The 57,671-nt window shown below is 68.0% G+C and carries 27 protein-coding genes (2 of these 27 running past the window's edge); 18 read left to right on the top strand and 9 right to left on the bottom strand.

Annotated features, from left to right (window positions below):
• On the bottom strand, window positions 1–180 hold the beginning of the coding sequence (locus RD110_RS28530) for a PEP-CTERM sorting domain-containing protein (RefSeq protein ID WP_239467205.1). The gene continues 699 nt to the left of window position 1, outside the view; only the first 180 of its 879 coding nucleotides appear in the window; its start codon is at window positions 178–180; its stop codon lies beyond the left edge, outside the window.
• Between the two features lie 230 nt (window positions 181–410).
• Here RD110_RS28530 and RD110_RS09170 point away from each other — a divergent pair, with 230 nt between their 5' ends.
• Window positions 411–632 (top strand): ATP-binding protein, encoded by a 222-nt coding sequence (locus RD110_RS09170; protein WP_076198770.1) that lies wholly within the window; start codon window positions 411–413, stop codon window positions 630–632.
• Window positions 633–643: 11 nt separating this feature from the next.
• Here RD110_RS09170 and RD110_RS09165 read toward each other — a convergent pair whose 3' ends face one another.
• The 4 genes from RD110_RS09165 to RD110_RS09150 are packed head-to-tail and all read right to left on the bottom strand — an operon-like array spanning window position 644 to window position 4,676.
• Window positions 644–1,855 (bottom strand): ROK family transcriptional regulator, encoded by a 1,212-nt coding sequence (locus RD110_RS09165; protein ID WP_076204695.1) that lies wholly within the window; start codon window positions 1,853–1,855, stop codon window positions 644–646.
• A 23-nt stretch (window positions 1,856–1,878) separates the two neighbouring features.
• Window positions 1,879–2,667 (bottom strand): ATP-binding cassette domain-containing protein, encoded by a 789-nt coding sequence (locus RD110_RS09160; protein WP_076198768.1) that lies wholly within the window; start codon window positions 2,665–2,667, stop codon window positions 1,879–1,881.
• Window positions 2,667–3,626: an ABC transporter permease gene (locus RD110_RS09155; RefSeq protein WP_076198766.1), complete on the bottom strand. Its 960-nt coding sequence runs from the start codon at window positions 3,624–3,626 to the stop codon at window positions 2,667–2,669. Before RD110_RS09155 ends, RD110_RS09160 begins: the two co-directional genes overlap by 1 nt.
• Before the next feature lie 24 nt (window positions 3,627–3,650).
• Window positions 3,651–4,676: a sugar ABC transporter substrate-binding protein gene (locus RD110_RS09150; RefSeq protein WP_076198764.1), complete on the bottom strand. Its 1,026-nt coding sequence runs from the start codon at window positions 4,674–4,676 to the stop codon at window positions 3,651–3,653.
• 233 nt (window positions 4,677–4,909) lie between these two features.
• Between RD110_RS09150 and RD110_RS28235 the strand changes: the two genes are divergently transcribed.
• From RD110_RS28235 to RD110_RS09085, 13 genes are all read left to right on the top strand, one after another.
• Window positions 4,910–5,248: a hypothetical protein gene (locus RD110_RS28235; RefSeq protein ID WP_076198762.1), complete on the top strand. Its 339-nt coding sequence runs from the start codon at window positions 4,910–4,912 to the stop codon at window positions 5,246–5,248.
• 309 nt (window positions 5,249–5,557) lie between these two features.
• On the top strand, window positions 5,558–5,791 hold the full coding sequence (gene rpmB / locus RD110_RS09140; protein ID WP_076198760.1) for a 50S ribosomal protein L28: 234 nt from the start codon (window positions 5,558–5,560) through the stop codon (window positions 5,789–5,791).
• A gap of 11 nt (window positions 5,792–5,802) precedes the next feature.
• Window positions 5,803–5,973 (top strand): 50S ribosomal protein L33, encoded by a 171-nt coding sequence (gene rpmG / locus RD110_RS09135; RefSeq protein ID WP_076198758.1) that lies wholly within the window; start codon window positions 5,803–5,805, stop codon window positions 5,971–5,973.
• Window positions 5,974–6,110: 137 nt separating this feature from the next.
• Window positions 6,111–6,965 carry a 3',5'-nucleoside bisphosphate phosphatase gene (locus RD110_RS09130; RefSeq protein ID WP_076198755.1) on the top strand — a complete coding sequence of 285 codons (855 nt, stop codon included), beginning with the start codon at window positions 6,111–6,113 and terminating at the stop codon, window positions 6,963–6,965.
• A gap of 47 nt (window positions 6,966–7,012) precedes the next feature.
• Window positions 7,013–7,864 carry a DMT family transporter gene (locus tag RD110_RS09125; RefSeq protein ID WP_239467274.1) on the top strand — a complete coding sequence of 284 codons (852 nt, stop codon included), beginning with the start codon at window positions 7,013–7,015 and terminating at the stop codon, window positions 7,862–7,864.
• Window positions 7,865–7,876: 12 nt separating this feature from the next.
• Window positions 7,877–8,512 carry an L-threonylcarbamoyladenylate synthase gene (locus RD110_RS09120; RefSeq protein ID WP_076198751.1) on the top strand — a complete coding sequence of 212 codons (636 nt, stop codon included), beginning with the start codon at window positions 7,877–7,879 and terminating at the stop codon, window positions 8,510–8,512.
• An 86-nt stretch (window positions 8,513–8,598) separates the two neighbouring features.
• Window positions 8,599–9,264, top strand: coding sequence for a site-2 protease family protein (locus RD110_RS09115; RefSeq protein WP_076198749.1), 666 nt, complete (start codon window positions 8,599–8,601; stop codon window positions 9,262–9,264).
• Between the two features lie 7 nt (window positions 9,265–9,271).
• Entirely contained in the window at window positions 9,272–10,570 is a 1,299-nt protein-coding gene (locus RD110_RS09110; protein ID WP_076198747.1) for a tryptophan--tRNA ligase, read from the top strand.
• 79 nt (window positions 10,571–10,649) lie between these two features.
• Entirely contained in the window at window positions 10,650–12,074 is a 1,425-nt protein-coding gene (locus RD110_RS09105) for an efflux transporter outer membrane subunit (RefSeq protein WP_076198745.1), read from the top strand.
• Window positions 12,075–12,109: 35 nt separating this feature from the next.
• Window positions 12,110–14,011 (top strand): O-linked N-acetylglucosamine transferase, SPINDLY family protein, encoded by a 1,902-nt coding sequence (locus RD110_RS09100; RefSeq protein WP_076198743.1) that lies wholly within the window; start codon window positions 12,110–12,112, stop codon window positions 14,009–14,011.
• The gene (locus RD110_RS09095) at window positions 13,996–14,709 is read left to right on the top strand and encodes a hypothetical protein (protein ID WP_076198741.1); all 714 of its coding nucleotides are present in this window, start codon (window positions 13,996–13,998) and stop codon (window positions 14,707–14,709) included. Before RD110_RS09100 ends, RD110_RS09095 begins: the two co-directional genes overlap by 16 nt.
• A 22-nt stretch (window positions 14,710–14,731) precedes the next feature.
• On the top strand, window positions 14,732–15,313 hold the full coding sequence (locus RD110_RS09090; protein WP_076198739.1) for a class I SAM-dependent methyltransferase: 582 nt from the start codon (window positions 14,732–14,734) through the stop codon (window positions 15,311–15,313).
• The gene (locus RD110_RS09085; RefSeq protein WP_076198737.1) at window positions 15,310–16,605 is read left to right on the top strand and encodes a glycosyltransferase family 2 protein; all 1,296 of its coding nucleotides are present in this window, start codon (window positions 15,310–15,312) and stop codon (window positions 16,603–16,605) included. Before RD110_RS09090 ends, RD110_RS09085 begins: the two co-directional genes overlap by 4 nt.
• Before the next feature lie 75 nt (window positions 16,606–16,680).
• On the opposite strand, the gene RD110_RS09080 is transcribed toward RD110_RS09085, so the two are convergent.
• The 4 genes from RD110_RS09080 to RD110_RS09065 form a co-directional block, all read right to left on the bottom strand.
• Window positions 16,681–24,969 (bottom strand): hypothetical protein, encoded by an 8,289-nt coding sequence (locus RD110_RS09080; RefSeq protein WP_076198735.1) that lies wholly within the window; start codon window positions 24,967–24,969, stop codon window positions 16,681–16,683.
• 446 nt (window positions 24,970–25,415) lie between these two features.
• Entirely contained in the window at window positions 25,416–27,317 is a 1,902-nt protein-coding gene (locus RD110_RS09075) for a tetratricopeptide repeat protein (RefSeq protein WP_076198733.1), read from the bottom strand.
• Window positions 27,318–27,333: 16 nt separating this feature from the next.
• Window positions 27,334–28,725 (bottom strand): HlyD family type I secretion periplasmic adaptor subunit, encoded by a 1,392-nt coding sequence (locus RD110_RS09070; RefSeq protein ID WP_076198731.1) that lies wholly within the window; start codon window positions 28,723–28,725, stop codon window positions 27,334–27,336.
• Entirely contained in the window at window positions 28,698–30,842 is a 2,145-nt protein-coding gene (locus tag RD110_RS09065; RefSeq protein WP_076204692.1) for a peptidase domain-containing ABC transporter, read from the bottom strand. Before RD110_RS09065 ends, RD110_RS09070 begins: the two co-directional genes overlap by 28 nt.
• A gap of 543 nt (window positions 30,843–31,385) precedes the next feature.
• Here RD110_RS09065 and RD110_RS09060 point away from each other — a divergent pair.
• The 4 genes from RD110_RS09060 to RD110_RS09045 form a co-directional block, all read left to right on the top strand.
• Window positions 31,386–31,961 carry a PEP-CTERM sorting domain-containing protein gene (locus RD110_RS09060; RefSeq protein WP_076198729.1) on the top strand — a complete coding sequence of 192 codons (576 nt, stop codon included), beginning with the start codon at window positions 31,386–31,388 and terminating at the stop codon, window positions 31,959–31,961.
• Window positions 31,962–32,096: 135 nt separating this feature from the next.
• Window positions 32,097–53,921 carry an Ig-like domain-containing protein gene (locus tag RD110_RS09055; RefSeq protein ID WP_076198727.1) on the top strand — a complete coding sequence of 7,275 codons (21,825 nt, stop codon included), beginning with the start codon at window positions 32,097–32,099 and terminating at the stop codon, window positions 53,919–53,921.
• 12 nt (window positions 53,922–53,933) lie between these two features.
• Window positions 53,934–55,763 carry an RND family efflux transporter gene (locus RD110_RS09050; protein ID WP_076198725.1) on the top strand — a complete coding sequence of 610 codons (1,830 nt, stop codon included), beginning with the start codon at window positions 53,934–53,936 and terminating at the stop codon, window positions 55,761–55,763.
• A gap of 13 nt (window positions 55,764–55,776) precedes the next feature.
• Window positions 55,777–57,671, top strand: partial view of a PqqD family peptide modification chaperone gene (locus RD110_RS09045; RefSeq protein ID WP_076198723.1) — the 5' portion only. It continues 253 nt past the right edge of the window; 1,895 of the gene's 2,148 nt are visible here — the first part of the coding sequence; the start codon lies at window positions 55,777–55,779; the stop codon falls past the right edge of the window.

Here is a 57,671-nt window from a genome sequence, read left to right as displayed (position 1 = left end):
TCCGGTGCTGAACAGGTAGTTGCCGTAACTGCTCGGCACATAACCACCGGCTTGCAGCTGGCTCAGCAGCCCCGCGGAATACACCAGTCCCTGGTCGTAGGTCTGATTCGTCGGCACCCCATCCGCAGAAGACCCCGGATTGGGCAGGGTGACAACGGCAACGGCGTGGGCTGGGTTCAAGAAGGCGATTCCAGCACATAGCACGACTGCACCGAGTGTCGTTCGGGAGGTTTTCATCTTATATGTCTCCGGTTATGAGGTATCTGCACAGCAGGCATAAAGCATGCCGTTTAGGAAAACTCTTTTGAAAACAAAACAATTGATCCGAAAAACCGGCACCATTCGCCCACCATGTAAGTCAAATCGACAATCGCATACTGTTGAGCAACATGATTTGGACTCGATCGCAGATGAAAACCTCACGCCAGGTACCCAATCCAGTCATCGATACCGCACGCTGTACGGGCTGCGGCTGGTGTGTGCCGACCTGCCATCTGCACCTGCTGTCGCTGGAACGCCAAGGCTGGGAAAAGTTTTCCGTGCTGAGCAACGCCGACGCCTGCACGGGTTGCACCAAGTGTGCGGTGCGTTGCCCTTTCGGCGCGATCACGATGCAGCCCTCGCCGGACTGACTTTCCGGCTTTCAGTTCGCCTTGAGGAACACGTCGTGGTCGGGTGCGAAGTTGGCGTGCAGCGGCAGCATCGCGCCTCCCAGGGCGCAGGCCTGGGCGCCGGCCCTGCCGCCGTGCAGTTGCGGCGGCCACATGCCTTCCCAGTTGCACAGCGCGAGCGCCGCACGCGTCTGCGCCAGCAGCGCGTCGAGCAGTTCGCGCGACATCGACCCGTCCATCACCACGTGCCCGAGGTCGAGCACGGCGGTACCGCTGGCGATGGCGTGGGCCAATGCCCGCGCCGCCCGCACCAGCCAAGCCTGCGTGATTTCGGCGAAAGGTGCCTGCAGCGCACGTGCATCGTAGGCGGCGGTGGCGTCCAGGCCGGCCTGGTCGTAGCGCTGTTCCAACTCCCACAACGAAGCTTCGTCGATGAGCTGGCCGCCGGCCTCGTCGCCGCGCGCCGGCTGCATCGGCAATGAGGCCAGCGCGCCGGCATTGCCATGGACGCCGGCGTGCAGGTGCGAATTGATGACCAGCCCGCCCCCCACGAAGGTGTCGACGAAGATGTACAGGAAGCTTTTCAGGTCGTGTCCACGGCCGCTGACCAGTTCGGCCACGCAGGCGGCGGCCGTGTCGCGTGCGAAACTCACGGGCAGGTCGGTGCGCGACTGCACCTCGGCGCCAAGGTTCATCTGGTTCCAGACGTCGGACTGCGGCTGGGACAGGCCAAGCGTGCGGTGCCAGCCACCGAGCTGGAACGGCGCGGCCAGACCCACGCCCACGGTGCGGCCGGCGAGTGGCCCGAGCCCATCGCGCAGCCGCTGGATGTGGCGCGCCACGGCGGGCAGCAGCTTCTTGGCATCGGGAAACGCATAGGTCATCACATGCTGCTCGCGCACCCGCGCGGCGAAGTCGATCAGCAGCCATTCGCAGCCGCGCCGGCCGACCTTGATGCCGATGGCGAAGGCACCGTCGGGGTTCAGCGCCAGCGGCACCGACGGCTGGCCGATGCGGCCGCGCACACGGCTTTGCTTGACGATGAGCTGGTCTTCTTCGAGCCGCGCGGTGATCAGGCCGATGGTCTGCGCGCTGAGACCGGTGAGCCGCGCCAGATCGGCCTTGGGCAGGCTGCGGTGCATGCGCAGCGCTTGCAGCACCACGCGCTCGTTGAACTGGCGCATGCCGACCTGGTTCGAGCCGCGCGGGCGCAGCAGGTCGGGCGGCGTTGCAGCCTCAGACATGTTCGGCACCACCCTTCGCCCGGCTAGGCCAGGGCCTCGGCGGGCAGTTCGCTCGCCGACATCGCCCCGGTCATCACCGCCACGGTGTCGCTCATGCTGATGTTGCGCGGGTTCAGCACGGCGGCGCGCTTGCCCAGGCGGGCCACGTGGATGCGATCGGCGATCTCGAACACGTGCGGCATGTTGTGGCTGATCAGCACCACCGGCAGGCCCTTGTCGCGCACGCGCCGGATCAGTTCGAGGACCATGTTGCCCTCCTTCACGCCGAGAGCGGCGGTGGGCTCGTCGAGGATCACCACGTGTTCGGCGAAGGCCGCGGCGCGGGCCACGGCCACGCACTGGCGCTGCCCGCCGGACAGGGTTTCCACCGCCTGCAGCATGGAGCGGATGCCGACCTTGAGGTCGTTCATGCGCGCGATGCTGATCTCGAGCATCTTCTTCTTGTCGAGCATGCGCAACACGTTGCCGGCGAAGCCTTCGCGCCGGATCTCGCGGCCGAGGAACAGGTTTTCGGCGATGGTCATGGCCGGCGCCACGGCCAGGTCCTGGTAGACGGTCTCGATGCCTTCGCGGCGCGCGTCGATCGGGCCCTTGAAGCGGATTGGCTTGCCGTCGAGCAGCAGTTCGCCCTCGTCGGGCACCGTCGCGCCTGAAAGGCATTTGATCAGCGAGGACTTGCCGGCGCCGTTGTCGCCGATCACCGCCAGGATCTCACCCGCGCGCAATTCGAAGTCGGCGCCGTCGAGCGCCGTGACCTGGCCATAGCGCTTCACCAGCCCGCGGGCCTGCAGGACGATTCGATGTTCGGCCATCAGCGGCCTCCTTTGCGCGAGAGTTGATCCACCGTGACCGCCAGGATCACCAGGATGCCAGTGATCAGCACCTGATAGACCGACGACACGCCCATGAGGGTCAGGCCGTTCCTCAGCACGCCGACCACGACGGCACCGATCAGCGAGCCCAACACCACGCCACGGCCACCGAAGAGGCTGGTGCCGCCCAGCACCACGGCGGTGATGGCATCGAGGTTTTCGGTCTGGCCCGCGTTCGGGTCGCCGACACCGGTGCGCGCCACGGACAGCAGCGAGGCGATGCCGTAGAACACGCCGGCCAGCACATACACGCCCAGCAGGATGCGTTCCGGCGGAATGCCCACCAGCCGCGTGGCCTCGGGGTTGTTGCCCACCGCGTAGACGTGCCGGCCCGGCGCGGTCTCGCGCAGCCAGAACCACACGCCGAGGTAGAGCAGCACCATCAGCACCGTGCCATAGGCCACGTTGGCGCCGCCGATGGCGAAGGTGCTGCCCAGCCAGGTCATCACCGGCGACACCTCGGTGACGGTCTGCGCACCGGAGTAAAGCTGGGTGATGGCGAAGGCGATGTTGAAGGTGCCCAGCGTCACGATGAACGGCGGCAGCTTGATGCGGGTGACGAGCAGGCCGTTGACCAGGCCGAACAGCGCCGTGACCGCGATGCCGGCCAGGATAGCCAGCGGTGCCGGCACGCCGGAATCGGCCGCCAGCTTGGTCATCACGATGCTGCCCAGCGCCATGATCATGCCGCACGACAGGTCGATGCCGGCGGTCAGGATGATCAGCGTCTGGCCGATGGCGATCACGCCCACCACCATCACCTGCTGCAGGATCAGCGAGAAGTTGTCGGCGCTGAAGAAGCGCTCGGTCGTCATCCCGAACACCGTGCAGGCGATCACGAGCGCGATGAACGGGCCGAGCTGCCCGAGCGGAGGGAGTTTGTGCTTCAGGTTATCCACGTGTGTTCCCTGTGGCGTTGCCGCTTACTTCTTTCCCCAGCAGAGTTCTGTGCCGACCTTGGTGTCCTTGCTGTCGATGCCGGCCACAGGTTTCGCGGCGATCAGGGTCACGCCGGTGTCGGTGTAACCGCTCACCTTCTTCCCGGTCTTCGCGTATTCGATGCCGGCGGCCACGCCCATGGCGGCCATCTTCAGCGGGTACTGTTGCGAGGTGGCCGCGATCTTGCCGCCGGCCACGTCCTTGATGCCGTCGCAGCCGCCATCGACCGAGACGATCATCACGCCCTTTTCCTTGCCGGCTTTCTGCAAGGCATTGAAGGCACCGGCGGCGGCGGGTTCGTTGATGGTGTAGACCAGGTTGATGTCGGGATTCTTCTGCAGGCAGTTTTCCATCGCCGTCTGGCCCTTGGCCCGGTCGCCGAAGCTGTCGGCCATGCACACCACCTCGGCCGGTTTGGCAAGTTCGTTGTTCTTCGCATCGAAGCTGGCCAGGCCGAAGCCCTTGAGGAACCCGTTGTGACGCTGTGCGCCGACCGGGTGGCCGGGCAGCAGGTCGAGCGTGGCGATCTTCACCGGTTTGCCCGGTGCGCTCGCGGCCAGCGCGGCCTTGGCGTATTCGCCGATCAGCACGCCCGCCTTGTAGTTGTCGGTGGCGAACAGCGCGTCCGTGCTTTCCTGCGGGTCGGTCGGGCTGTCGAGCGCGATCACCATCACGCCCTTGGCCTGCGCCTTCTTGATGGCGGGAATGATGGCCTTGGAGTCGCTCGGCGTGATCATGATGGTCTTAGCGCCAGCGGCAATCATGTTCTCCATGGCCGCGATCTGGCCGGCGTTATCGCCGTCCGCCTTACCCGCGGCGCTCAGCAGTTTCGCACCCCGGGCCTTGGCTTCGGCCGTCGCGCCCTCCTTCATCTTCACGAAGAAGGGATTGGTTTCCGTCTTGGTGATGAGGCCGATGACCGGTTCGTCGGCGGCGATGGCATGGGACGCGGCCAGGGCGGCGGCGAAGGAAAGGGCGGCCGCGGCCAGGGTGGATCGCTTGCTGAGCATGGGTTGTCTCCAGTGTGTGGGTGAAACTGCCGGATCCCGTGAGTGACGCGAGGTGGGCAGCGGGCATGGCAACTATAGGCGGCCTCGACTAATTAAATCAAGTTGTTATAGTTAGTGATTACCCGAAGAACAGCCCCCGCAAAACCATCGCACCAAGTATTTGCGCATCGCGTCAACGCCTTGAGGTCGGGCGGCGTTGAAGCACTCTCTCACCAACTTCCGGAGACGGATCCATGTTTCAAAAAACCTTCCTGGCCCTTTCCCTTGCTGGCCTGACCGCACTCGGCAGCGTCGCCATGGCCCAGACCGCAGCGCCTGCACCCGCCCCCGCGGCGCCGATGGCCCAACCGGCCCCGGCAGCACCCGGCCCCGTTGCCCGCGCCGAAGAAGGCGTGAAGAAAGCCGGCCGTGCCACCAAGCGCGGTGTCAAGAAGGCCGGCGCCGCTACCAAGCGCGGCGCGAAGAAGGTCGGCGCAGCCGTCACCAACACGGGTGACGCCATCGGCAAGAAGCTCGGCCCCGATCCCCGCCCCGTGAAGAACAACACTGAAAAGATCAAGAACAACAGCTGAGCTCCCGCTCGACTGTCCCCACGAAAGCGGATCGGCGCCAGCCGGTCCGCTTTTTTCGTTCAGGGCGATGCGATACGCCGACTTGTGGCCGACCCCGGCCTCGCACTCGTCCCCAGATCGCGCTATAATCCAAGGCTTTACTGAATATGCGCGCATCGGCCCTCGATGCCGCGCCGGTTCGGTAGATTCCTTACCGCCACGAACACCGGTCCTTTGCACCCAGCAAGCCGAGCGTGGCGAGGTGCGGCAAACGCCGTTAATCACGGGGCAGCGCACATCAAGCTGCACCGTTTCGATTGGAGTGTCCTCATGGCACGTGTATGCGAAGTAACGGGCAAAGGCCCGATGACGGGGAACAACGTTTCCCACGCCAACAACAAGACCAAGCGTCGGTTCCTGCCGAACCTGCAATACCGCCGTTTCTGGGTCGAGACCGAAAACCGCTGGGTGCGCCTGCGCATCTCCAACGCCGGTCTGCGTTTGATCGACAAGAACGGTATCGATTCTGTGCTCGCCGATCTGCGCGCACGTGGCCAAGCATAAGGAGCAGCACCATGGCAACCAAAGGCGGACGCGAAAAAATCAAGCTGGAATCCACTGCCGGCACCGGTCACTTCTACACCACGACGAAGAACAAGAAGACCATGCCCGAGAAGATGCTCATCAGCAAATTCGACCCCAAGGCCCGCAAGCATGTGGACTACAAGGAAATCAAGCTGAAGTGATTCGGCGCACTCCACGGAGTGCCATCCCACGAAAAACCCGCTGCGTCCCAGCGGGTTTTTTGTTGCGCGATGCTTGCAGCCTGCGATGCGCCATGAGGCGCCCGGCACGAAAGGAGCATCGCGCCTAAAATGGGGCAGTGACTTCCATTCTCAATGCCGACCTCCACTGCCATTCGGTCGTCTCCGACGGCACCCTGACGCCCGAGCAACTCGCCGAGCGCGCCAAGGCCAACGGTGTCGAGCTGTGGGCGCTGACGGACCACGACGAAATCGGCGGCCAGGCGCGCGCGGCGGCCGCAGCCCGGGCCAACGGCCTGAAATACCTCACCGGCGCCGAAATTTCGGTGACCTTCGCCGGTGAAACCGTGCACATCGTCGGCCTGGGCTTCGACGCCGAGGACCCGCGCATGGTGCAGGGCCTGATCGATACCCGTGGCGGCCGCGACAAGCGCGCGCACGAAATGTCCGACGGGCTGGCCAAGGTCGGCATCAAGGGCGCGTACGAAGGCGCGCTCACCTTCGCTGGCAATCCCGAGCTGATCTCGCGCACGCATTTCGCCCGTTTCCTCGTGGAATCCGGCGTTTGCACCGACACCTACGAGGTGTTCCGCAAATACCTCACCGAGGGCAAGCCCGGCTACGTGCCGCACCGCTGGGCCTCGCTCAAGGACGCGGTGACCTGGATCACCCAGACCGGCGGCATCGCCGTGATCGCACACCCCGGCCGCTACAAGTTCACCGCCAACGAGGAGTACGCGCTCTTCAGCGAATTCAAGGCGCATGGCGGCCGTGCCGTCGAGGTGGTGACAGGCAGCCACACGCCGGCCGAATACGTGGAATACGCGGCCGTGGCCAAGGAATTCGGCCTGGCCGCCTCGCGCGGCAGCGACTTCCACAGCCCGGACGAGAGCCATACCGATCTCGGCACCCTGCCCTATCTGCCGGGTGATCTGACGCCGGTGTGGGAACTGCTGGCGGACCGCATCCAGTGAACCGCCCCGGTTCGGCGCTGACCGGTATCGCCCTCGTCACCACGGCGATGGCCTTCTTCGCCACCCTCGACACCATCACCAAGTTTGTCAGCACCAGCGTGCCGCTGCTGATGGCGCTGTGGTTTCGCTACGTGTTCCAGGCATTGGCCACCACCGCCGCGATATTGCCGAGGCGCGGTCTGTCGCTGCTGCGCACCCGGCATCCGAAGTTCCAGTGCCTGCGCGGCCTGCTGCTGCTGACCAGCAGCGCGCTGGCCTTCTTCAGCCTCAAATACATGCCGGTGGCCGAATTCACGGCGATCGTGATGATCACGCCACTGGTCATCACCCTGCTCGCCGCCACGGCCCTGAAGGAACGCGTCTCGCCGCTGCGCTGGCTGCTGGTGGCCGGGGGCTTCGCCGGGACACTGGTCATCATCCGGCCGGGCGGCGAATCCTTCACCTGGGCCATGCTGCTGCCCCTCGGGCTCATCGCGGCCAACGCCTGGTTCCAGATCCTCACCAGCAAGCTGGCCAAGACCGAAGACCCGGTCACCATGCATTTCTACACGGGCTGGGTCGGTACCCTGGTCGCCTCGCTGGCCCTGCCCTTTGTCTGGGCGTCACTGGGCGCCTGGCAGCTGTGGCTGGGCCTGGTGATGATGGGCATGCTTGGCACGGTGGGGCATTTCATGCTGATCCTGGCCTATGCGCGCACGCCCGCGGCCACGCTCACGCCTTTCCTCTACGGCCAGATCGGCTTCGCGATGCTCGCGGGCTGGCTGGCTTTCTCCCATATCCCGGACCGCTGGTCGCTTGCCGGCATCGCGCTGGTCACGGTCTGCGGCGGCATCGGCGCCTGGCTCACCGTGCGCGAAGGCCGCGTAGCGGTGCAACCGGTCCCGCCCGGCGAGGGCTAAACAGAAGACCCCATGGCACAGTATTTCGAAGTCCACCCCGAAAACCCGCAGCCGCGCCTGCTCAAGCAGGCCGTGGCCCTGCTGTCGAACGGCGGCATCGTCGCCGTGCCGACTGACTCCAGTTACGCACTGGTCTGCCACCTCGATGACAAAGCGGCCGCCGATCACCTGCGGCGCATCCGCGGCGTGGACGACAAGCACCACCTCACACTGCTGTGCCGCGACCTCAGCGAGCTGGCCAACTACGCCCGCGTCGACAACAAGCAGTACCGACTGCTCAAAGCCGCCACACCCGGCCCCTACACCTTCATCCTCGAGGCCAGCAAGGAAGTGCCGCGTCGCGTGAGCCACCCCTCCCGCAAGACCATCGGCCTGCGCGTACCCGAGCACAAGACCCTGCAGGACCTGCTCGCCTTGCTCGGTGCGCCCCTGCTCGCCACCACGCTGATCCCACCCGGCGAGACCGAGCCGATGAACGACGCCAACGAGATCCGCGACCGCTTCGAACACCAGCTCGCCGCCGTGATCGATGCCGGCGCTTGCCCGCTGGAGCCCACCACGGTGATCGACCTCACCGAGATGGGCACGGGCGGCGATGCCGTGCTGGTGCGCCAGGGCCGCGGTGCGCTGGGCGCCATCGGCTTGTAGCCATCACCGCCCAGGCCATCCTTTCTCGGGCGTCCACGCGGGCGCCCTGCTTTTTTTGCGCTTTCACTGTCTGAGACAATTCGCCTGTGGATATCCAACTCATTCAAACCATCCTGATCTACGCCCTGCCCGTGTTGTTCGCCATCACGGTGCACGAGGCTGCGCACGGCTATGCCGCGCGACACTTCGGCGACAACACCGCCTACATGCTCGGGCGCATGACGCTCAACCCGATCAAGCACATCGACCCGGTCGGCACCATCCTCATGCCGCTGATGCTGTACTTCGCCACGTCGGGTGCCTTCTTGTTCGGCTATGCCAAACCCGTACCGGTGAACTTCGGCCATCTGCGCAATCCGAAGCGCGACATGATCTGGGTCGCACTGGCCGGACCGGGCGCCAACCTGGTCCAGGCCTTCCTCTGGGGCCTGCTGCTGCACGTCCTGGTGGCCGCAGGCGTCACCGAGCCTTTTTTCCTGAAGATGTGCCAGGGCGGCATGCTGGTCAACGTGGTGATGTTCGCGTTCAACCTGTTCCCCCTGCCGCCGCTCGACGGCGGCCGCATCCTCGTCGGCCTGCTGCCCTACCGCCAGGCGGCGGCGGTGTCGCGCATCGAGCCCTGGGGTTTCTTCATCGTGATGGCACTGGTGATCGCCGGCGTCGTCAGTACCCTGTGGATGCGTCCGGTCATGGGCCTGACCTTCGACCTGCTGGACATCCTTCTCTTCCCCGCGACCCTGCTGCTCCGATAATTTTCCTATGACTTCCCTGCGCGTCCTCACCGGCATCACCACCTCGGGCACACCCCACCTCGGCAACTACGTCGGCGCGATCCGCCCCGCCGTCCGCGCCAGCCTGGTGTCGGGCAGCGAAAGCTTCTACTTCCTGGCCGACTATCACGCCCTGATCAAGATCGACGAGCCGGCGCGCATCCAGCAGTCCACGCTCGAGATCGCCGCGACCTGGCTCGCCGCGGGGCTTGACCCGGCCCGCGTGACCTTCTACCGCCAGTCCGACATCCCCGAGATCCCGGAACTCACCTGGCTGCTCACCTGCGTCACGGCCAAGGGCATCCTGAACCGCGCCCATGCCTACAAGGCCTCGGTCGACAAGAACAACGCAGCCGGTGAAGACCCGGACGCCGACATCAACGCCGGCCTGTTCATGTACCCGGTGCTGATGGCCGCCGACATCCTGATGTTCAACGCGCACAAGGTGCCGGTGGGCCGCGACCAGATCCAGCACATCGAAATGGCGCGCGACATCGCCCAGCGCTTCAACCACCTGTACGGCGAACATTTCGTGCTGCCGGAGGCGGCGATCGAGGAGTCCGTGGCCACGCTGCCGGGCCTGGACGGCCGCAAGATGAGCAAGAGCTACGACAACACGATCCCGCTGTTCACGCCGCGCGAACAGCTGCGCAAGCTGATCGCCGGCATCGTCACCGATTCGCGCGCGCCCGGCGAGCCCAAGGACACCGAGGGCTCGGCCCTGTTCCAGATCTACCAGGCCTTCGCCACGCCCGAGGAAACCGAGACCTTGCGCAAAGCCTATGCCGACGGCATCGCCTGGGGCGACGCCAAGCAGATGCTGTTCGAACGCATCGACCAGGAAGTCGCACCGATGCGCGCCACTTACCAGTCTTTCATCGACAACCCGGGCAAGCTCGAAGACATCCTGCTGGCCGGCGCCGCGAAGGCGCGCAAACTCGCGACGCCGTTCACCGCCGACCTGCGCCGCGCGGTGGGCCTGCGCAATCTGACCACACAAGCCAAGGGCAAAGCCGCCAAGGCCGGCAAGGCCGCGCTGCCTTCGTTCAAGCAATACCGCGAGGCCGATGGCCTGTTCCGCTTCAAGTTCGTCGACGCGCACGGCCGGCTGCTGCTGCAGAGCACGGCATTCGCTTCCCCCAAGGACGCGGGCCAGGCGATTGCGCAGTTGCAGCGCGATGGCGAATCGGCGCTGCAAGCGCTGCAGCCGCAGCTGGAACATGTCGACGGCGTGCAGGCGGGCGAGGTCGCCGCGGCGCTGCGGCAACTCGCCGCGGCCAACGCATAGCGCCAACAGGCGGATGAAGGGCCGGTCTGCCGGCCAATTTCCGGTTTAAGCACGGACCGCGCGGCCTGAAAATGCGGCGATGGCCTTCGTCTCGTCCCTGCTGCGCCGCGCGCCTGCCGCGCTGGCGGCCATCCTGGCCGGTTGCGCCGGCTCGCCCGAACTCCAGCGTCCACCGCTGCCGGTGCCAGCCCAGTGGCCGGCTTCTGTCGTGGGCGGCGCGACCACGGGCCAGCGCGAAGCCGTCAAGACGCACTGGCGTCATTTCTTCACCGACCCACGGCTGCAGGCGCTGATCACCCAGGCGCTCGAGCAGAACCGCGACCTGCGCGTGGCGGCGGCGCGGGTCGAGGAAGCACGCGCGCAATGGGGCATCGTGCGCGCCGACCGCACCCCCACCGTCAACCTCATCGGCCAGGCCAGCGTCACGCACACGCAGTCCGACCTGGACACCAGTGCCAGCAACCGGCGTTTCGACCTCACCTTGTCCGCCGTGTCGTACGAGGTGGATTTCTGGGGCCGGCTGGCCGGCCTGTCGGACGCCGCCCGACGCAGTTTCCTGGCCTCGCAGGAAGCGCGCCGCGCCGTGCACCTCTCGCTGGTCGCTGACGTGGCCACCGCCTACTACACGTTGCTGCAGATGAACGAGCTCACGGCGCTCGCCCGCGCCACCGTGACCTCGCGCGAGAACTCGCTGGCGCTGGTCAACGAGGGCCGCAAGATCGGCGCCGCCTACGATTTCGAACTCGAACAGGCCGAGGGCCTGCTGGAAGCCTCGCGCGCCAACCTCGCCGCGCTCGACCACCAGCGCACGGTGGCGATGAACTGGCTCAACTACCTCGTCGGCGGCGAACCCGCAGCCATGCCACCGGGCAAGAGACTCGACCAGCAGGGGCTCGACAGCGAACTCACCGCCGGCATGCCGGGCGAGGTGCTGCTGATGCGGCCCGACGTCATGGCCGCCGAACAACGCCTCGTGGCGGCGCATGCCAATATCGACGCGGCGCGTGCCGCCTTTCTGCCCAAGATCCTGCTCACCGCCGGCATCGGCGCGGCCAGCTCCGGCCTCGCCAGCCTGTTCAACGCCGGTGCCTGGGCCTTCCAGCCGGTGATCTCGCTGCCGATCTTCGACGGCGGCCGCGGCGAGGCCAGTCTCGACGTGGCCAAGGCGCGCGAGGTCGTGGCCGTGGCCGATTACGAAAAAACCATCCAGCTCGCGTTCCGCGAAGTGTCCGACCAGCTTTCGGCACGCGCTTCGCTGGCGGTGCAGATGCGGGCCTCCGAGGCCAACCTGCGCGCCCAGCGCCGCCGACTGGAGATCGCGCGCGCGCGCTTCGACGGCGGCATGACCGGCTACCTCGACGTGCTGGAGAGCGAACGCGAAGTGATGGGCGCTTTGCAGATCAACACCCAGATCCGCCGCGCGCAACTCGAGGCCGCCGCCTCGCTGTACAAGGCGCTCGGCGGCGGCACGCAGGGCAACGAAGTCACGCTTTCGGCGCGGTGACAGCCACCTCGCCCGTGCGTGCAGAATCCATACCCATGTCCGTCACTGAAACCCTGATCCGCGCCATCGGCCTGCAGAACCAGGCCCAGCCCGAGGCCGCCGCAGCGCTGTTCCACGAGGTGCTGGCCGCCGACAGCCACAACGCCGCCGCGCTCTACTCGCTCACCGTGATCGCGATGCAGGGCGGCAACGTCCAGGCGGCGCTGGCGCTGTGCGAACGCGGCCTTCTGCACAACCCGCAGTTCGCGCCGCTGCACTATGTGCACGGTGCCGTGCTGCAGGCGCTGGACCGCAAGGTAGAAGCGCTGCAAAGCTTCGACGCCGCGCTGGCGCTGCAACCCGACCACGTGGAGGCCCTGCTCAACAGCGGTGTGCTGCTGCGCAACATGTTCCGCCATCAGGAGGCGCTGGAGCGTTTCAACCGCGTCGTGACGCTCGATCCGAACCACGTCACCGCGCTCGGCAACTTCGGCATCCTGCTCACCGAGTTCAAGCAGAGCGAACAGGCGATCAAGGCCTTCGAGCGCCTGCTCGAACTCGCGCCCGGCTACGACTACGCACCCGGCCTGCTGTTCTACGAACGCATGCACCTCTGCGACTGGCGCGACTTCGACGGCCTCACCCAGCGCCTGACCGACGGCGTGCGCGCGGGCCGGCGCAGTTGCAAGTCGCTGGCCTTCATGTCGGCCTCGGACAACGCCGCCGACCACCTGCAGGCCGCCAAGATATTCGCCAGCCACTACTGCCCACCCAAGCCCGTGGTGTTGTGGAACGGTGAACGCGACCGTCATCGCAAAATCCGCCTGGCCTATGTGTCGCCCGACTTCCGCGAGCACCCGGTGGGCCACCTGATGGCGGGGGTTTTCGAGCGGCACGACAAGGCGCGTTTCGAGACCATCGCCATCTCGCTGGGCGTTGACGACCAGAGCCGGTTGCGCGCGCGCATGACGCAGGCCTTCGACCGCTTCGTCGACGCGCGCGCCATGGGCTCGGTGGAGATCGCCGCCCTGATGCGCGAGATGGAGGTCGATATCGCCGTCGACCTGGGCGGCTACACCTCGGACACGCGCACCGACATCTTCGCGCACCGCCCGGCGCCGGTGCAGGTCAACTACCTCGGCTACCCCGGCAGCATGGGCACGCCCTACCATGACTACATCGTGGCCGACCGCCACACCATCCCGCCCGAACACCAGGCGTTCTACACCGAGCGCGTCGCCTACCTGCCCGACACCTACCTGCCGACCGACAACAGCGTGCGCATCTCGGAACACACGCCGAGCCGCGCCGAATGCGGCCTGCCCGAACACGGCTTCGTGTTCTGCTCGTTCAGCCACGACTACAAGATCTCGCCGCCGGTGTTCGACGTATGGATGCGCCTGCTGGCGCAGGTGCCCGGCAGCGTGTTGTGGCTGGTTTCGCGCGGCGAGGTGGCGCAGCGCAACCTGCGCCGCGAGGCCGAGGCGCGCGGGATCGACGCGGCGCGGCTCATCTTCGCGGGCCGCGTGCCGCTGGTGGAAGACCACCTCGCGCGCTACCGCCAGGCCGACCTGTTCCTCGACACGCATCCCTACAACGCCCACACCACCGCGGCGGACGCGCTGATGGCCGGTCTGCCGGTGGTGACTTACATGGGCGGCGCCTTCCCCGCACGCGTGGCCGGCAGCCTGCTGCATGCGCTCGGCGTGCCCGAGCTCGTGGCGCACAGCCTGGCCGGCTACGAGGCGCTGGCGCTTTCGCTGGCGCGCGAGCCGGCGGCCCTGGCCGCGGTGAAAGCCAAGGTGGCGGCGCATGCGCAGACACACGCGCTGTTCGACACCGGCCGCTTCTGCAGCAACCTCGAAGCCGTCTTCATCGCCATGTGGCGCGCCCAGGAACTCGGCGACGTGACCGATGAAATCGGCCTGCCACGGAGTCGAACTTGCGCATCGGACTGATCCAGACCCGTGGCATCGGCGACATCGTCATCGCCGCGCCCATCGCCCAGCACTTCGTGGATCAGGGCCACGAAGTGCTGTGGCCGGTCGATAGGCGCTTCCAGCCTTTCGTGCAGGCGGCGTTTCCAGAGATCCGGTTCCTCGCGGTGGACACCGGCGAAACCGGCGATGCCACGCGCGCCTACTTCTACGACACGCCGGCGGCACTGCTGCAGGCCGCTGGCTGCGAACAGGTTTTCTGCCTCTACTCCTACCTCTCGGGCCTGGACGTGGTGAACGCCAGACTCGCGAAGTCGCTGAAGTTCGACGAATACAAATACGCCGTCGCCGGCGTGCCGTTCGCGCGCAAGTGGCAGCTGCGCGTGAGCCGCGATGCAGCGCGTGAACAGGCGCTGTTCGAGTGGCTCGACATCCGAGGCCCTTACGCCCTGCTGCACGAATTCGGCTCCAACTTCCGGCTGCAGATCGAGCTGCCACCCGACATCACCGCGTCGCACCAGGTCGTGCGCATCAGCGAACTCTCGAGCAACCCGTTCGACTGGCTCGGCGTGATCGAGCGTGCCTCGCTGTTCGCCTGCGTGGACAGCTGCTTCGCCAACCTGGCCGAACAACTCGACCTCTGCGCCCGGAAGTTCCTCTTCCTGCGCTCGGACATCGGCTTCACGCCGGTGTTCAGGAACAACTGGCAATTCAGATAATCACCGACACCGAAAGCAGGCCATGAAACTCAACCTCGGCAGCGGCGCCAAAACCATCGACGGTTTCCTCAATGTCGACAAATACCCCACCGCCACCACCGACCTCGTGGTCGACCTCGAAGCCACGCCGTGGCCGTGGGAAAACGATTCCGTGGACGAGGTGAAGTTCATCCATTCGCTCGAACACATGGGCCGCGACACCGAGACCTACCTCAACATCATCCGCGAGCTCTACCGCGTGTGCCGTAACGGCGCGGTGATCGCCATCCACGTGCCGCACCCGCGCCACGACAACTACCTCGGCGACCCGACCCATGTGCGGCCGATCACGCCGCAGTCGCTCACGCTGTTCGACCGGCAGAAGAACGACGAATGGGCCGCGGGCGGCATCTCCTCGGCCACGCCGCTGGCGCACTACATCGGCGTCGATTTCTGGATCTCGCAGCTCACCACCGTGCTCGACCCGGTGTACTACCAGAAGTACGCCAGCGGAGAGCTCAGCATGGACCAGCTCAACGAACGCGCGCGTGAGCTGAACAACGTGATCGCCGAATACCACATCACCTGGACGGTGCGCAAACCAGCCACGGCCGGCGCGGCATGATCGATTTCAGCATCTGCATCCCGAGCTTCAACCGCGCGCCGTTGCTGCGGCGTTGCCTCGCGCACCTCGCTGCGTTCGAGGACCCGCGCTTCGAGGTGCTGGTGGGCGACAACGCCTCCACCGACGACACGCCGGATGTGGTGGCCGAGATGCAGCCACAGTTCGCGCACCTCGTCTACCTGCGGCACGCCGAGAACATCGGCTTCGCCCGCAACATGGATGCGCTGCTGCGCCGCGCCACGCGGCGGTTCATCTACATCCTCAACGACGACGACATGGTGTTCGAGCAGGCGCTCGGCCTGGCCGCCAGCATCATGGACGGCACGCCGTCCGTCGTGGCGGTGATCGGGCAGTACCTGAGCCTGCGCCAGCTCGATGCCGCCCTGCGCATCGACTACAGCGGCGCGGTGGCCACGCTCGTGCCGCGCGGGGCGCAGGCCGCGCTGCTGCAGAACCTGTCGATCTGCGACGGCCACCCCATCCTGCGCCGCGAGGTGTTCGAACGCCACTGCGCCTACCTGGACCGCACCGGCACGCTGATCCCGCTGTACTTCACGCTGCTCGCGCAGGGCGACCTGTGCGTGGTCGACAAGCCTTTTTTCCAGCACCTGACCAACGGCAACAGCCTGACCAGCCGCATGGGCGAGGCCTGGTTCCTCGACATGGCCAACGCCGACATCGAACTGGCGGTGGCCAGCTGCCTCGATCTGCTGCCGCCCGAGGCGCTGCCCGGCGCGCGGCAGAAGCTGCTGCACACCCTGTACTTCCAGGCCGCGCGCATGGCAGTAGGCCAGAAGTCGCCGTACCTGCTGTGGATGTTCCTGCGGCGCTGGACGGCACTGGGCCAGCCCGACGACAGCCTGCTGCTGAAGTGCGAACACCACTTCATGCACGACTTCCTGGTGCAGCGCCTTGGCGCCGTGGTGCGCGACACCCAGGCCGCGACGCTGCACGTCATCGCTTCGCCGCCATTGGAAGCGGTGCTTGCCGAGGTCCGGCAACACATGCCCGCGCTGCGATGTGTGCCGTACGAGCCGGCTCACGCGCCAGCGGACGACGACTACCTGGCCTGCGCCGAACGCGCAGCCGGGGATGCGCCAGGCGCCGCGCGCCAGCTGGTGCTCGTCGAATGGTTTGCGCAGTTGCGCCTGACGCGGCACCCCGCACGGCTCAGCGTGCAAGGCTTGCGGGTGGTGGTGGATTACGACACGGCCGAGGCCCGGGCCGCGCTGGCCGAGCCGTCGCAGGCCTTCACGGTGATCTGCGCGCCGTACTCCGCCATCGGCGCATAAAAAAACCCGCAGGCCTGGAAGACCCGCGGGTGGCGGCGGCCGAGCCGGGAGAGACCTTGCGGCCTCCCCTGGCCGTCAGGCCTTCGGCCCGATCGCCAGCACGCCCTGGTGCAGCGGTTCCTGGCCGGGCAGCGTGAGCGACTTGCCCAGCGTGGCCGCCGCGGTCGTGGTGTGGCTCACCGCCTGGCCGTTCGCGTCGAACTGCTTCATCGCGTCCACCATGCCGCCGATCGCCAGCGACGCCGGGCTCTGCACCGCGTTGGCGATGCGTGCCGGATCGATGCCGTTGTTCGTCGTGCCGCCCGTGCCCTCGCCCGCGGTGGTGCCACCGAAGCTGCCGATGGCCTGCGCCAGGCTGTTGACGCGGCTGCGCAGGTCGTCGCGTACCGGTGCCGCAGCCGATGCCGCTGTCGCCGGGCTGGCCGCAAGGGCTGGCGCCTCGATGGTGTCCGGCATCGCGAAGGCGGTTTTCGCGGCCTCGGTGGTCTCGGCGACGTTCTGCGACTTGTCGGCGACGAACCAGACGTCAGCCGCCGCGTGCGTGGCGCCGTCCGTGGTCTGGTACGACGAGGTCAGCCCCACGAGGTTGCCATTGTCCTTGCTCAGGTCGGCCGAAGTCTGCAGGCTCAGGCTGGCGATGTTCAGTTGGGCGAGCGTCTTCAGTTCCTCGGTCTGGCTCACGCCATCCGAATTGCTGTCGACCCAGACGCGCAGGTCGGCGAAGGCTGCGTCGTTGGCGTCGATGGTGCCGCTGCCGTTCACGTCCAGTTCGCGCAGCGCCGCATAACCGTCGGTCGCCTTCGCGCCCGATGCCAGCGTGGTCGATGAACCGAACAGTTCCGAGCCGTCGTTGATCTGGCCATCATGGTTGCGGTCGAGCACCAGCAGGCCGTCGCCGCCGCTGACCCAGCCGGTGTTGACGGACTGGCCATCGGCGAACAGGTCGAACTTCACGCCATTCTGGATGCTCTGCGTGTTCACGCCGTTGCCGTCCAGGTCGAGGATGATCGGCGTGCCGAGCTTGAGCTGCTGCACCTGGGTGGTGGTGAAGGCCTGGATCTGCGTCGTGGTCAGCGCCTCCACCTGGGAGGTCGTCAGTGCTGCCACCTGCGAGGTGGTCAGGGCCACGATCGCGCTGGTGGTGAGCGCGCGCACCTGGCTCGTGCGCAACGCGGCCACGTCGACGGTCTCGATCGCCGCCACCTGCGAGGTGGTCAGCGCCGCGAGTTCCGAAGTGGTCAGCGCCTGCATCTGCGTGGTACCCAGCGCCACGATCTGGCTCGTCGTCAGGGCCTGCACTTGCCCGGTCGTCAGGGCCGCGACGGACGCCGTGGTCAGCGCCGCCACCTGGGCGGTGGTGAACGCGGCGACGCTGGCGGTGGTCAGCGCCGCGACCTGCGTGGTCTTGAGCACCGCCACGTCAGCGGTTTCGATGGCCGCGGCCTGGCTCGTCGTCAACGCCGCCACCTGCGCCGTGGTCAAGGCCTGCACCTGGCTGGTCTTGAGGGCGACGACCTGGCTGGTGGTGAGCGCCTGCACCTGGGCCGTGGTGAAGGTGGCGACGCCGGAAGTGGTGAGCGCCTGCACCTGGGCCGTGTTGAGCACGGCCACGTCGGCCGTGGTCAGCGCCAACACCTGCGTCGTCTTGAGCGCCGCGATGTCGGCGGATTCGATGGCGGCGACCTGCGTCGTCGTCAGCGCGGCCACCGCGGCGGTGGTCAACACCTCGACCTGGCTGGTCTTGAGCGCGACGATCTGGGCCGTGGTCAGCGCCTGCACCTGCGCGGTGGTGAGCGAGGCCACGCCGCCGGTGGTCAGCGCCTGCACCTGGGCTGTGCTCAGCACGGCCAGATCGGTGGTCTCCAGCGCCTGCACCTGCGTGGTCTTGAGGGCGGCCACGTCGGCGGTCTCGATCGCGGCGACCTGCGCCGTGGTCAGCGCCACCACGCCGGCCGTCGTCAACGAGGCGATGCCCGCCGTGGTCAGGGCCACGATCTGCGCGGTCGTGAGCGCCTGCACCTGAGCCGTGGTCAGCGCGCCGATCTGCGTGGTGCGCAGTGCGGCGATGTCCACCGCCTCGATCGCGGCAACCTGGGCCGTGGTGAGCGCGGCCACCGCGGCCGTGGTCAGCACCTCGATCTGGCTGGTCTTCAGCGCGACGACCTGGGCGGTGGTCAGCGCCTGGGCCTGGGCCGTGGTGAGCGAAGCCACACCGCCCGTGCTCAGCGCCTGCACCTGGGCCGTGGTCAGCACGGCGACGTCGGCCGTGGTCAGCGCCTGCACCTGCGTGGTCTTGAGCGCCGCGATATCGTTGGTCTCGATTGCCGCCACCTGAGTGGTGGTGAGTGCGGCTACCGCGGCCGTGCTCAGCGCCTGCACCTGGTCGGTCTTCAGCGCCACGACCTGGGCGGTGGTCAGCGCCTGCACCTGGGTGGTGGTCAGGGCGGCCACGCTGCCGGTGGTGAGCGCTGCGACCTGGGCTGTGGTGAGCACCGCCACATCGGCCGTCGTCAGGGCGACCAGCTGCGCGGTGCGCAAGGCGGCGATGTCGGCGGTCTCGATGGCGGCGACCTGCGTCGTGGTCAACGCGGCCACGCCGGCCGTGGTCAGTGCGGCGATGCCGGCGGTGGTCAGCGCGACGACCTGGGCCGTCGTCAGGGCCTGCACCTGCGCGGTGGTCAACGCACCGACCTGGTTGGTGGACAGTGCCGCGATGTCGGCGGTCTCGATGGCCGCGATCTGCGTGGTGGTCAGCGCACCCACTTCTACCGTGGTCAAGGCCTGCACCTGGCTCGTCTTGAGGGCCACGATCTGCGCGGTCGTGAGCGCCTGCACCTGCGCTGTGGTGAGCGCAGCCACACCCGCCGTGCTCAGCGCACCGACCTGCGCGGTAGTCAGCGCGGCCACGTCGGCGGTGTTGAGTGCGCGCACCTGGGCGGTGTCGAACACCGCGATGTCGGCGGTCTCGAACGCGGCGACCTGTGCCGTCGTCAAGGCGGCGATGGCGTTGGTGGTCAATGCGTCGATCTGGCTGGTCTTCAGCGCCACGATCTGCGCCGTGGTCAGCGCCTGCACCTGCGCGGTGTTCAGCACGGCCACGCCGCCGGTGGTCAGCGCGGCGATCTGTGCGGTGGTCAAAGCCGCCACGTCGGCCGTGTTCAGGGCTGCGACCTGCGTGGTCTTCAGCGCGGCGATGTCGGCGGTTTCGATGGCGACCACCTGGGCCGTCGTCAAGGCGGCCACACCGGCCGTGGTGAGGGCGGCGATGCCGGCCGTCGTCAGCGCCACGACCTGGGCCGTGGTGAGCGCCTGCACCTGTGCGGTCGTCAGCGAGCCGACCTGGCCGGTGGTCAATGCGGCGATGTCCACGGTCTCGATGGCCGCGACCTGGGCCGTGGTCAGCGCGGCCACGTCGGCCGTGGTCAGGGCCTGGATCTGGCTGGTCTTGAGCGCCACGATCTGGGCTGTGGTCAAGGCCTGCGCCTGGGCCGTGGTCAGCGCGGCAATGCCGCCGGTGCTGAGCGCACCGACCTGCGCCGTGGTGAGCACGGCGATGTCGGCCGTGTTCAGCGCACGCACCTGGGCGGTGTCGAGCACGGCGATGTCGGCGGTCTCGATCGCCACCACCTGGGTCGTGGTCAGCGCGGCGATGGCGTTGGTGGTCAGCGCGTCGACCTGGCTGGTCTTCAGCGCGACGATCTGTGCCGTGGTCAGCGCCTGCACCTGCGCCGTGTTCAACGCGGCGATGCCGCCGGTGGTCAGCGCGGCGATCTGCGCCGTGGTCAGCACGGCCACGTCGGCGGTGTTGAGTGCGGCCACCTGCGTCGTCTTCAGCGCCGCGATGTCGGCGGTTTCGATGGCGACCACCTGGGCCGTCGTCAACGCGGCCACACCGGCTGTGGTGAGGGCGGCGATGCCGGCCGTGGTCAGCGCCACCACCTGGGCCGTGGTCAGCGCCTGCACCTGCGCCGTGTTGAGCGCGGCCACCTGGCCGGTTTCCAGCGCGGCGATGTCGACGGTCTCGACCGCGGCGACCTGCGCCGTCGTGAGCGCGGCCACCTGGGCGGTGGTCAACGCCTCGATCTGGCCGGTCTTGAGGGCCACGATCTGCGCCGTGGTCAGCGCCTGCACCTGCGCCGTGGTCAGCGATGCAACGCCAGCCGTGGTGAGCGCACCTACTTGGGCCGTGCTCAGCACTGCTACGTCGGCCGTGGTCAGCGCGGTGACCTGTGTCGTCTTCAACGCGGCAATGTCGGCTGTCTCGATCGCCGCCACCTGCGTCGTCGTCAACGCGGCCACACCGGCGGTGGTCAGCGCGGCGATGCCGGCGGTGGTCAGCGCCACGACCTGCGCGGTCGTCAAGGCCTGTACCTGGGCCGTGTTCAGCACGCCGACCTGGGCGGTGGTGAACGCGGCCACGTCGACGGTTTCGACCGCCGCGACCTGCGCCGTGGTCAATGCGGCCACTTCGGCGGTGGTGAGGGCCTGGATCTGGCTCGTCTTGAGCGCGACGATCTGGTCGGTGCCGAGCGCGCGCACCTGCGTCGTCGTCAGGGCAGCGACGCCGGCGGTGGTCAGTGCCTGGATCTGGGCCGTGGTCAACGCGGCCACGTCGGCCGTGTTCAGCACCGCGACCTGCGTGGTCTTCAGCGCGGCGATGTCGGCGGTTTCGATGGCTGCGGCCTGCGCGGTTGACAGCGCGGCGATGGCAGCGGTCGACAGCGCCTGCACCTGGTCCGTCTTCAGCGCCACGATCTGCGCGGTGGTCAGCGCCTGCGCCTGCGCCGTGCTCAACACGCCGACGCCGGCAGTGGTCAGCGCCTGCACCTGGGCCGTGGACAACACGCCGATGTCGGCCGTGTTCAGGGCCACGACCTGGCTGGTCTCGAGCGCAGCGATGTCGACGGTCTCGATGGCGGCGACCTGGGCGGTCGTCAGCGCACCGATGGCGGTCGCCGTGAGGGCTTCGATCTGGCTGGTCTTCAGCGCCACGATCTGCGCCGTGGTCAGCGCCTGGGCCTGCGTGGTGGTCAACGCGGCGACGCCGGCCGTGGTCAGCGCCTGGATCTGCGCCGTGGTCAACACGGCCACGTCGGCCGTGGTCAGCACCGCGACCTGCGTGGTCTTGAGCGCGGCGATGTCCGCGGTTTCGATGGCCGCGACCTGGGTGGTGGTCAACGCAGCCACGCCGGCCGTGGTCAGCGCCGAGATGCCGGCCGTGGTCAGCGCCACGACCTGCGCGGTCGTCAGCGCCTGCACCTGGGTGGTGGTCAGTGCCGCGACCTGCCCCGTGGTCAGCGCCGCGACGTCGGTGGTCTCGATGGCGGCCACCTGGGCCGTGGTCAATGCGCCGATTTCCGTGGTCGTCAGCGCCTGCACCTGGTTCGTCTTGAGGGCGACGATCTGGGCTGTCGTCAGCGCCTGCACCTGCGCGGTGGTCAGCGCGGCGACGCCGCCGGTGGTCAGCGCGCCGACCTGGGCGGTGCTGAGCACGGCGATGTCGGCGGTATTGAGCGCGCGCACCTGGGCGGTGTCGAGCACGGCGATGTCGGCGGTTTCGATGGCCGCGACCTGGGCCGTCGTCAACGCGGCGATAGCCGCGGTGGTGAGCGAATCGATCTGGCTGGTCTTCAAGGCCACGATCTGCGCGGTCGTCAGGGCCTGCACCTGCGCGGTGTTCAGCGCGGCGATGCCGCCGGTGGTCAACGCGGCAATCTGCGCCGTCGTGAGCACGCCGACTTCGGCCGTCGTCAAGGCCGCCACCTGCGTGGTCTTCAGCGCGGCGATGTCGGCCGTCTCGATGGCGGCCACCTGCGTCGTCGTCAGCGCAGCGATGCCCGCCGTGGTCAGCGCCGAGATGCCGGCGGTGGTGAACGCAACCAACTGGGCCGTGGTCAACGCCTGCACCTGGGCCGTGGTCAGCGCGGCGATCTGCCCCGTGGTGAGCGCGGCGATGTCGGTGGTCTCGATGGCGGCCACCTGGGCGGTGGTCAGCGCGGCCACGTCGGCATTCGTCAGCGCCTGGATCTGGTTGGTCTTCAAGGCGACGATCTGGGCCGTGGTCAACGCTTGGGTCTGCGTGGTCGTCAGCGCGGCGACGCCGGCCGTGGTCAGCGCGCCGACCTGGGCCGTCGTCAGCGCGGCCACGTTGGCCGTGTTCAGCGCCACCACCTGTGCTGTGCGCAATGCGGCCACATCGACGGTCTCGATGGCCGCCACCTGGGCGGTGGTGAGCGCGGCCACGCCGGCGGTGGTCAGCGCCTGCACCTGGTTGGTGGTGAGGCCGGCGATCTGCGCCGTGGTCAGCGCCTGGACCTGTGCCGTGGTCAGCACAGCCACGCCGGCGGTGGTGATCGCCGCCACCTGGGCGGTGCTCAGCACGGCCAGGTCGGCGGTGTTCAGCGCGGCGACCTGCGTGGTGCGCAGCGCGGCGATGTCGACGGTCTCGATGGCCTGGGCCTGCGAGGTGGTCAGCGCGGCAATGCCGGCCGTGGTCAGCGCGGCGATGCCGGCCGTGGTCAACCCGGCGATCTGCGCGGTCGTCAGGGCCTGGATCTGGGCCGTGGTCAGCACCGCAGCCTGGTTGGTCTGGAGCGATGCGACATCCACCGTTTCGATGGCCGCGACCTGGGCCGTGGTCAAGGCGCCGACGGCAGCGGTCGACAACACCCCGACCTGATTGGTCTTGAGCGCCACGACCTGCGCGGTCGTCAGGGCCTGGGCCTGGGCGGTGTTGAGCACGCCGACGCCGGCCGTGGTGATGGCCTGCACCTGGGCGGTCGTCAGCGCGGCAATGCTGGCGGTGTTCAGCGCCGCGACCTGCGTGGTCTTCAACGCGGCGATGTCGGTGGTTTCGATCGCGGCCACCTGCGTGGTGGTCAGCGCCGCCACACCGGCGGTGGTGATGGCCTGCACCTGGTCGGTCTTCAGCGCGACGACCTGCGCGGTGGTCAAGGCCTGCACCTGCGCGGTGCTCAGCACGGCCACGCTACCGGTGGTCAGCGCCTGCACCTGCGCGGTACTGAGCACGGCCACGTCGGCGGTGTTGAGCACGGCGACCTGGGTGGTCTTGAGCGCGGCGATGTCGGCCGTCTCGATGGCGGCGACCTGCGTGGTGGTCAGCGCCGCAATGCCGGCCGTGCTCACGGCAGCGATGCCGGCCGTGGTCAGCGCCTGCACCTGCGCCGTGGTGAGCGACTGGACCTGGGCGGTGTTGAGCACGCCGACCTGGGCGGTGGTCAACACGGCAATGTCGCGGGTCTCGATGGCAGCGACCTGGCTCGTCGTCAGCGCGGCCACGCCGGCGGTGGTGATGGCCTGGATCTGGTTGGTCTGGAGTGCGACGATCTGGGCGGTGGTCAACGCCTGCGCCTGGCTCGTCGTGAGCGCGGCGACGCCAGCCGTGGTGAGCGCGCCGACCTGGGCGGTGGTGAGCGCGGCCACGTTCGCGGTGTTGAGCGCAGCGACCTGGCTGGTCTTGAGCGCGGCGACGTCGACGGTTTCGATGGCGGCCACCTGCGTGGTCGTCAATGCGGCCACGGCGGCGGTGGTCAGCGCCTGGATCTGGTTGGTGTTGAGCGCCACGACCTGCGCGGTGCTCAGCGCCTGGGCCTGGGCGGTGTTCAGCGTGGCCACGCCCGCGGTGGTCAGCGCACCGACCTGGGCGGTGCTCAGTACGGCCACATCGGCGGTGCTGAGCGCCGCCACCTGGGTGGTCTTGAGCGCGGCAATGTCTACGGTCTCGATCGCCGCGACCTGCGTGGTGGTCAGCGCCGCCACACCGGCCGTGGTGAGCGAGGAAATACCGGCCGTGGTCAGGCCGACGATCTGCGCCGTGGTTAGGGCCTGCACCTGCGCGGTGGTCAACACCGCGACCTGGCCGGTGGTGAGCGCGGCCACGTCGGAGGTCTCGATGGCGGCCACCTGGGTCGTCGTCAGCGCGGCGACGCCAGCCGTGGTCAGCGCCTGGATCTGGTTCGTCTTGAGCGCAACGATCTGGCTGGTGGTCAGGGCCTGCGCCTGCGCCGTGGTCAGCGCGGCGATGCCGGCCGTGGTGAGTGCGCCGATCTGCGCCGTGGTCAGCGCGCCGATCTGCGCGGTGTTGAGCACGGCGGTCTGCGAGGTCTTCAGCACCGCGATGTCGGTGGTTTCGAAGGCCGCGACCTGGGTGGTCGTCAGCGCGGCAATGCCCGCGGTGGTGAAGGCCGAGACCTGGTTGGTCTTGAACGCCGGAATCTGGCTGGTGGTCAGCGCCTGGACCTGCGCCGTGGTCAGCGACGCGATGTCATCGGTCGTGAGGGCCTGGATCTGAGTCGTCGTCAGCGCCGCGATGGCACTGGTCGTAAAGCCGCTAACGTTACTCATGAATATCCCCTAGAGCCGATGCAAATGTAACAACTGTAAACGCTTTGCAATGTAACAGACAAGATGCAGGACCACGCTGTCTCGCATCGAACATCGCACTAACCGCCAGCGCGGAAATACCGTTTGCCATGGAATGAACCTAAAGTCATGGCGTGCCGAATCGGATTACGCCCTTCCACATTGACGACACGGCGGTTGAGAACTTGAGCGAAATCTTTCAAAAAGTTAACAAATAGCGCTGACAGCCCTGTGGCGCCGACGCATTTGTAACGATTCCAGCAAAAAATCGCCCGAAAACAACAATTTCGATGTATCGAAGGAAGGATTCGCCCGGAACTCGAAACCTCCAGGTTTCGTTCAGGTGTCGAAATGGCGTCGGTTTTGATGTCGAGCCGAAACAGCGGGCCCGTTTTTGTCCGCCGGCGACAGCGCGTCGTGGGGCGTTGTTACAACTGCGACGACGTGTTTCGCGCCGGGCGCCAGTCCGCGGCGCGGCGCTCGGCCTCCTTCAACTGGGCCGGATCGAGCATCGCGGCCGACCGGTTGCGGTTGGCACGCGCCGCGCTGTCGCCGGCCGCACTGGCCAGGACGAACCACCGATGCGCCTCGATCGCGTCCTGGGCCACGCCTTCTCCGGTGGCGTACATCAGCCCCAGCCGGGCCTGGGCAGCGGGTATGCCCTGGGCCGCGGCCTGCAGGAACCAGCCGAAGGCGGCTTCCAGGTCACGCGCGGTGCCCTGCCCGCTGGCGTGCGCCACGGCGAGGTTGTATTGCGCTTCGGGGTCGCCCTCCTGCGCGGCCTGGGTCCAGCACTGCAGCGCGCGCTCGGGGTTCTGTGTCCGCGCGTACAGAACGCCGAGCGTGGCCTGCGCCGGCACGAAGCCCAGGTCGGCGGCCTTCTGGCACCAGACGAAGGCCTGTCGCAGATCCTGCTTCAGCCCATCGCCGCCGCTGGCATACATGGCGCCCAGGTTCCACATCGCCTTGGCATCGCCCTGCTCCGCCGCCTTGAGGAACCAAGCCAGGGCCTGCTGGAAATCCTTGGCCAGGCCGACACCGCTCAGGCAGGCCGCGCCCAGGGCCGATTGGGCCGCGGCATAACCCTGGTCCGCGGCGCGCCGGTACCAGTCGAAGGCCTTGGCCAGGTCGCGCGGCACCCCCTTGCCGAGCGCATGCTGCTGGCCGAGCATGTACTGGCCCTCGGCCACGCCCTGCTCGGCCGCGCGCTTGAAACATTCGACGGACATCGCCTCAAGCCCGTGGCTGAACAGGTGGCCCAGCGTGAGCAGCGCACGCGGGTCGTTCTGCGCCGCGGCGCGCACGTACCAGGCCACACCGAGGAAGTGGTCCTCCTCGCCGAGTTGCGCCGACGAATAGAGCCGGCCGAGCGCGAACTGCCCCGCCGCATCGCCCTGCTCCGCCGCCTTGCGGTACCAGTCCACGGCCGTGCCCTGGCCGTCGCCTTCCAGCAGCCTGCCCAATGCCGACTGGGCGCGCGCGTGGTCCTGCCGCGCCGCCAACCGGTACCAGCTTTCGGCACGGGCCGGGTCGGGCGCCACACCGAGGCCGAGCTCGTGCATCAGGCCCAGGTGGTAGCGGCCATCGGCGTCGCCCGGATCGGCCACCTCGGCCCAGCGCTCGGCACCGCGCCGCCGTTCGACCGCACCCGCGGCGCGCCGGCCGCGGCCACGTTTCCTGGCGCGTCCCTCGCCGCCGGCATCCATCAGTTCCAGCGCCACATGCGCGGGCGCATGGTCCTGGTCGGCCGCACGGCGGTACCAGAAAGCGGCCTCGTCCGCATCTTCCGGCACCCCCTGGCCTTTGGCATGCATCACGCCGAGCGCGTATTGCGCGGCGGCCAATCCCTGTTCCGCGGCGAGTCCGTACCAGTGCAACGCCCGGTCCGGATCCTGCGGCACGCCGTCGCCAGCGGCGTAGGCCTCGGCGAGCGACAGCTGCGCCTGGGCCACGCCAAGCTCGGCAGCCTTCGCATAACAGCCAGCGGCCAATGTCTTGTTCTGCGCCGCATGCAGGCGGCCGAGCCGCCACAGCGCGCGCGAATGACCCTGTTCGGCCGCCTTGGAGAACCACGCGAAGGCCTGGGTTTCGTCCATTTCGACGGCCGAGCCGCTCGCGTAGCGTGTGCCGAGCAGGTATTGCGCGGCAGGCATGCCGCGCTCGGCGGCCTTGCGCACCCAGGCCAGGGCCTGTTCGAAATCCTGCGCAGTGCCCACGCCGTTGGCGTACATCAGGCTGAGTTCGTACTGCGCCTCGGGCACACCGATCCGGGCGGACTTCAGGGTCTCGGCGAAGACGCGCTTGTCGCGCGCGCTGCTGGGCGGGCTCATTTCAAGGCTCGCAAGGTCATGGCTCCCGGATCGCTTCGTTCATGCCCTTGGTCAGCGGCCAGGCCAGGTAGGACATCACCGAGCGTTGACCGACGACGATCTCCGCGGCCAACGTCATGCCCGGCAGCAGCCGCGCGCCCTCCTTCATGTTCTTCAGCGGCGTGGGCTGCAGGGCGATGCGGCTCACGTAGAAGGCATCGGCACCGGACTTGGCGGCCGTCTCGCGCCGGAACGCATCCTGGCTGATGGTGCGCACCTGCGCGTCCAGCGTGCCATGGCGCTGGAAGGGATAGGCGTCCAGCTTCACATGCACCGGGTCGCCGGTCTTGATGTAGCCCACGTCCGCCGATTCGATCTGCACCTCGGCCTCGAGCACCACGTTCAGCGGCACCAGCGTAAAGAAGGTCTCGGCCTCGCGCACCACGGAGCCTGGCGACAGCTTGGCGATGTCGAGCACCACCGCATCCACGGGTGCCGCCAGCGTCACGAGCTTCTGTCGCCGGTCCGCCTTCTGCAGCTGTTCCTTGATGGAATCCCGCTCTCGCGAGATCGACAGCAGGTCTTCCATGGTTTTCTGCCGCCAGCCTTTTTCGAAAGCGCTCTTCTCGGCCTCGTAGGCGCCGAGCTCGCGGCGCAATTCCTGCTCGCGGCTGACGACGAGCTCGAGGTCGCGCTGGACCTCCTTGGTGCGCTGCTGCGCCTCGAGCAACTGCAGCGGCGCGCCGAACTTCTGCGCCACCATCCTCTCCTGCATGGCCTCGATGTCCTTGAGCGACTTGAGCCGGGAAGCGACGAACTGCTGGTCCTGCCGGTTGGTCGCCAACGCCGCACGCAAACGGGCGACGTTTTCGCTGAGCTTCAACTGTTGCGCGCGGTAGTTGGCCTTGCGCTCGTTGACGATGCTGGCCTGCAGCCGGCCGTCGCTGTCGCCGTCCGCCGCGGCCTTGCGGGTGTCCGCGCCGCCGGCGAGCTCCTGCTCCAGGCCGCCGATCTGCGTCTCCAGGCTGTTGAGCCGCTGGCGCAACTGGGTCTCGTCGGCCTGCACGAAGGTGGCGTCGAGCGAGGCCAGGCGCTCGCCCTTCTTCACGATCTGGCCGATGCGCACGTCCACGCTCTGGATCACGGACGTCTCCAGCGGCTGCACCACCACATTGGGCAGCGGATTCACCAGGCGCCCTTGGGCGATGATGACCTGGTCGACCTTAGACACGCTGGCCCAGACGATGAAGGCGACGAAGCCGAGCACCATCACGTGCAGCGTGACCTGGGCGAAGCGCGGCACCGGGCTGCGCTCGATCTCGTCGGCGTCCGGCAGGTATTCGACGATGGTCCGCCCTGGGGCGCCGTCCTTCCCGCGCCAGGGCCACCAGGCCTTCTTCTTCACAGGTGGCTTGTTTGCTGGTTCCATAGGTGTTGGTAGGTTTCGCAACGCGTCAGGAGCTCGGCGTGTTTGCCGCTATCGACCAGTCGCCCCTGCTGCATCACCAGGATGGCGTTGGCATTGACCAGCGTGGACAGGCGGTGCGAGATCATCACCACGGTGCGGCCCACGGCGATCTTCGACAGGTTGCGGATGAAGATGGCCTCGCTCTCGGGGTCGAGCGCGCTCGCGGCCTCGTCGAGCACCAGGATGCGCGGCTTGGTCAGCAAGGAACGCGAAATCGACAGCCGCTGCTTCTGCCCGCCAGAAAGATTGGACGCGTTCTCCTCGAGCATGGTGTTGTAGCCCTGGGGCAGGCGTTCGATGAACTCGGCCGCGCCTGCCGCTTCGGCGGCCTCGACGATCTCCTCGAAAGTGGCTTCGGGCCTAGCCGCGGAGATGTTCTCGCGCACCGTGCCGCGGAACAGGAAGTTCTCCTGCAGCACCACGCCGATCTGCCGCCGCAGGTGCGCGAGTTCGATCTCGCGCGCATCGGTCCGGTCGAACCGCACGATGCCCTCCTGCACGCCGTAAAGCCCCTGGATCAATTTGGTCAGCGTGGTCTTGCCCGAACCGCTGCGGCCCACGATGCCCACCACCGAGCCAGCCTGGATGGTGAAGCTCGCGCGGTCGAGTGCGGCGTTGCTGGAGCCCGGATAACGGAAGGTGACCTCGTCGAAGGAAATCTCGCCGGCCAGCTCCGGCCGTAGCCCGCCGGCACCGGCACGGCCTTCGGACGGCCGGTTCATCACCTCGCCGAGCATGCGCACCGACAGCGCCGTCTCCTGGTATTCGTTGACCAGGCCGACGATGGCGATCAGCGGCGCCACCACGCGGCCCGACAGCATCTGGAAGCCGATCAGCGCACCCACCGTGAGCGTCTGATCGAACACGTCCTGCGCGCCGATCACGATGATCACCACCGGCAGCAGCTTGCCCAGGAAGTCGGTGATGGCACCACCGGTGATGGCGATCTTGCCGACGCGGAAATGCATGTTGATCGACTGCGCCGAACGCTGGTCCCACAGACGGCGCTGCGCCGGCTCGATGGCCAGCGCCTTCACCGTGCGCATGCCGTGGATGGTCTCGACCATCATCGACTGGCGCTCACCCTCGGCGTTGTACAGGTCGCGCAGTCTTCGGTTGAAACTCGGCACCATGGCTGCGACGACGAGGCAGATCATCGCGGTGAAGGCCAGCGTGATCAGCGCCAGCTTCATCGAATACGCGAACAGGATCGGCAGGAAGATGATCAGCGAGGTCGCGTCCAGCACCGAAAAGAACATGCGGCCGGTGAGGAAGGCGCGGATCTTCTCGACCTGCTGCATGTGGCGCGTGATCACGCCGGCCGTCGTCGTCTCGAAGTAGTCGATCGGCAGCGACAGCAGGTGCGCGAAGGTGCGGCGGGTGAGCCGCATGTCGATCTTGTTGCTCGCCGACAGCGTGAGGATCTGTCGCAGGAAGCCGAACAGGGCGTCGAACACCAGGGCCATCACGATGCCCACGCCCAGCACCCACAGCGTGGACATGCTCTGGTGCACGAGGACCTTGTCGATCACCAGCTGGAAGAAGATCGGCGAGGCCAGGGCCAGGAAATGCATGGCGATGGCGGCGATGGCGATGTCGCGCAGCGCCGCCTTCTGTTTCATGATCTCCGGGATGAACCAGCGAAAGCCGAACTTGCGGCTGGGCTCGGGCAGGTTGTTCTGGCGTTTGAGCAGGAACACGTCGCCGTGCCAGAGCTGGCAGAACTTCTCCTGTCCGACGCTGAGCACCTCGGTCGGCCGGTCCGCCAGCGGATTGAGGATGGCCACCTCGCTCGTTCCGTTGGAATGCGCGCTCACCACGATCACCGCCGTGTTGTCCGCCAGCCGCGCGATCAGCGGAAACACGCCGCCCTGGGCCTGCAGGCTGGCCCAGGTGAGCTTGTCGGCCTTGGCCTTGAGCCCGATGTCGGACGCGATGCGCAGCACCGTCGCCGGTGGCGGCTCCTCCCCCGCCAGCGCATAGTCCTCGATCAAACGTTCAGGATTGATCGGCAGACCATGGTGTTGGGCAATCGCGGCGAGGCACTGGATGGTGGAATGAGGGAAGCGCTCTGTCATGGTCCATTCCAAACGGAATCGCGTGATTTCAGCATGTGGCCTGCGCTTTGATCGGCCGATGAAGCCCCGGTTTCCGGTCCAGTTCGGCCGGGCCCGGCGCGCCATGTGTGTCACGCGTTTGCGGGATTGACATTGGTTCAATGAATGGGAATCGCAATCCGAAAGAATCTGATGTTACAAACGTAGATTTTCTAAATTTACATAAATACACATCTATTTCGTATTTGACATTCGAATATCCACCGCCTCGGCGCGATTCGAATGTCTCGAAAACGGGTATCTCCGGGAGGTATCTTCTCTCCCGCCGACGCACTTTCAGGGTGGACAGTGAAGGCCGCCGCGGCACTACGGTCGAGGTTGAAATATAAGAACAACCAGTAACAAACTTAATTTTCGTAGTAACTATTCCCATTTGACGAAGCCTTGAATAGCGGTGACTATTTGCTCGCTTTTGGTAAAAAAAGCAATAAAAACCACGGCTGCCCCGGCCCGCAATCGCGAGCCATGCAAGGCGGCAAATCACAAATTCAAGAGGGATCAACAATGATGCGCGATGTCTTGCTGAAACGTTTTTGTGCGCTCGCCTTGGGCATGCTCGGCAGTCTGGCGGCGCTGCAGGTGCAGGCCGCCGTGGGCACAACACCGACGGTGGTGGCCACCGACGTGTTCGACACCACGGCTGGCAAGGACCGATGGCAGTTCACCTACCACGTCGAAGGCAACCTGCTCACCGATTACGCCGTGACCTTTCACCTCCCGACGGCGGGTTTTGCCGATCTCGCCGCAGCCTCGGCCGCACCACCCAACGTCGATGCGACCATCACCCCCGGCATCGCCGGCTCGGATGGGCTGCTGATCCTCACCGCACTCTCCGACACCGCCCTGCCGTTCGACTACAGCCTATTCTTCACGCGGCTGGGCAGCGGCCCGTTCGGCTCGCAACTGTTCGAGGTGTCGGACGACAGCTTCGACACCTTCCAGACCGGCCAGGCGGCCATCACCGTGGCCGCGCCACCCAACAACGTGCCCGAGCCTTCGAGCTGGATGCTGCTCGGCCTCGGCATGGTCTTGCTGACACGCCGAGCGACCAGTTCGTCCACGCGACCGCGTCTGCATTGAACTCCGGCTTCTGACCCCGCGCCGTCTGTCGCGTACCGCGGCGTAGCTCTTTCCCGATCCCGTCTTCCCGGCCGCCATGACAAAGGCGGCCAGCGCCGCGGTGCGCCTGCACTTCACCGCCCCCGAGGAGTTGTCATGCGTTTTTCATCCGCATCGTCCCGCCGCGCCCAGACCAAACGCGCCAAGGCCCAACCGACACGGCTGCTGCTGGCCCTGGTGGCTCGCGCCACGTCCTTCATCTGCCGCGACCTGTGGAAGGCCCTGAGGCACAAGTTCTCGACCTGGCGCCGCGAGGCCATCGATGCACTGACACCGGTGCTCGACCGCATCCGTTTCGAGCCGCTGGAGCCGCGGCTGTTGATGTCGGCCGAGGTGGCGACCTTGCTCGCACCGCCGCCCGCGGGCGCCGAGACACAAGTCACGCAACGCAGCAGCAGCGACGACAGCAGCGGTTCCGCGTCGGGGCCGGACACAGGCTTCACCACGTTCCAGATCGCCGCGGCGCCGCATGCGCTGGCCAACGTGGTCGTCACCGGTGCGGGCACGGCGCAACTGAGCCTGGCCGACGACGGCAGCTACGGACTGACGCTCTCCGGCACGGACGCATCCTCGCGTGTCGAGTTGCAGACCGACGGCAACGGCGGCCATGTGCAGTTCAGCAGCATCCACGCCGACAGCGCCATCGGCGCCCTGGATTTCGGCCTGGCCGACGTGACCGGCGCGGCGCGGTTCGATGGCCAGGTCGGCAGCCTGGCGCTCGGCAATCTCGACGCGGCCAACCTCACGCTCACCGGCGCCGGTAGCGTGCCGGCCAGCTTGCGCCTGGGCAGCGTCAACAACAGCAGCCTGGTCGCCGATCACACTTCGGTGAAGCTCGAGGCCGAGAGTTGGACCGGCAGCGCCGGTCAGTTGAAGGCCGCCTCACTCACACAACTCTCTGTGCACGGCGCCTTCGACGCCGGGCTGGTCCTGGGTGCACCGGGGACGACCACGACGGTGTTGACCGGCGTGAACATCGAAGGCACGGTCTCGGGCGTGTGGAGCGTGTCGGGCCGCAGCGGCGCCGTGCAGCTCGGCAACACCAGCCCGAGCTGGCGTGCCAACTTCGGCGGTGCGGTGACCCAGCTCTACATCGTGGGGGATGCGGCCGGCCTGGTCGCCGCCAGCGCCATCCAGGTGTTCCAGGTCGGCGGCTCGATGCGTGGCATGACGGTGCTGGTCGGCGCCAACCTCGGTGCCGACGTGGCCCTGGGCGGCAGTGGCGCGGATGCCGACAGCTTCAAGCCCGGCACCCTGGCCCGCCTGCGCATCGGCGGCGACATGGTCGACAGCACCGTCATGGCCAGCGTCGATCCGACCACCGGCGCCGTGCTCGGCACCAATGCCAACCGCGTGCAGGAACTGGTGGTCGGCGGCGGCTTCAGCGGCAACACCAAGCTTGTGGCACCGGTGTTCCCGGCCACCGTGAGCGTCGGCGGCCAGCCCGTGGCCCCGACCAGCCTGCCCCAATTGCAGACCACGGCCAGCGACAGCACGGCGCCGACCTTGAGTGCGACATTGCAGAACGACACCGGCGCATCGGCCAGCGACGGCGTCACCAGCGATCCGACGCTGCGCCTGCAGGCTGCGGACGCAAGTGGCATCGCCGGCTTCGAAGCCGCAATCGGCAATGGCGCTTTCCAGGCGATTACCGCAACCGCCGGTGCCAACGGCTACACCGTGAATGCCGCCGCGCTCGCGGCCCTGGCCGGCGGCAGCCTCGCCGACGGCGCCTACAGCATCTCGCTGCGGGCCCTCGACCCCGCCGGCAACCGCTCGGCCACGGCCAATGTCGCCTTCGTGCTCGACACCACGGCACCCACCGCGACCGTCACACTCGACCCGGCCTCCGACACCGGCACGGCCGGCGACAACAGCACCACCTTGGCCAGCGTGACGCTCGCCGGCACCACCGCGGCGGGCACCGTGGTGAAGCTGGGCAACGTGTCCACCACCGCGGACAACCTGGGCAAGTTCTCGTTCACCGGAGTCGCACTCGCGGTCGGCAGCAACAGCTTCGCCTTCACGCTCACCGATCTGGCCGGCAACACCGGCATCGCCAACCTCGCCGTGGAACGCACGGCCGTGGTCGGCGACACCACGCTGCCGGTCGTCGATACCCTGGCCCTGGTCAGCGACACCGGAAGCGCGGCCAACGATCACATCACCAGCGATGCCCGCGTGCAGGGCACGGTCAGCGACAACATCGGCGTCACGCGGTTGCTGGTGGCGCTCGACGCCACGGGCACGCCGGTCTTCACCGACCTCACAGCCAGCCTGGCCAGCGGCGCTTTCAGCCTGACGAAGGCGCAGCTCGACGCACTCGCCGGCGGCACGCTGGCCGACGGCGCACACAGCCTGCAAGTCGTTGCCGTGGATGCGGCCGGCAACCAGTCCACGGCCAAGACACTGGCGTTCACACTCGACACCACAGCGCCGACGGCCGTGGTCACCTTGGACCCGGCTTCCGACACCGGCACGGCCGGCGACAACAGCACGACGCTGGCCAGCGTGACGCTGAACGGCTCCACCAGCGCAGGCAGCACGGTCAAGCTCGGCAACACCATGGTGACTGCCGGCAACGACGGCACGTTCAGCTTCGCCAACGTCGCCCTCGCCCTCGGCAGCAACAGCTTTGCGTTCACGCTGACCGACATCGCCGGCAATACCGGCAGCGCTTCGCTGGTGGTGCAACGCACCGCGCCGGCCGATACCACCTTGCCGGTCGTGAACACGCTGGCCCTGGTCAGCGACACCGGCAGCTCGGCCGCCGATGGCATCACCAGCAACCCGGCCGTGCAGGGCACGGTCAGCGACAACGTCGGCGTGACGCAGTTGCTGGTCGCGCTCGACGCCACGGGCACACCGACCTACACCGACCTCAGCGCCGCCCTCAACGGTACCCAGTTCACGCTGAGCGCGGCCCAACTGGCCACCCTGGCCGGCGGCACCCTGGCGCAAGGCGCGCACACGCTCAGCGTCGTCGCGGTGGATGCGGCCGGCAACCAGTCTGCCGCCAAGACGCTGGGCTTCACCCTCGACACCACGGCGCCGACGGCCGTGGTCACCTTGGACCCGGCCTCCGACACAGGCACGGCCGGCGACAACAGCACAACGCTGGCCAGTGCCACGCTGAACGGCACAACATCCGCGGGCACCGCGGTCAAGTTAGGCAACACCACGGTGACGGCCGGCAACGACGGCAAGTTCACGTTCGCCAATGTGCCACTCACGCTGGGCAACAACATCTTCGGCTTCACCCTGACAGATGCCGCCGGCAACACCGGCACGGCCAGCCTCACGGTGGAGCGCGCAGCCGTCCCGGGCGACACCACGCTGCCGGTCGTCGACACGCTGGCGCTCGTCAGCGACACCGGCAGTTCCGCCACCGACCGCATCACCAGCGATGCGCGTGTACAAGGCACGGTCAGCGACAACGTCGGCGTGACGCAGTTGCTCGTCGCGCTCGACGCCACGGGCACGCCCACCTACACCGACTTCAGCAGCGCGCTGTCGAACGGCGGCTTCACGCTGAGCAAAGCCCAGCTCGACACGCTCGCCGGTGGCACGCTGGCCGATGGTGCACACAGCTTGAGCGTGATTGCGGTGGACGCGGTCGGCAATCGCTCGGAAGCCAAGGCCCTGGTCTTCATACTCGACACCACAGCACCCGCCGCAACGGCCCTCGGCCTGGCCCCGGCTTCCGACAGCGGCACGGTCGGCGACCTGGTCACCGACAACACCAGCGTGACCCTGGTCGGCCAAGCTGCCGCCGGCACCCTGGTGACGTTCGGAGCCCACCAGGCCACGGCCGATGCGCAGGGCGACTTCAGCTTCACCGGTGTCGCGCTGGCGCTGGGCAACAATACCTTCAGCTTCACCCTCACCGATGTCGCCGGCAACACGGGCACGGCCAGCCTCGCGGTGCAACGCATCACCGCGCCGGGCAACGACACCCAGGCCCCCGTGGTGGCCACACTGGCCCTGGTCAACGACAGCGGCCGTTCGGCCAGCGACGGCATCACCAACGACGCGCGCGTGCAGGGCACGACCACGGACAACGTCGGCGCGGTCAAGCTGCTGGTCGCGCTGGACCCAGGCGCCACACCGGTCTTCACCGACCTCAGCGCGGCGCTGGCCGGCAATGGCAGCTTCGCCATCAGCGCCGCGCAGTTGGCCACGCTGGCCGGCGGCACGCTGGCCGACGGCGCGCACACCTTGCGTGTGGTGGCGGAAGACGCAGCGGGCAACCGCTCGGCCGCGGTGAACCTGGCCTTCACGCTGGACACGGCGGCCCCCACCGGCGGCAGCTTCGGCACCAGCCTCACCGATTCGGTGAACGGCGACACCAGCCAGACCGATTCGGCCATCGCCCTGTTGTCGGGCACGGTGGAGGCCAATGCCACGGTCAGTCTCGGCGCACAGGGCCTGAGCGTGGTGGCCTCGGGTACCGGGGTGTTCCAAATGCCGGGCGTGGCCCTGGCCCTGGGCGACAACCTGCTCACCCTCGGCGTCGCCGATGCCGCGGGCAATACCACCAGCATCACCAGGACCATCACCCGCGTGGCAGCCAGTACGGCGGTCGATCCGGTGCTCGAATGGAACACGGTGGCCTTGAAGGCCATCCAGCTCGACGTGACGCCGCCCGAGGAAGCCACGCGTGTGCTGGCGATCCAGAGCGTGGCCGTGTACGACACGCTGGCGGCCATCGAAGGCACGCCGGCCTTCCTGGTGCAGGACACGGTGACCGGCCCGGTCTCGGTCGAAGCTGCCGTCACCCAGGCCGCCTACCGTGTGCTGTACACGCTGTACCCGGCGCAGCGCGCCGGCCTGACGGCGGTGCTGAATGCCGATCTGGCGAAGATCCCCGACAGCGCGGCCAAGACCGCGGGCATCGCGCTGGGCGACCGCATCGCCATGGCCGCATTGACCATCCGCGCCAACGACGGCTACCTCGACTTCACCACCGACGACGGTGGCCTGGACCTGGGCCAGTGGCGGCCGACCGGACCGCTGTTCCTCACGGCCGAACATCCGCAGTGGGGCAAGGTGACGCCGTTCGTGCTGACCTCGAACGACGAATTCCGCGCCCCGCCACCACCCGCGCTCGACTCGGCCGAATATGCCGCGGCCGAGGAACAGGTGCGCCTGTACGGGGGCGACACCAGCACGCTGCGCACGGCCGACCAGACGCAGATGGCGCAGTTCTGGGCCGACGGCGGCGGCAGCTACACGCCGCCGGGCCACTGGAACCTGATCGCCTCGCAGGTGGCCACAGAGAAGGGTGCGAGCCTTTCCGCCAACGCGCGCATGATGGCCCAGCTCAACGTGGCGCTGGCCGACGCGGCCATCGCCTGCTGGGACACCAAGTACACCTACGACTTCTGGCGGCCGGTCACCGCGATCCAGAACGCCGACCTGGACAACAACCCCGGCACCACGCAGGACGCCAACTGGCGCCCGCTGCTGATCACGCCGCCGCACCCCGACTATGTGTCGGGCCACTCCACCTTCAGCGCGGCCGCGGCCGGCATCCTCAGCGCCACCTTCGGCGCCAACACGAGCTTCAGCACCATCAGCGTGACCGTGCCCGGCGTGACACGCAGCTTCACCAGCTTCGAGCAGGCCGCGCAGGAAGCCGGCATGAGCCGCATCTACGCCGGCATCCACACCATCTTCGCCAACAACGAGGGCGCTGTGATCGGTGCCAAGGTGGCCGATGCGGTGCTGGCGCGTTTTGCGCTCACCGAGGACACGCAGGCGCCGAACCTGGTGGTAGCCGACAGCGCCACCGCGACCAACGCCAACCTGACCTACACCGGCCAGATCCTGGACAACCTCTCGGGCGTGGCCTCGGCCACCTACCGCATCGACAACGGCACGCCGGTGGCAATGACACTGGCCGCCGACGGCAAGTTCAGCTTCACCACCGCCTTCGCGCTGGATGGCTCGCAAGACGGTGCCCACACCGTGACGCTGCTGGCGCGCGACGAAGCCGGCAACCTGAGCGCGGCCTACACGCGCAGCTTCACGCTGGACACCAAGGCGCCGACGCTGGACCTCACCAGCATCGCCAACGGCGGCGCGTTGACGGCCGCCAGCCGCCTGATCGGCAAGGCCGATGCCACCGGCACCACCTTGGCCCAGCTCAGCTACAGCATCGACGGCGGCGCCAGCAAGACCATCGGCTTCGACAGCACGTCGGGCGCCTTCGACCAGGCGCTGCCGCTGGGCAACCTGTCGGTGGGCGACCACACGCTGGCCATCGTCGCCAAGGATCTGGCCGGCAACAGCCAGACCTTCAGCCGCAGCGTGAGCGTGGCCGAACTCGCACCCTTCAGCGTCACCAAATTCACGCCCGACGACGGCAAGAACGACATCGGCAGCACCTACCGGCCGCAGGTGTTCTTCAGCCGCGCCGTGAATCCGGCCACGCTGACCGCCGACAGCCTGTACGCCACCGGCCCGGACGGCAGCAAACTGGCCATGACCATAGCTCCGGCGCTGGACGGCAGCTTCGCCTGGCTGCTGCCAGATACACCGATGCCCGGCGGCTCGACGATCACCATCCACGTCAAGGGTTCGGCGATCCGCGCCGCGCAGGACGGCGCCTTCCTCGATGCCGACAGCAACGGCACGCCCGGGGGCGACCTCGCCTGGAGCTTCACCACCGTCAGCACCACCTCGGTGATCGGCACCAAACTCGTCGGTCGTGTGCTCGACCCGGGCCCCGATCTGCTGCCGATGACCTTCGACGACATCCGTCGCGGGCCGGACGGCGTGATCCACACGCCGGACGACGTGTTCCTGAACCCGATCGCACATGCCAAGGTCTGGATCATCGGCCAGGAAGACCAGGCGGTCTACACCGATGCGCTGGGCAACTTCGCGTTCGACAGCGTGCCCGTGGGCACCGTGAAGCTGGCCATCGACGGCCGCACCGCCACCAACGCACCGGCCGGCATCTTCTTCCCTGAAATGGTGATGGACCTGGAGCTCAAGCCGGGCGTCGTGAACACCTCCATGGGCAGCATGGGCACCGACGAGTCGCGTCGCGAAGACGCCGACCGCAAGGAGGTCTACCTGCCGCGCATCCAGACTTCGGCCCTGAAGGACGTGAGCAACACCGTACCGACCGTGATCACGGTGGACGAGAAGTCCGCGCCCGGCATCATCGACGAATGGCGCGATGCGCTCACGTTGACGGTGACACCCGGGGCCGCCATCGGCTTCGACGGCCAGCCGTTGACCGACGTGAAGATCGGCATCAACACCGTGCCGCCGGAACTGGTGAAGGACATGCTGCCCCCGGGCGTGATGCAGCACACCTTCGACATCACCATCCAGGCGCCGGGCGTGGACACCTTCGCCCAGCCGCTGACCATCACCTTTCCGAACGTGTTCGATGCGGCGCCCGGCACCAAGCTCAACATCCTGAGCTTCGACCACACCACCGGCCGCCTGGTCATCAACGGCACGGGCACGGTTTCGGCCGACGGCAAGACCGTGGTCTCCGACGAAGGCTCGGGCATCATGGCGCCGGGCTGGCACGGCCTCACACCACCCGGCCCCTGGGGCCGCAGCGACAAGCCGAAAGGTCCCGGCCCTGCTCCGGGACCCGGACCCGGCCCGGGCCCTGGACCCGGCCCCGGGCCTGGCCCCGGCCCGGTTGTCAACCCCAACCTGCCGACCACGCCGCCGATACCGCCGATCCTGCCGTGGACGCCGGTGCCGCCGATCAGCCCGATCAATCCGCCGAACACGCCCACGCCGGGCATCATCCTGCCCATCGGCGGCATACCCAACCGCTTCACCGGCTTCAACATCGACGCGGTCGATGTCGGCCTGGCGTTGAACGCGGCCCAGAAAGCCGTCATCGGCGCGGCCATCACGCAATGGCAGAACATCATCACCACCGACATCCCGTCGGCACTGACGGTCTATGGCCTGGTCGACGACCTGCGCATCGACGTGCGGGTGGTGACCGGCGACGGTGCCGGCGGCACGCTGGCCAGCACCAGCATCCTGGAAAAGCGCCCTGGCGCCATGGGGCTGCCTGCCTTGGCGGAAATCACGCTGGATGCGGCCGACCTGGCCGCCGCCACACCCGCCGAGCTGCTGGCCACGATGCTGCATGAAATCGGCCACGCACTCGGCTTCGGCCAGCTATGGTCGGCCATGGGCCTGGTCGATACCAGCAGCCCGACCAATCCGCGTTACACGGGCGCCGCCGGCGTGGCCGCGTTCGCCGCCTTGGCGGGCGGCGCACCGACCGGCGTGCCACTGGACAACCGCAGCGGTGCCACGCCGACCCATTGGCGCGAGTCGGTGTTCGGCAACGAACTCATGACGCCGCTGCTCGACACCGGCATCGCCACGCCGCTGAGCGCCTTGAGCATTGCTGCGCTGACCGACATGGGCTATGTGGTGAACCCGGCAATGGCCCAGGCCTACACGCTGCCGGGCGCGGGCTTCCCCTTCCATCCCGGCACGCTAGCGCCGGCCAACACCACCGATGGCGAACTGCTGCAGGTTGGAAGCGGCGCTGCACTCGCCGCTGCCGCCGTCCCGACCGAAGACACACACGTCGGCTACGCCTTCGACTTCGGCGCCGGCGGCGCAGCGCCGGGCTTCACGGCCGTAAGCGCGGCCCAGGTCTACAGCACGCCCGCGGGCTACGGCTGGAGGACCGCTAACAGCGCCAGCAGCGCCTCCACCGGCAGCAACCCGCTCACAGGTGACCTGGCGCAGACACGCGACGCCACCTTCTCGGTGGCCGTGGCCAACGGCACCTACGAAATCAGCGTCACGCTCGGCGATGACGCCTCGGCGCGCGACCGCATGAGCTACGAGATCGAGGGCGTGCGCCGCGGCGCCGTCTCCACCGAACTCGGCGAACACATCACCATGACGCACCGCGTCGAAGTGCAGGACGGCGTGCTCGACCTGCGCCTGTTCGGCACGAGCGACATGGTGGCCATCAACGCGCTCGAGATCCACAAGATCAGCGACTACGTCACGCCGGCCTCGAACGCCAGCTACACCAGCGGCCACTATTACTTCGCGATCCAGAACCTGGACACCGGCCTGCTGATGCGCGACAACACCGTCGTCTCCGAAGGCGGCGCGATCTGCCCGGACGGCATCGTGCTCGCGCCCAATACGCGTTACCGGCAATACGTCTACCACGTCGAGACCAACACCATCGGCATCAGCGACTACGTGACGCCGAAGTCCGGCAACGACTTCGACCTGCCCGAAGTCGTGCTCGGCGGACGCTTCACGCCCGACGGCGACAGCGACGGCCTGGAAGACCTGGCCGAGTTCATCATCGGCACCCGTGCCGACAAGAAGGACACGGATGCCGACGGCATCTCCGACCTGGCCGAAGTGCAGCAGCAGCTCGATCCGCTCGGCGGCCTGCAGATCCCCACCGGCGTGGTCGCCAGTGCCGCCCTGCAGGGCAGCGCCCAGGCCGTGACCGTGATCGGCACCGGCGGCGACAGCGGCGCCAAGCTCTACGCCTATGTGGCCACCGGCAGCTACGGCCTGGCCATCGTCGATGCCTCGCAGACCACCCGGCCCACGCTGCGCGCCGAGCTGGACCTGTCGGGCAACAACGTCGACATCGCGGTCGATGCCGTGCGCGGCCTGGCCCTGGTGGCGGCTGGCGACGGCGGCCTGCACATCGTCGACATCAGCAATCCGGCCGCACCGGTGCTGCAACAGACGCTGATCTTCGACGCGGCGGTGAGCAGCGTGCGTGTGCGCGATGGGCTGGCCTTCGTCTCGGCCGGCGCCAACCTGGCGGTGGTCGACCTGAACACCGGTGACGTGTTGCAGACGTTGAACCTGGCCAACAGCGGCGGCGGCCTGATCACCTCGCTGGCCGTCGATGGCGCCAACGTCTACACCATGGACAACCAGCGCACGCTGCGCAGCTACGCCATCGCTGGCAACCAGCTGGCGCAACTCGATTCGCTGACGCTGACCGAGGGCGGCACACAGATCTTCGCCGGCGGCGGCGTGGTGTATGTCGGCACCGGCGTCTCCTTCACGCAGGGTTTCCTCACCGTGAACGTGGCCGACCCCGCCAACCTGGTATTGCTCAGCGGCGTGGACCAGGGCGGCACGGCCGGCCAGGCTCTGGCGGCCAACGGCTCGGGCCTGTTGATCACCACCGGCGCGCTGCTCGGCCCGCAGGGTCAGGCACTGAACGTGCTCGACGTGAGCAACGTACGCGACCCGGCCAACACCGGCGCCTTCGTGGCCCGTTACAACCTGCCGAACCCACCCAAGGGTGTGGCACTCGCCAATGGCCTGGCCTTCGTAGCCGATGGCACGGGCGGTCTGCAGATCGTGAGTTACGTCGGCTTCGACGCTGGCGGTGTGGCGCCCACGCTGTCCATCGCCGTCGATGGCGTGGACGTGGATCCGGTCAAGGCCGGCGTCCAGGTGCTCGAAGGCCGCACCATCCAGATCCGGCCGACCGTCAACGACGACGTGCAGGTGCGCAACGTCGAGCTGCTGGTCAACGGCGTGGTGGTCTCCAACGACGCGGCCTTCCCGTTCGAGCTGTTCACGCAGGCACCGACCATCGCCTCCGCCGGCAACACGCTCACGCTGCAGGTGCGTGCCACCGACACCGGCGGCAACAGCACGCTGTCCACCGTGGCCGTGCTCGACGTGGTGCCCGACACCTTTGCGCCCCAGGTGCAGGGCATCAGCATCGGCGAGGGTGAGCGGCGTTTCTTCGTGCGCTCGGTGGACATCCAGTTCGACGAGCCGCTGGACACCACGCTGCTCGATGCCGCGGGCGTGAGCCTGGTGCGCGCCGGCGCCGACAACGTCTTCGGCACGGCTGACGACGTGTTGATCGCCACGCATCTGAACACGCGGGCTTTCGGCCAGGCGCTGTCGGTGCTGCCGGACAGCTTCCTCACCGCCGGCGACTACCGGCTGACGATCTCGCCGAGCATCGTGGCCGACCGTTCGGGCAATGAACTCGCCGCGGCCATCGTGCGCAACTTCACGGTGCGCCCGGCCAGCAATGTCAAGGCCGTCAGCGGCGTGCCGGACATCCTGCAGGCGCCATCGGCCAACCCGGGCCAGGAAATCGGCATCAACGTGCCGTTCGATCCGAGCACCGGCCGGGCGCAGTTCAGCACCATCGACGCCTCCGGCACCAAATCCACCACCGTGGTCACGGCCCGGCGCTTCGATACCGCGGCGGGCATCGCCTACTTCACCGTGCCATTCGACGCGGTCACCGGCGACGCCGTAGTCTACGGTCAGGTCGGCAACGTGCGCACCGATTTCGCCGATGGCACCGTGCCATTGCAGATCGTGCCCATCGTCACCGACGTGCAGGTACAGTCGATCTCGGGCGACGGAACCTCGGCCGTCATCGTCTTGTCGGGCGTGGGCTTCACCGAAGGCCTCGGCTCCGAATATCACATCGGCAGCGAAGTCATTACCGATGTCTCGAGCACCACCGGCCCGGACGTACAGGGCCGCTACGACCCGGCCATCAACGTGAACTACGTCAACGGCCAGGTGACCCTCACCGTGCCGCTGTCCAACGGGGTATTCGGCGCGATCAACGTCAAGACCGCCGGTGGCACCAGCGCGGCGTTCAGCGTGAACGTGGCCAGCATCACCAGCGTGGCCGCCAGCGGCACCCCGGCGGACGCCACCAAGGCCTCGGCCAACGCCGGCCAGGCCATCGTCTTGAACGGCAACGGCCTGTCGGTGGCCACCGACGTCTTGCTGCGCTACACCGACTACCAGGGCAACCTGGCCATGGTGCGTGTGAATCCGGTCAGCGCCGCAGGCGACGGCAGCAGCGCCACCCTGGTGTTGCCGGACAACCTGAACGGCGCGTTTGCGCTGCAGGTCTTCGGCTCGGCCAGCCAGCCGCTGCTGCAGATCGTGCCCACCATCACCCGCGTGGCCGAGAACAACGGCCTGGGCCTCACCGGCAGCGGCTTCGTCGAAGGCGCCAGCACCATCCGGCTGCCCGGCGCCACCATCGTCGACAACCAGATCGCCGCCGGCCCGGACATCACCTACAGCAACATCGAGAACGGCCAGCTCAACCTGGCCGTGGCGTCCACGCCCCACTACGGCCAGGGCGGCTTCGCCGTGCAGACCGCCGGCGGCACCTCGGCCGCATTCATGACCAACGTGGTGCGCCCGGGCAGCGACACGGCCGCCGCCGGCTACCTCACCGACATCGCGGTGGACAAGACCACCGGCGCCACCTGGGTGCTGGACAACGACAACCCCGACCACCTGCTGCGCATCGACCCGGCCACCGGCACCATCGCCCAGAGCATCACGCTGACCACGGCCATGGGCACCTACGTCACGGCCCAGGGTTATGCCGGCCTGCAGATCCCGACGGCCGCGTTCAGCCTGGGTGGCGTCAACGTGCCGGCGGGCAGCCTGGTGCTGTTCAACGGCTACGGCAGCAACCACGTGACCGCGCTGAATCCGGCCACCGGTGCCGTCGTCGCCCAGCTGAACCTGACGGGCAGCTACATGACCGCGGGTGTCTTCGATGCCACCACCGGCCACATCTTCGCCACGGGCCAGGACAACAAGCTCAGCGAGTTCAATGCCGCCACCGGGGCGCTGGTCCAGGGCTTCGCGCTGCCCTTCGGCGTGAGCGGCCACACCGGCATGGCCATCGATCCGGCCACGGGCAACCTGTGGATCGGCTCCTCGGGCAGCGGCACCCAGGTGGTGCTGTTCGACCGCACCGCTCAGGAGATCCGCCGGGTCGACCTGGCCAGCCAGGGCATCGTCAACGGCAGCATCTCCGGCCTGGCCTTCGCCGCCGACGGCTCGCTGCGTGTCTCCTCCACCACCGGCGTCCTGCACAGCGTGACGCTGGCACCGGACATCGCGGTCAAGCCGGCCACGCTCACCGCCATCACCGGGGTGGCCACCGACGGTGTGCCCGCCCAGGGCGCCGTGGCCTCGGCCAATGTGGGCCAGCTGATCGTGCTGCAGGGCACGAACTTCGGTGCCGGCACGCGGGTGATGTTCGATGTGCGTTACAACGACGGCTCCACCGGCCAGGTGTCGGTCAAGCCGCTGGCGATCAACGACGCCGGCACCAGCCTGCAGGTGCTGGTGCCCGACCTGGCCACCACCGGCAATGTGCGCGTGGTCAACCGCGGCACCTCCGATCTGGCCGGCTCCACCAGCTGGAACGACAGCGTCTACCGCAACATCACGCTGAGCTTCACCGCCGGCAGCAGCACCGCCGCCGTGCGTTTCGCCGACGGCGGGCTGCAGGGCCTGGCCGACGAGAGCTGGGGCATCGACAACGTCAAGGTCGCGACCGGGGCCAATGGCGCCACCACGGTGTTCAGCGACGACTTCGAGAGCGGCCACAAGAACCAGTGGAGCCTGGCCGACATCGACCAGGCCGAGCTGGGCAACCTCAGCCGCTACGCCGGTCGCTTCAGCAACGACAGCCAGACGCTGAACCTCTCCGGTCTCACCGCCGGGCAGACCTACACGCTGAGCTTCGACCTGTACATCCTGGACAGTTGGGCTGCCACCGGTACCAACGACCCGGACCTGATCGATGTGAGTGTGGACGGCCAGAGCCTGCTGCGCGACACCTTCGCCAATTCCGACACCGGCGGCGGTTATTCGACGCAGAGCTTCGGCGCGAGTGCGGCCGTGCGGCTGCAGGTGGTGCCCACGCTGACCGCCATCACGGGCCGCCCGGGCGAGGACGCAGGCTTCACGCTCACCGGTTCGGGCTTCATGGAGGGCGCCTCCACCCTCACCGTGGGCGGCGTGGCCATCGCCGATACCGCCAGCAACCTCACGCCGTTCGACGTGACCGGCACGCGCAACAGCAACCTCACCGCCGTCGCGCCGCGTACCCTGGATGGGCCGATCCGCATCACCACCGAGGGCGGGTATGCGCAGATCTCGCCGCAACCCGCCGCGCAACCGGTCGTGCAGTTCACGGCCATCGTGGCGCAGGCCAACGGCGGCGCGCCGGCCGACCCGACCAAGCCATCGGCCACCACGGGCCAGTCCATCGTGTTGCAGGGCCAGGGCTTCACCAGCAGCACGCTGGTGCAGTTCCAGGGCCGCGACGACAGCGGCGCCATCGGCACCCTCACGCGCACCGGCACCGTGAGCAACAACGGCCAGACCCTGACCATCGTCGTGCCGGCGCTGGCCACCAGCGGCGACGTGACCGTGCTCGGCAGTAGCACCAGCCTGGCGCTGCAGATCGCGCCTTCGCTGCGCGGCGTGGGCGGTGCGTTGACGCCCGGCAACACCATCGTCATCGAAGCCACCGGCCTCAGCGCGGCCGACCTGGTGATCACCATCGGCGGCCGGCCGGCCGGCGCCTACAGCCTGCGCACCGTGATCGACGGCAATGGCGAAACACGCGACATGCAACTGCTCACGGTCACGGTGCCGGTCGGTGCCGCGGGCAACCTCGTCAACGTGTCCACCTCGGGCGGAAATTCAACGATGCGCATCGGCGCGACCTTCACCGACCTCGGCACACAGACCCCGGCCACCGAGCCGAGCGACACCATCACCGGCGCGGCCGGCCTCGGTAACCTGCGCGATCAGCATCTGACCCTCAATGCGAGCATCGGCGACGGTGCGAACGGCAACAAGGACGTCGACCTGTACCGGGTCAGCGTCGACAGCGGCAACCTGCTGCGCCTCACCTTGACGAGCCCGGCGCTGTACAGCTACGTGCGGGTGTTCGATGCCACCGGCACCCAGGTGACTTCGCGCAACTTCACGCTGAACGACACCAGTGTGCTGGAGCTCGAAGTGCCGAGCACCGGTCTCTACACCATCGGCGTGAGCGGTTACGACAACCGCAACTACAACCCGACCGTGGCCGGCAGCGGTATCGCCTCGTACACCGGTGCCTACAGCCTGGGCGTTGACCTGCAGCGCAGCGGCAGCAGCCATCTCTCGGGCATCCAGGCCACAGCGGCCAGCGGCACGCCGGCCCAGGCCAGCGTCCCCTCGGCCAACACCGGCCAGGCCATCGTGCTGCGCGGCACGGGCCTGGCGGCGAACGACCGTGTGGTGTTCGTCGTGCTCGACGACAGCGGCAACGCCAGCAACCTCACGGTGACGCCGACCTCGATCGACCTCAGCGCGCAGACCATCACCGTGACGGTGCCCGACAACGCCACCACCGGCCGTGTACGGCTGGAGCGCGACCGCGTCGGCATCGTGCTGCAGATCGTGCCCACGCTGACCGACGTGGCGATGACCGCCAACCAGAGTTATGCCGGGGCGCAATTGACCCTCAGCGGCACAGGCTTTGCCGAAGGTGCCGGTGCGGTGTTGTTCGGCAACCAGCGCGTGGACGACATCTCGCGCAACGACGGCATCAACGTCTACACGCGGTACGACCCCGTGCTCAACCGGTCCATCGGCAACGGTGGCCTGGTGCTGGCCGTGCCCAACAACGTGCCCACCGGCCCGATCCGGGTCACGACGGTGGGTGGCACCAGCGCAGCCTTCGGCTTGAGCCTGACCAGCATCACGGCCAGCGCGGACAGCGGCACGCCGGCCAACGGCGGCCAGGCCTCGGCCCAGCCGGGCGCGACCATCTCCCTGATCGGCGTGGGCCTGGACGCGAGCACCGACGTGGTGTTCCAGACCATCGATGCCAACGGTGTGCTGGACGACTTGATCGTGCATCCGAGCGTCGTCAATGCCGCCGGCACGCTGGCGCAGATTGTGGTGCCGGTCAACGCCGTCACCGGCCAGGTGCGCGTGGTGGGGGACCTGAACGGCAGCAGCGTACTGCTGCAGATCGTGCCCAAGGTGACCGATGTGCAGGTCCAATCGGTCTCGGGCGACGGCCTGTCGGCCGTGGTCGTGATCAGCGGCCTCGGCTTTGTCGAAGGCGGCAACAGCCTGTACAGCTTCGGCACCGAATCCGTGCTCGATGCCGGCGCCACCACCGGCCCGGACGTACAGGGCCGCTACGACCCGGCCATCAACGTGAACTACGTCAACGGCCAGGTGACCCTCACCGTGCCGCTGTCCAACGGGGTATTCGGCGCGATCAACGTCAAGACCGCCGGTGGCACCAGCGCGGCGTTCAGCGTGAACGTGGCCAGCATCACCAGCGTGGCCGCCAGCGGCACCCCGGCGGACGCCACCAAGGCCTCGGCCAACGCCGGCCAGGCCATCGTCTTGAACGGCAACGGCCTGTCGGTGGCCACCGACGTCTTGCTGCGCTACACCGACTACCAGGGCAACCTGGCCATGGTGCGTGTGAATCCGGTCAGCGCCGCAGGCGACGGCAGCAGCGCCACCCTGGTGTTGCCGGACAACCTGAACGGCGCGTTTGCGCTGCAGGTCTTCGGCTCGGCCAGCCAGCCGCTGCTGCAGATCGTGCCCACCATCACCCGCGTGGCCGAGAACAACGGCCTGGGCCTCACCGGCAGCGGCTTCGTCGAAGGCGCCAGCACCATCCGGCTGCCCGGCGCCACCATCGTCGACAACCAGATCGCCGCCGGCCCGGACATCACCTACAGCAACATCGAGAACGGCCAGCTCAACCTGGCCGTGGCGTCCACGCCCCACTACGGCCAGGGCGGCTTCGCCGTGCAGACCGCCGGCGGCACCTCGGCCGCATTCATGACCAACGTGGTGCGCCCGGGCAGCGACACGGCCGCCGCCGGCTACCTCACCGACATCGCGGTGGACAAGACCACCGGCGCCACCTGGGTGCTGGACAACGACAACCCCGACCACCTGCTGCGCATCGACCCGGCCACCGGCACCATCGCCCAGAGCATCACGCTGACCACGGCCATGGGCACCTACGTCACGGCCCAGGGTTATGCCGGCCTGCAGATCCCGACGGCCGCGTTCAGCCTGGGTGGCGTCAACGTGCCGGCGGGCAGCCTGGTGCTGTTCAACGGCTACGGCAGCAACCACGTGACCGCGCTGAATCCGGCCACCGGTGCCGTCGTCGCCCAGCTGAACCTGACGGGCAGCTACATGACCGCGGGTGTCTTCGATGCCACCACCGGCCACATCTTCGCCACGGGCCAGGACAACAAGCTCAGCGAGTTCAATGCCGCCACCGGGGCGCTGGTCCAGGGCTTCGCGCTGCCCTTCGGCGTGAGCGGCCACACCGGCATGGCCATCGATCCGGCCACGGGCAACCTGTGGATCGGCTCCTCGGGCAGCGGCACCCAGGTGGTGCTGTTCGACCGCACCGCTCAGGAGATCCGCCGGGTCGACCTGGCCAGCCAGGGCATCGTCAACGGCAGCATCTCCGGCCTGGCCTTCGCCGCCGACGGCTCGCTGCGTGTCTCCTCCACCACCGGCGTCCTGCACAGCGTGACGCTGGCACCGGACATCGCGGTCAAGCCGGCCACGCTCACCGCCATCACCGGGGTGGCCACCGACGGTGTGCCCGCCCAGGGCGCCGTGGCCTCGGCCAATGTGGGCCAGCTGATCGTGCTGCAGGGCACGAACTTCGGTGCCGGCACGCGGGTGATGTTCGATGTGCGTTACAACGACGGCTCCACCGGCCAGGTGTCGGTCAAGCCGCTGGCGATCAACGACGCCGGCACCAGCCTGCAGGTGCTGGTGCCCGACCTGGCCACCACCGGCAATGTGCGCGTGGTCAACCGCGGCACCTCCGATCTGGCCGGCTCCACCAGCTGGAACGACAGCGTCTACCGCAACATCACGCTGAGCTTCACCGCCGGCAGCAGCACCGCCGCCGTGCGTTTCGCCGACGGCGGGCTGCAGGGCCTGGCCGACGAGAGCTGGGGCATCGACAACGTCAAGGTCGCGACCGGGGCCAATGGCGCCACCACGGTGTTCAGCGACGACTTCGAGAGCGGCCACAAGAACCAGTGGAGCCTGGCCGACATCGACCAGGCCGAGCTGGGCAACCTCAGCCGCTACGCCGGTCGCTTCAGCAACGACAGCCAGACGCTGAACCTCTCCGGTCTCACCGCCGGGCAGACCTACACGCTGAGCTTCGACCTGTACATCCTGGACAGTTGGGCTGCCACCGGTACCAACGACCCGGACCTGATCGATGTGAGTGTGGACGGCCAGAGCCTGCTGCGCGACACCTTCGCCAATTCCGACACCGGCGGCGGTTATTCGACGCAGAGCTTCGGCGCGAGTGCGGCCGTGCGGCTGCAGGTCGTGCCCACGCTGACCGCCATCACGGGACGCCCGGGCGAGGACGCGGGCTTCACGCTCACCGGCTCGGGCTTCATGGAGGGGGCCTCCACCCTCACCGTGGGCGGCGTGGCCATCGCCGATACCGCCAGCAACCTCACGCCGTTCGACGTGACCGGCACGCGCAACAGCAACCTCACCGCCGTCGCGCCGCGTACCCTGGATGGGCCGATCCGCATCACCACCGAGGGCGGGTATGCGCAGATCTCGCCGACCATTCCGGCGCAGCCCGTGGTGCAGTTCGACACCGTGTTGGCCACTACCACCGGCGGTCTGCCGAGCGATCCAGGCCAAGCTTCGGCGATGAACGGCCAGACCATCGTGCTCAAGGGCCAGGGTTTCAGCAGCAGCACCCTGGTGCAGTTCGTCGGTCGCGACGACACCGGCATGACCGGCACCTTGACCCAAACCGGCAGCGTGAGCGACGCCGGCCAGACACTGACCATCGTCGTGCCGGCGCTGGCCGTGAGCGGCCCGGTGAAAGTGCTCGGCAGCGGCAACAGCGTCGCCGGCATCGCGCTGCAGGTCGTGCCTTCGATCCGCGCCGTGGGCGGCAACATCAGCCCCGGCAACACCATCATGCTGGTCGGCTCGGGGCTTTCCGCTGCCGATCTGTTGATCACCGTAGGCGGCGCCCCGGTGAGCGGCGTGACGATCCGCACCGTGATCGACAACACCGGCACCACCAGCAACAACACGCAGCAGATCCTGAGCTTCACGGTGCCGGCGGGCGCGGTGGGCAACACCATCGTCGCCACGACCAGCGGCGGCAGCAGCACGCTGCGCAGCGGCGTGACCATCACCGATCTCGGAACCCAGACGCCGGCCTCCGAGCCCAGCGACACCCAGGCCGGAGCGGCCAGCCTGGGCGCGCTGCGCGACCAGCGCCTGGCCGTGAGCGCGACGATCGGCGACGGTGCCAATGGCGCCAAGGATGTCGATCTGTACAAGGTCGATCTCGATGCCAACACCACGCTGCGCATCAACTTGGCCAGCGCCGGCCTGTACAGCTTCGTGCGGGTGCTGGATGCGACCGGCAAACAGCTCACGTCGAGCAACTTCACCCTGAACGATGCCGGCTTGCTGAGCTTCGTCGCGCCGACCGCGGGCACCTACACCATCGGCGTGAGTGGTTACGACAACCGCAGCTACGACCCGGCCGTGGCCGGCAGCGGTGTCGCCTCGTACACCGGAAGTTACCAACTCAAACTCGACGCGCAGCGCGAAGGTTCGAGCCGCATCACCGGCGTGTTTGGTGCGACCGCCAGCAGCGCGGCCGTGGCAACCAGCGGCACACCGGCAAACAGCGCAGTGGCCTCGGCCAACACCGGCCAGTTGCTCACATTCAAGGTCAACGGCCTGACCGCGGCCGACCGCGTGATCTTCACCGTACTTGACGACAACGGTAACTTCGGCGGCAACGGCGTCGTCCCACCGACCTCGATCGATCTCGTCGCGCAGACGCTGACCGTACTGGTGCCGGACGGTGCCTCCACCGGCCGCGTGCGACTGGAGCGCGACAGCGGCGGCATCGTGCTGCAGATCGTGCCGACGCTCAAAGACGTGGCGATGACGGTCAATCAGAGTTACGCCGGGGTCCAACTCACACTGAGCGGCACCGGCTTCGCCGAAGGCGCGACCGCCGTGTTGTTCGGGAACCAGCGGGTGGACGATATCTCGCGCAACGACGGCATCAACGTCTACACGCGATACGACCCCGTGCTCAACCAGTCCATCGCCAACGGCGGCCTGGTCCTGGCCGTGCCCAACAACGTGCCCACCGGCCCGATCCGCATCAGTACCGTCGGCGGCACCAGCGCACCTTTCGGCCTGAGCCTGACCAGCATCACCGCAACGGCGGATAGCGGCACGCCGGCCATCGCCGGCCAGGCCGCAGCCCAGCCGGGTGCGACCATTTCTCTGGTGGGCGTGGGCCTCGATACCAGCACCGACGTGGTGTTCCAGACCATCGACGCCAACGGTGTGCTCGACGACCTGGTGGTGCATCCGACCAGCGTCAACGCCGGCGGCACGCTGGCGCAGATTGTGGTGCCGGTCAACGCCGTCACCGGACAGGTGCGCGTGGTGGGGGACCTGAACGGCAGCAGCGTACTGCTGCAGATCGTGCCCAAGGTGACCGATGTGCAGGTGCAATCCGTCTCGGGCGACGGCCAGTCGGCCGTGGTGGTGATCAGCGGCCTCGGTTTTGTGGAAGGCGGCAACAGCCTGTACAGCTTCGGCACCGAATCCGTGCTCGATGCCGGCGCCACCACCGGCCCCGACGTGCAGGGCCGCTACGACCCCGCGATCAACGTGAACTTCGTCAACGGCCAGGTCACGCTCACCATCGCCTTGAGCAACGGCGTTTTCGGCGCGATCAACATCAAGACCGCTGGCGGCACCAGTGCCAGCTTCACCACCAGCCTGGCCAGCATCACCAGCGTGGCCGCCAGCGGTACACCGGCGGACGCCTCCAAGGCCTCGGCCAACGCCGGCGCCACGGTCACGCTGAACGGCACCGGCCTCAGCACGGCTACCGACGTGTTGATGCGCTATACCGACTACCAGGGAAACCTGGCCATGGTGCGGCTCAGCCCTGCCACCGCTGCCGCCGACGGCACAAGCGCCACGCTGGTGCTGCCGGTCAACGTGAACGGCGCGTTCGCGCTGCAGGTCTTCGGCTCGGCCAGCCAGCCCGTGCTGCAGATCGTGCCGACACTCACCGGCTTCGCCGAGAACAGCAATCTCACCCTGAGCGGCAGCGGCTTCGTCGAAGGCGCCAGCACCATCAACATGCCTGGGGCGACGGTGGTGGACAACCAGATCGCCGCCGGCCCCGACATCACCTACAACGTCAGCACTGAAAACGGCCTGATCAACCTGCCCGTGGCAAGCACGCCGCACTATGGCCAGGGCAGCGTCACGGTCACCACCGCCGGCGGCACCTCGGCCGCACTTGCGACCAACGTGGTGCGTCCGGGCAGCGACACGGCCGCCACCGGCTACCTCACCGACATCGCCGTGGACAAGACCACCGGCGCCACCTGGGTGCTGGACAACGCCAACCCCGACCACCTGCTGCGCATCGACCCGGCCACCGGAACCATCGCCCAGAGCATCACGCTGACCACAGCCATGGGCACCTATGTCACGGCCCAGGGTTATGCCGGCCTGCAGATCGCGCCGAGCGCCTTCAGCCTGGGCGGCGTCAACGTGCCGGCCGGCAGCCTGGTGCTGTTCAACGGCTACGGTAGCAACCATGTGACCGCGCTGAATCCGGCCACCGGCGCCGTCGTCGCCCAGTTGAACCTGACCGGCAGCTACATGACCTCGGCCGTGTTCGATGCCAGCACCGGTCGCATCTTCGCCACCGGCCAGGACAACAAGCTCAGCGAGTTCAATGCCGCCACCGGGGCGCTGATCCAGGGCTTCACGCTGCCCGTCGGGGTGACCGGCCACACCGGCATGGCCATCGACCCGGTCACGGGCAACCTGTGGATCGGCTCCTCGGGCAGCGGCACCAGCATCGTGCTGGTCAACCGCCAAGGCGTGGAGCAGCGCCGCATCGACCTGGCCAGCCAGGGCATCACCAACGGCGAGATCTCGGGACTGGCCTTTGCGGCCGACGGTTCGCTGCGCGTGTCGTCCACCCAGGGCACGGTGTCCTTCGTCACGCTCAGTTGAACCGGTGCCACCATGCTGACGACCGCCCACGCCTCAGACGCCCGGCCGGCACCGGCCGGCACCGACCCGGCGACCGACCTCGTCGGCACGGCCGACGCCTGGCTCAAGCAATTGCCGCAATGGGCGCCGGAACTGCAACGCGCCGCGATCTGGCAGCTCGGCCTCGATGGTCAGCCGCTGGCGGCGGCACTGGCCGGCCTGCCTTCGTTGGCCGACGCGGCGCAATTGAAGCCGATGGCGCTGCCCGCCGTGCCACCGGGCCAGGCAGCCCAGGCCCGTGGCCCGGTGATTGCACGCCATGCCGGCGTGGCGCGCATCGACTTCCCGGTGCCGCTGTCCGAAGGCGACGGCTTGCTGGTGTGCCTGGCGCTGGCCGATGTGCCGTCGCTGGACACACAGCGGCTGATGCGCCAACTGCACTGGGGCGTGGCCTGGCTGCTGCGCGCGGGCGACCAGCAGTCCACGCAGCTGCTGCGGGCCCGGTTGGAACGCGCCCGTTTCGTCATCGATACCAACACCCTGCTGCTGGACCAGACCACACCACACGCGGCCGCGCTCGCGTTGTGCAACATGCTCGCATTGCGTTTCGATGCGACCCTGGTGCAGATCGGCCGGGTGCGGCGGCTCGAGACCCAACTTTTCGCGCGTAGCAACACCGCTTCCTTCGACCCGCGCACCCATCTCACCGGCCTGGCCGAGGCCGCGATGAACGAGGCCGTCGACGAACGCGCGTTGTTGCTCTGGCCACCCGCCGAGGAAGCCGCGCCACCCGGTGCCGCGCTGGCCGACTACGCCCATGCGCAAAAGGCCGGTGCGCTGGCGCTGCTGCCGCTGATGCATCTTGGCCAGGTCAGCGGTGTGTTGATGCTGGAACGCGCCACGCCCTTCGAGCTCATGGAATGCGAGGCGCTCGAAGTGGCTGCACTCGGCATGGCGCCGATCCTGGCGCTGCACGAACTGGCGGCCGAGGGTCCGGCCCAACGCCTGCTCGGGCGGATGTGGGCCACGGCCAGGGCCGGCACCGACAGTTCACATCCCGCGCTCAAGCTCGGCTTGCTGGCGTTGGCGCTGCTCGTCGCCGCTGCGGCCCTGGTACCCGTGCCGCAACGGGTCATGGCGCATGCGCTGATCGAAGGCGAGGTGCAGCGCGCGGCCGTGGCGCCGTTCGCCGGTTACGTGCGCCAGGCCATGGCCCGCGCGGGCGACGCGGTCAGCGCCGGGCAGTTGCTGGCGGTGCTCGACGACAAGGACCTGCGGCTCGAGCGGCTGCGGCTCGAGTCCGAACTCGAGGTGTCGCTGCGCAAGGAGCGCGAAGCCATCGCCGCCGGCAACCGTGTCGAAACCCGCCTGGCCGCCGCGCAAAGCAGCAGCACGCGCGCCCAGCTCGACCTGGTGCTGGAAAAACTCGAACGTGTACGCATCGTCGCACCGTATGCGGGGGTGATCATCAAGGGCGACCTGTCTCAGCAGATCGGCGCGCCTGTGGAACAGGGCAAGGTCTTGTTCGAAGTCGCGCCGCTGGACAACTGGCGCGTGGTGCTGGAGGTGGACGAACGCGACACGGCGCTGGTACAGACCGGCCAGACCGGTCGCATCGTGTTGACCACGCTGCCGGGCCAGGCCTTCGACTTCAGCGTGCGCCGCATCACCGCCGTGGCCACGGCGAAAGACGGCCGCAACTACTTCCGCGTCGAGGCCAAACTGACACAGCCCGACCCGCGCCTGCGCCCCGGCCTGGAAGGTGTGGCCAAGGTGGACGCCGGCGAAAGCTCGGCGCTGATGGTGTGGACGCGGCACTTCCGGCAGTGGCTGCGCGTGACGCTCTGGGAGTACTTGCCATGAACGTGGTGCTTCGATGAGCGTTGCGCTGCTGTCCGAACAATGGCACCGCGTGGCCGGCCTGCGCCCACGCTTGGTTCCGCATGCCAGGGTGCACCGCCATGTGACCCATGGCGCGGTCTGGCACGTGCTCGAAGACGTGGGCGGCGCGCGCCAGCACCGGCTGAATGCGCAGGCCTACCGCGTGTTGCGCCTGCTCGACGGCCGGCATTCACTCGATCAGATCTGGCAACGCATCAGCCGCGAGATCAGCGACGACACGCCGAGCCAGGACGACGTGTTGCAACTCGTCGGCCAGCTCAATGCGCAGGACCTTCTGGTCGTCGATGCCACGCCCGACGCGGCCGAACTGCTGGTGCGCCACGAACGCCAGCAACGGCAGAAGCGGCGCCAGTCGGTCGGCAATCCGATGTCGATCAAGATTCCGCTGTGGGACCCTGACAGCTTTTTGCGCCGCCTGCTCGCCGTCACACCCGCCATACCCGCGGCGCTGGTCTGGGCGGCCTGGCTGGGTGTGGTCGGTACGGCGCTGGCGCTGGTACCGGCGCACTGGCCGGACCTGAGCCGCAACTTCGGCGAACAGATGCTGGCTGCCAACAACCTGCTGCTCGCCGCGCTGGTGTATCCACTGCTCAAGCTCGCCCACGAACTGGCGCACGGCGCGGCCGTCATCCGACGCGGCGGCGAGGTACACGAGATGGGTGTGATGCTGCTGATGTTCTACCCTTCGCCCTACGTCGATGCCTCGGCTTCGAACGCGTTTCCCAGCCGCTGGGCGCGCATGCGCGTGGCGGCGGCCGGCATGGTCGTCGAGTTGTGGATCGCTGCGCTGGCCTTCTTCTTATGGATGGCCATCGAACCCGGCTTCTGGCGCTCGGTGCTGTACAACCTGATGGTGCTTGGCAGCGTGAGCACCGTGCTGTTCAACGGCAATCCTTTGCTGCGTTTCGACGGTTATTTCATGCTGGCCGATGCCATCGGCGTGCCGAATCTCTCACAACGCGCGACGGCGTTCTGGCAGTTCCTGCTGCGCCGCTTCGTACTCGGCGCGCGCGGCGCGAAGATGCCGCCGGCCAGCCGCTACGAACTCGGCTGGCTCGCCGCCTATGCGCCGCTGGCGCTGGTGTACCGGCTCACGGTGAGCTTCGGTATCGCCTGGTTCGTGGCGCAGCAATACTTCTTCGTCGGTGTGCTGCTCGCGGCTTGGTCGCTCGCCACCAGCGTGGTCTGGCCACTTGGCAAGGGCTTGTTCAGCCTGTGGTCGTCGCCACAGTTCGCCGCCCGGCCCTGGCGCGCCTGGGGCGCGGTGATAGGTGGCGTGGCCCTGCTGCTCGGCCTGCTGCTGGCCCTGCCGCTGCCGCGCCACGTGCGGGTGCAGGGCATCGCCTGGTTGCCCGAGGAGGCGATCCTGCGCGCGCGCGCCGACGGCTTCGTGCAGACCATCGCCGCACACGAAGGCGCTGCCGTGCAGCCCGGCGACATGGTGGTGGCCACCCACAACGCGGATCTTGTCGCCAAGGTTGCCGAGCAGACCGGCCGCCTGGCGCTGGCCCAGGCCCGACTCGACGCGGCCTGGGTCAGCCAGCCGGCCGTGGCCGCGCGCATGCAGGAGGAAGTGAATGCCGAGGAAGCCGCGCTGGTCCGCGCCCAGGCCGACGTGGCCGATCTGCAATTGCGCGCCGGCGTGCCCGGCACCGTGCGGCTGGAGCAGGCGCAGGACCTGCCGGGCCGCTACGTCAAACGCGGCGACATGCTGGGTTACGTGATCGGCGCCTCGGTGCCGCTGGTGCGGGTGGCACTCACGCAGGCCGAGGCCGAACTCGACCTGGCCGACCTGCGCGGCATCGAGGTCCGCATGGCTGGCGCCGTCGAAAAGACCTACACCGGCCGCCTCGCGCGCAGCACGCCGCA

This window comes from Rhodoferax koreense, assembly GCF_001955695.1.
Classification (GTDB): Bacteria; Pseudomonadota; Gammaproteobacteria; order Burkholderiales; family Burkholderiaceae_C; genus Rhodoferax_B; species Rhodoferax_B koreensis.
The sequence above is the reverse complement of the archived record's forward strand: the minus strand, read 5'-3'. Positions and strand labels throughout refer to the sequence as shown.

Coding starts and splice junctions, on each gene's coding strand:
- RD110_RS09170 (WP_076198770.1), top strand. CDS start 411: ATGAAAACCTCACGCCAGGTACCCAATCCAGTCATCGATACCGCACGC.
- RD110_RS09165 (WP_076204695.1), bottom strand. CDS start 1,855: ATGTCTGAGGCTGCAACGCCGCCCGACCTGCTGCGCCCGCGCGGCTCG.
- RD110_RS09160 (WP_076198768.1), bottom strand. CDS start 2,667: ATGGCCGAACATCGAATCGTCCTGCAGGCCCGCGGGCTGGTGAAGCGC.
- RD110_RS09150 (WP_076198764.1), bottom strand. CDS start 4,676: ATGCTCAGCAAGCGATCCACCCTGGCCGCGGCCGCCCTTTCCTTCGCC.
- RD110_RS28235 (WP_076198762.1), top strand. CDS start 4,910: ATGTTTCAAAAAACCTTCCTGGCCCTTTCCCTTGCTGGCCTGACCGCA.
- rpmB (WP_076198760.1), top strand. CDS start 5,558: ATGGCACGTGTATGCGAAGTAACGGGCAAAGGCCCGATGACGGGGAAC.
- rpmG (WP_076198758.1), top strand. CDS start 5,803: ATGGCAACCAAAGGCGGACGCGAAAAAATCAAGCTGGAATCCACTGCC.
- RD110_RS09125 (WP_239467274.1), top strand. CDS start 7,013: ATGGCCTTCTTCGCCACCCTCGACACCATCACCAAGTTTGTCAGCACC.
- RD110_RS09120 (WP_076198751.1), top strand. CDS start 7,877: ATGGCACAGTATTTCGAAGTCCACCCCGAAAACCCGCAGCCGCGCCTG.
- RD110_RS09110 (WP_076198747.1), top strand. CDS start 9,272: ATGACTTCCCTGCGCGTCCTCACCGGCATCACCACCTCGGGCACACCC.
- RD110_RS09105 (WP_076198745.1), top strand. CDS start 10,650: ATGGCCTTCGTCTCGTCCCTGCTGCGCCGCGCGCCTGCCGCGCTGGCG.
- RD110_RS09100 (WP_076198743.1), top strand. CDS start 12,110: ATGTCCGTCACTGAAACCCTGATCCGCGCCATCGGCCTGCAGAACCAG.
- RD110_RS09090 (WP_076198739.1), top strand. CDS start 14,732: ATGAAACTCAACCTCGGCAGCGGCGCCAAAACCATCGACGGTTTCCTC.
- RD110_RS09085 (WP_076198737.1), top strand. CDS start 15,310: ATGATCGATTTCAGCATCTGCATCCCGAGCTTCAACCGCGCGCCGTTG.
- RD110_RS09080 (WP_076198735.1), bottom strand. CDS start 24,969: ATGAGTAACGTTAGCGGCTTTACGACCAGTGCCATCGCGGCGCTGACG.
- RD110_RS09075 (WP_076198733.1), bottom strand. CDS start 27,317: ATGAGCCCGCCCAGCAGCGCGCGCGACAAGCGCGTCTTCGCCGAGACC.
- RD110_RS09070 (WP_076198731.1), bottom strand. CDS start 28,725: ATGGAACCAGCAAACAAGCCACCTGTGAAGAAGAAGGCCTGGTGGCCC.
- RD110_RS09065 (WP_076204692.1), bottom strand. CDS start 30,842: ATGACAGAGCGCTTCCCTCATTCCACCATCCAGTGCCTCGCCGCGATT.
- RD110_RS09060 (WP_076198729.1), top strand. CDS start 31,386: ATGATGCGCGATGTCTTGCTGAAACGTTTTTGTGCGCTCGCCTTGGGC.
- RD110_RS09055 (WP_076198727.1), top strand. CDS start 32,097: ATGCGTTTTTCATCCGCATCGTCCCGCCGCGCCCAGACCAAACGCGCC.
- RD110_RS09050 (WP_076198725.1), top strand. CDS start 53,934: ATGCTGACGACCGCCCACGCCTCAGACGCCCGGCCGGCACCGGCCGGC.